Raw genomic sequence first — 57,671 nt, 5'->3', positions numbered from 1 at the left:
AATGCACTCTGATAGTTCCCAGGAGAAGAAGTTGTTTCGGGGCCGCTATTTCCAACTGAGGTCGTAAGAATGATTCCTGCGTCCCGGAGGTGTTGTGCAGGCTCAATGAGTTGAGTATGGTAACCTTCAGCACCAAGACTCATTCCAACAATATCCACATCCGACTCAGTCACTACCCACTCCATCGCGGCCACGAGTTGCTCAAACGTTCCGACACCACTGCTATCGAGTGCTTTTACGTGCCAGAGCGTCGCCTCCGGAGCAACGCCATAAGCGGGTACATCACCTGCTGGATTAGTCGGACCGACGACAGTGCCACTTACGTGTGTTCCATGACCATTGTTGTCGTGTGGTTGAGAGTCGACCAGATTGCCTTCTTTGTCGAAGTGTGCCCACCGTGAGCTGGGGAGTGTAAGGTCTGGATGTGTGATATCAACACCAGTGTCGATGATAGCGACATCTGCACCGTCTCCCCTGACACCGTACGTTTCCCAGACTTCAGGTACCCCGAGCAGATCCAGTCCCTCCGTAACATCTCCTGTCGCTGATGCGGTCTGAGAGCTGGGTTCTCCGGTATCCGGCACGCTAACTTCGAAGTTATTGTGTAACCCAACGACATGTGGATGATCGACGAGTTCTGCCCGGCTTAATTTATCACTCACAGAGACGAGGACCGCATTCGTCAACCAATAGCTGCTCTTGACGGCGACGCTGTCAGTGCGTTTTGCCCACCGTAAGAACGGCTTCTGGGTTTTGTTTGCATGGTCTTTGAGCCGCTCAGTCACGGTTGGTCGGTCACTCCCTGAGAGACGGTCACGGTCAACTGGTTCAAAACGTACGACGACAGTCTGGTTTTCGAAGTTGGCCGTCTGGTTTCTCTCTTTCTCATCGAAAGGAGTCTGCCCAGCCCCAACCGCCCCTCCAGTGAAGCCGACCCACGGCCAGATAAGCGAAAAGACCAGCACAAGCGAAAGGCAACCAACCAGCCCAGAGAGTCTACTCATGACGAACTATTCGCTTGTTGCACGTAACTAAGGGTAGTTATTGTCACTCTGAAACAGGTTCCGGAACCACCTGAAAGGGTGATTAGTTACTGTCTCCGGCCAACTCGGACCCCATACAGAACAGAGCCGACAATTGCTGTGACGAGTATAGCACCTGCGGCAAACGCCAGTGCAACAATAGTAAGCGTCGACATGCCAGAGCTTGAATCATCTTGTGGCGCCGTGTCTCCTGTGGACGAGTCATCTGGTTCAGTTTGACTGTCTGAGTTCTCATCAGCCGAGTTATCACCGGCAGTATCGTCTGAAGATTGGTCTGATGAACCATCTCCGGATGAAGACCCGTCGCCGTTATCCGAGCTCTGATCTGAGCCGATTTCAGCCACACTGATAGTCGTTGACGAAAGGTCTATTTCACCGTTAGATGCCTCGTATACCTCCAGATCTTCGTTATTGACGAGAGTGTCACCGTCGTTAAATTGGAGTGGGCTTTTATCTCCAGTTTCACCGACAACGCGGAACTCCAGAAATGCTATCGTCGGGTCTGCAACGCCTTCCGGGTCCGAACTTGTTAGATAAACCCATCCTTCTTTATTATTTACATTTGTGACAGGATCAGACAGACTCTCTCCTGTGGCGTTAGCGAACTGTACGACGGATGGGTCAAAACTGAGATTGACTTCGTACCCGGCTACGTTGTCGGCCTCAGCACCAAGGGTAACAAGCGCTGACCCGCCTGGAGACCCGGTGTCTGAGTTAAGATATAGTTGGTCGACTTCTTGCTGTATTGTCTCTATGTTGTCTGCTGACGTGCTGTATGCACCAGCAGCAACCGTTACCGACGAAACGAAAAGGACGGCACACATCAGCACCACGCCGATGCTGAACGAGGGGCTTGGAAGCTTCATACTGCTAGCTCTTCACACAGAAATATAAGTTTTTCCCAAACAGTTATGAGTTAATCTAAGTAATTTAGCTACAGATTTATCTACAGTATTCTTGAAACCAACCCGCATGGTAAAAAAAGCGAGTTGGGGAAACCCGCACGGGGCGGGAGATAGTTAGCGTACGATTCAATCACGCTCGGAACGGCTGAGTGACGTTAGCCTGCTAGGCCAATCTGTGGGCCCTGGACGACCATCGTCATACTCTGAACATCAGAGTCTTCATCAGGCGCAAAGCCTGGGTGGTCGGGCTCAGTGATGTGCTGAAGGATGGCGGTCACGTCAGCAGACGTGACTTCGCCGTCCTGGTCAACGTCACCATAGGTCTCGACCATCTCTTCGGAGACAGGGATGTCGAGGCCAGCGATGTAGCGCTGGACCACGACAGCGTCACCGGAGTGGATGTCACCGTCACCGAGGACGTCACCAAGCTCCTGAGAGATAGCGTTGATGTGACCATTCTCGAGCGTAGTGAGGAGTTGGTTACCCATCTCGTCGTTGACAACGCTGTCACTGCCAAGTTCGAGTGCGGTTTCCTCACTCGCGTCAAGTCCGGACGCGTTGAGCGAGATGTGGGCAAGCTCGGGGTTCTCCTGGCCAGTTGCTTCTGCACCGGAGATGTAGAGCCAGCCCTCATCGTTGTTCAGCTCATACTGGATACCCATGTTCGCGGCTTCAACGTTGGTTATTTCGACGGCTTCAGTATCGAAGTTGATGAACGCCTGGAATCCAGCAGCGGATTCGTGAGTTGCGTGAAGGGTCACTTCGTCTTCAGCATGCTGGACCGAAACGTTTGTATCTTCGATACTCAGCGTCGCTTCAGGTTCAACGTCGGACTCTTCGCTAAGGTACGAGACTGCGTTTGCAAGCACCATATCTGCCTCTTCGCTGAAGTCGCCGCTCGAGACGAACGAAGAGCTACCGAACGTGGAGAGCAGAATCGTGTTATCTTCTTCGTCGACACCGACACCGCTGCCGTCATCGACGCCGCCTGCCTGGATGTTACCGATCACGTCACCGTCGTACCCCTCGAACCACGAGTGGTCCGCAAAGGAGGCGCTGTGAATCTGGAACATGTCACCAACCTGACCGACACCTTCGAAGATCGGGTGGTCAGAGGTGATCTCGAGTTCAGGGTTTGGCGATGAGAAGCTGTCGCTAGTGCTACTGGGGTTGCCCAGAACTGCGGACTTGGCCTCGATACCGTTCGAGGACGAGCCCCAATTGTCAAGCCAGACGACACCTGCTGTGGCTCCAGCGGTGTATCCGTTGAACTCTTCGACGTGATTCTCTTCCATCGAGTTGATGGCGTACACGTCGTATTCGGCGTTGCTGGCGGCGTCAACTGCCTCGGAGCTGGTCAGTGTGTCGAAAGTGTACATCGAACCGAGCTGACTGCTGAGCCGGTTGACGACATCGTCGCCGTTTTCACCGACGACACCAACTTTGACGTATTCTTCGAAGACGGTAGTCGGTCCGGTCGTGATGGTGGTACTGTCGCCTGCACCCGCAAAGGTGTGTTCAAGCTCGATCTCACCAGCGACATCGGACTCAGTTTCGACTGCGATTTCGACGACTGTGCTCCAGCCGTTGTAGTCAACGGAGACAGGCTCACCGAAGGTGGCCTCCTCACCGCCGACGTGTAGCGTCATGTTACCTTCGTAGCCGGCAATTTCGTTAACGGTGACAGTGTCAACATTCGCGATGTTGACCGTAGCCGTCACCATGCTACCTGCTTCGACACCCTCCTGTTGACCTTCAACAGGCTCGAGGTCGAGTTCGCCGTCAAGGTCAAACTCCTGGGTTGCGGTTTCGTTTTCGTTTAGTTCGACTGTTTCGGTCATCGGGGAGTGACCGAACGCATCTGCCGTAACGCTCCACGTACCGGCTTCGTGGATAATCGAGTACGTTCCGTCTTCACCGGTCATCGTACTGACGCCGGTCTCGTCGACGGTCACTTCGGCACCCGCGACCGGGTTACCTTCCGTGTCGTAGACGGTTCCTTCGATGGACTGGTTGTAGGCAACCTGTCCGACGGCTGCTGCTGCGTCAACAATACCGTGACCGAACTGCTGGTTCGGGTCTTCAAGACTGTCGTCAGGCTGCCATGCGGTTTCCTGAACAACGTCCTTGAACAAGTCAGGGTTAACGTCTCCGTATGCGGATGTCATCAGGGCCATGAGGCCAGCCTTGTGGGGCTGGGACATCGAAGTCCCTGACAGACTCTGCGTACTACCATCTGGGGCAGCACTCAGAACGTCGACACCGGCTGCAGCGGCGTTTGGCTGGACGTACTCATCAGGCCAGTAATTGGGGGCATCGTCCCCGAAGTCTTCCTGAGTGTTGATTGTTTCACCACTCGAGAAACCCGCCAGGTTGCCGTCAGAGTCGACAGCACCGCTAGCGAAAGACGAGTAGTAGTTACCGGGGGAACCACTGGTATCCTGACCAGCGTTGCCGATCGATGCGGTCAGAATCTTTCCGGATTCACGGATGTTCTCCGCTGCCTCGATCAGGTCAGGGAGGTAACCCTCTGCACCGAGGCTCATGCCGACAACATCAATTTCAGACTGGTTTGCAGCCCACTCCATACCACCAGCAACCTGCACGAAAGAGCCGCCACCGCCCGGAATCGTCAGGCCGTGCCAGAGAGTAGCATCAGGCGCAACACCGTAAGCCGTGCCACCATCAGGGTTGGCGCTACCGGTTGCGGTACCACTCACGTGCGTACCGTGGTCTGCGGAGTCGTACGGATCAACATCGACTGGGTTACCGTCTTCATCGATTTCGACGAAGCGTTCCGGAGCAATGTCGATGTCCGGGTGGTCACCTGCAACACCAGTATCGAGGATGGCCACGTCGGCACCCTCGCCAGTGATACCCATGTCCCAGACTTCGGTCGCGTTCATCTGGTCGAGGCCGTAGGTTACGTCCTGGTTAGCTGGGGCATCGCCTTCCTGAACCTCAGGGAGCGAATACTGGTGGTTCTCGTGGATGCGTGTGACACCAGGCTGGTCGGCGAGGTCGTCGAGGCTGACCTCGCTGGTCCGGATCTTGACCACTGCAGCGTTCGTGATCCAGAGACTTCCTTCAACAGAAACTGCGTCGTTCTGGCTAGCCCACGCTTTGAACCGTTCCTGTGTGCGGTCCGCGTGCGATTTGAGCTGCCCAACGACTGCATCGTGGTTGCCAGTCGGCAACGCGTCCACGTCAATCGAATCGAACCGGACGATTGCCTCGACGACTTCATTTGAATCTGCTGTGTCTTGCAGATCAGTAGAGATCTCTACGTCTTCAAAATTCTGTACATCTACGTCGTCTGTTGTTGTCTGCGCACCGATGGATGCAGCACCCATGCTCACCATCGACAGCGCCATAACCACCGCGAAAGCGATGGCAAACAACTTCGTTGTGATTTCGCTTTTACTCATGTTTGAGTTCTATCTGCCAGATTGCACCCTCGTGGCGAGGGCTATGGTTTACCATGCATGATACACACTTAGCTATGGACTGGGTGAAAAACCATCTTACAGCCCCTGAATAGGCAGTTCCTCGTCTCGTGATTACGATGAACAATTGGCCATTACGCTCTGGCTATTCCTGATCGGACGGCCAACATCGCAAACTAAGCATACAATGCGATAAGCCGGTGGTGTAGTAACCGTCGCAAAATACGGTAGGCGGCCTTAGATGTGTGTTTCCGGTTTCTGGCTCCGTATAATAGACATATATAATCATCACAGTGTGTTTCTGTACATTATAACTTAATTACATAAAATCTTTAGACAATTGCCCGCTGTTGGGTGTTTTTGTAGAGACTTATTTTGACGCAGACTGTCTCGCTCAGACTCTACATGTTGCTTAGAAAATCAGCCCAAAGAGCCATGACAACGACACTGTCCTCGTGGAGGTGTTTGAACAGAATTACTATTACACCCTGTTTTACCCGTATCAGGAACGTTCGCGTTGTGAGTCCTGTGTGATAATTACTCCTCAGTAACAGTAACGAAAATATAGACAACAATGAATCCAAGAGCGAACCCGAGTAGATGAATATAGATATCAAGGGCCCCTCCCTCAACAGCCATCTTCGGCTGGAAGGCAACAAACGGATAAACGAGAACAATTCCAAGAGAGCTACCCGCAAGTTCGACATATCCTGGACTGTCGAGGGCTTCCCGAACATCACCAATCGTCGGTATCCCACTTTGGCGAAGGAGGAACCCGAGATACAGGCCAGCGAGTGTAAAAGAGAGTATTGCCAGCTCAGTTCGCCAAGCTCGATCTGGCAGCGAGACCAGTGTAACGATCCCAAAGACAACAAAGAGCAAGACCGGTGAGTAATGATGGCTCAACCGTTTTGAAAGTACATCACCCGTATAGCGGACAACGGCAAAACAAAGCAAGCCAGCAAACGCTGCGTTAATTCCCGAGAACCCTAACACAGTCCGCTTAGTAAGGAAAGACAGTTGCATTGTAGCCAGTGCAAATGGAAAGACGCTGAGCACAACGACAGTCGTATACCAAAACAGCGGCCGTCGGTCGCTCAACACGCACACGAGATAGTACATTGGTGCTACAACAAGGTAGACTGCTACGTTGCCGGTGAGATGAGACTCAGTCAAATGAACATACGAGGCAGTAAACGCAGTCAGTATCGACGGGTTATCGACCTCAAAAACCAACTGGCTCCGTTGTCCTTCGGGAAGAAAAAAGACGAGGCACAAGACCACTGGAACGCTACCAAGGAGTAGGAGATCAACAAACTGAACATCAGCCTTGATTTTCCACGAGAAGTCCTCTGAACCACCCGGTACATGGTTTTCCATCGTGACCGTTTGGCTGTCCGAACTGCTGTGAGTTAATTCCTTGCCCACCTACGTAGCCCTGCGAACCCGACCACGCCAAGAACAGCAGCAACAAGCAGCAACCACAGTGTATTGGACAGGGGACCGCCCAAGATTGCACCGAGACCGTCGTCGGTGGGATCAATGACTTCGCCTTCTTGTTCAGTACCATCGGTATCTTGATCGTCGCCACCATCAGGTTGCGCTCCGCCTGCACCAGGCTCTGCTGTCTGCGTTGGTGTCGGTGTTATCGTGGTTGTTCCGGACCCACCCTCTCCCTGATCGGTTTCCGACGGGGTACTTTGGGTCGGCGTTTCGCTTGATGGCGTTTCATCATCCGAAGTCTCGTCTCCGCCTTCGTCTGGTGTGTTATCTGTGGGCGTTTCTTCGACCGGTGTCTCTTCGCTTGGAGCAGTCACTGGGTCTTGTTCAGTCGGTGTCTCGTCTTCACTTTCGTCGTCTTCGGCCTTAGAGTACACGGTGAACGTGAACGACTCTGGAATCTGCTTACCTGTTGTATCGATGAGCACACCTACCTGCTGATTGTCGTTCCCGTTTACTTGGACTGCGTTGGATTCTCCTTGAATTGATGCAGTAGGGTCAGATGACCGATAAAATTCGACTGCAACGTCGTTGGCTTCTAATTCAACCCAGACTGGGACTGACGAGTTATCTACGTTTGCAATTTTGAATACATTATGGATATATGTAACCGTATCATTATTTATTCCGGTGCCGGCCTGTTGCTGTTTTGCAGTCGAGAAGTTGAGATGCAGTTTCCCTTGTGGAGTGAACACAGCGTAGGCGCCATTCGCCCCGTCGCTTGGCATCATTTCTAGATGACTAATTTCTTCTACGGGGTCGGGACCACTGTCCATACTGAGTGGAAAGCCGACTGTCGGGAAAAGTATCAATCCGAGAGCGAGAAGTACAGTAAGTGTAAGCACAATTCGTTTCATACTTGTAATGATCAGTCGACCTGAGGCTATCTACTGTCACGATAAGGGTTCCCGCCTATATGGTATTATTCTGCCTGAGCTATAGATATTCACAGAACTGGTTCTCTTGGGCTGTACTCGGCAGTCATCAACGGTGAGAATGAAGTCTAAATATCGTTCTACGTTAGTTCAGGAAGACTCTGCGTTACTCTCGGGTAGCCAACAACGCTCGAATTTTCTCACGGGTTGCATCAAGATACGGGTCACTATCGGATTCAGGGATTGCAACAGACTCCTGTAGGGTTGCAAACTCGTTTCGGAGTTCCTGATACTCCTCACTGTTATTTAATTGCTCAATATCAAGTTTTGCTTCGAGGGTCGCGAGTTTCTCTGCAAGAGCAAACATCTCTTGTAGTTGTACATCATGTTCTTTCCTCGCGAGCATTTTTTCAACGACCTCGGTTATCTTCTCTTCTCTGACTGGTTTAACAAGGTATTCGTCGAAATCCATCTCGACGATTTCTACGTCCGGTTCAACTGCAGTCACCATCACCACTTTGCAGCCGAGCTCGTTCTTGTTGATCTCTTCAAGCACTTCATCGCCAGACATACCCGGAAGACGGCGGTCCAGTAGCAGAATATCAGCTGTGTCGTCGATGAGCTCAACCGCTTTCTCTCCCGAGTGGGCTGTTAGTACCTCATACTCCGTCTCTAAAATATTTGCATACACTTGTGCGACATCTTCCTGGTCTTCAACGATGAGCACTCGGGTGTTTGAACTCATTTTTTGTGTTTGCTGGTTTCTTTCAATGTTATAAATAAGTAGCGACAGTTTAGCTCAGTAGCAGCGAATATTTGTTTTAGTATGAGAGAGGGCCTGACGCCGCTGGTAGTTGGACTCCATGTAGCGTTTCTGTTCAGCTTCAGTATTTTCTTGAAGTCCCAGATAATATCAAATTTCAAGCATAACTGTTTTAATGTAGTTGCGGGATTACGAACACATTCTGCGTTCTAAAGTACCACCTAGTTACAGAGATAAACAGCAACCTGAACAAGAGATGAGACACTCTGAAATAGCAGTTCTTGGCGGTATTATACCGGTATTATCCACCAAACTGTTTGAGGTTTTTAGCCCAGCAAAATTACTGCTGTAGGTTAGTTTGCTCTCAGAGATGGGTATAACCACTATTTAGAATGTTTTAAATAACAGTGTTGTTAACGTAGCCGATATGGTATGTACAAAGACATGAAAAAGTCTGTTTAATGGAACTAACTCACACTTAACTAGGACCAATATCAGCTAATTAACAATGAATGAGGCATAGTCAAACAGTAAAGAGATGCCCCATGGTGGGGATACCAGCACTGACGGCCACCAAGGCACATAGTATGAGTACGAAAACTAATTCAGGTAACTCGGATTCGTCCCCAGAATCAATTGATTACGATGACTATTTCAAGTTGTTGAGTAATCATCGTCGTCGGTACACACTCCACTACCTGAAAAAGAACGGGGAAGATGCTGAGCTTGGGGAGCTATCTGAACAGATCGCTGCATGGGAAAATGATGTTGAATGGGAAGAGGTGACATACGACCAGCGCAAGCGTGTGTACACATCATTGCAACAAGTACATCTACCGCGGATGGACGACATCGGCGTTGTTGATTTTGATGACAGAGAAGGTGTTGCGTCACTTACCCCCGCAGCTGAAGAGGTGGATATCTATTTCGAACTAGTTGCCGGGAATGATATTCCGTGGAGTTCATTCTATTTGTTCCTTTCTGCGGTGGACGCTGTTGTTCTTCTACTTGCTGCAATATTGTTGTCCAACTTCGATATATTTCCAGGCGTTGCGTTAGCAGTGTTTGTATTGATAACATTCACTGTCACGGCACTGGCTCACACACACATCAACCGCACCGAGATGCACCTCGGAGAACATGAAAAGCCGCCGGAACTGCGCTAAAGGCTGACTATCTGTCGTGTTCACTTCCTTGATTGGGTTTCGATTCCGACAGTTTCAGTTAGTGATTTGTATACCGCAACTGGCTGTGCTGTCTGCAAAGCGGTTTCGACGATAACGACCGTCGCACCGAGGCGTGGGTTTATCCCTCGCAGCTCTTCGATACTGACGTTTTGTACAGTATCAACTGCTGCGAGACGCTGCTGTGCACCTGTCATCAGGTCGACTTCGTCGTGCTCAGGGACACGAACTGTTACCGTTACTTCGACCCGCGTCAATTGGTCTGTATCTATTGTAGCTGACATATATTTCCGGTTACTTACCAACGATTAGCAACAATACACCAAGCCAGAGTCGTCCTCGTCTGTACTTAAGCAAGGTCAGACCAGGCGAGCCCCTTGTTCCCCTCCCGAGCGGGTAGTCCGCGTGGGGGTCAGGTTATGGAGCAAAACGTGCAGCCAGAAGCTTCCGTGGCATCGCATTTCCAGCAATGCCCGGAGTATGGCTTACCGGAGCCATATATCCGCCACATAGTGGTGTGACTCTTGACACAAGAAGATGAGTCACGTAGTAGCGGATATCAGTCATTGTCTGCGTTGCCTCACCAATTCCTGGGTGCGTTACCGTATTAAAACTACTTTATCAATGTGAACCATACTCATACTACTAGCGCGTAACTGACAGAGGTAGGACACGAGCGTACACTGTATTAATTCGCTTGAAGGAGGAAACTCAGGCGGTTTTGGTAGATTCAAGCGATTCAAACCGAATACTTCCAACTGAGTTCGAGATATCTAGGGAATGCTGGGCTGAGCCAAGTTCGTCCTCAACCGAAACGTGTCCAACGCCAGTCGGCTGCTTGTCGAAAATCGGTGCGTCGATAACACCGACTTTGGTACTAATTGTAACTGCAACATCAATCTCACCTGTGCGCACCTCAATTTGTCCAGACGAGCTTTTGATAACAGTGTCCTGTCGAACCGAGCAAAGGTCGAGTCCGATTTTCCCGTTGACTGACTTCGCATGGTCGACGCCGTCTGTGTCCTCAATACTGATACTACCGTTTGTCGTTTCGGCATCAACATACCCGCTACAGCCACTGACGGTTATTTCACCGTTTTGCGTCCGTAACCGTGGATTTCCGTCGATATCCTGTAGGTCAATTCGGCCGTTTGTCGTGCTCACGTGTGATACTTTTAGCTCGCATGGGACACACAGTTCGATATCGACCTTTCCGGGTGAATTTCCAGGGTAGCTGACTGTCACCTGTAGTTGCCCACTCTCTGTGATTGTGTGAACTTTTAGCTCATCTAGCTTTGCCTCGGACGGTCCATGCTTGGTGTACTTGAGTTGTACATCGTCGCGTTCCGACCCTATGACTGAGACAGAGCCATTGACCGCATCAACTGAGACTGAGGTCGGAACTGGATGTGTTTCTGTTGTCATTTCAGAGACCTCAAGGTCGCGTGTCGTCGTGAACCGCTGTACAAAATTACCGATAGCCTCGGTCATTCCGTTCATACATTCAATTGCAGGCGAATGTAACCTAAAGATTTGCAGAACACCTATTCTGTATATCTACTTATATAAATATGATGTTATCGGGCGTATTCTTCGATTTTACCGTTGTGCCGAACACCCCCACGCGCAGATAGCTTCGAAAGCACTTTAGTGTCTGCTAGAACACTAATGAATACAGCCTGTGTGGGGTTGATGACGCTCCCAGCCGGAATAGGATTATATCGCCATCAGGGCGGACGCGGCACTCGCCGCGGACGGCGGGGGAGTGCGAGCCCGCACACAGGAGGTGAACATAACCATGCCAGTATACGTTGACTTTGACGTTCCGGCAGACCTCGAGGACGATGCGCTCGAAACCCTCGAAGTCGCCCGGGATACGGGAGCTGTAAAGAAAGGAACAAACGAAACCACAAAAGCGATCGAGCGAGGGAATGCTGACCTCGTCTTCGTCGCAGAGGATGTTCAGCCTGAGGAGGTCGTTATGCACCTGCCAGAGCTGTCCGACGAAAAGAACGTTCCGTTTATTTTCGTTGGTGCTCAGGATGATATCGGTCATGCTGCTGGACTTGAAGTTGGCAGCGCAGCCGCCGCCATCACCGACGCGGGCGATGCCTCCACTGATGTCGAGGATATCGCTGAGAAAATCGAGGAACTCCGCTGAGGTGACCACGGATGAGTGCAGAGGAAGCAGACGACGGCGGTTCCACGCCAGCTGAGGTTATCGAAGTCGTGGGCAAGACAGGAATGCACGGTGAGGCCATGCAGGTCAAGTGCCGAATCCGTGAGGGTTCAAATAAGGGTCGTATCATCACCCGTAACGTACTCGGACCTGTCCGCGAAGGCGATGTTCTTCAGCTGCGAGAGACAGCACGCGAAGCCGACACAATCGGAGGCCAATAATGGTTCAGAAACGGACGTGTGATTACACCGGTGAAGAAATCGAGCCCGGAACTGGCAAGATGTACGTCAAAACTGACGGCACTGTTCTGTGGTTCAAGGGCGCCAAAGCCGAGAAGAACTACTTCCTCGGCCGAGAATCGCGCGACCTCGAATGGATCGGCTACGAGGAAGACGAAGAGACGGACGCTGACGAAGAAGATGAGTCCGACTCTGTCGCGGATGACACAGCCGAGATATCCGAGGACGAAGAGTCTGACGAGGAAACCGAGACTGAGGCAGAAGTATGAGCGAGCAGGAACGAACCTTCGTCATGGTCAAGCCTGACGGCGTCCAGCGCGGGCTTATCGGCGACGTTATCTCGCGATTCGAGGACCGTGGGTTGAAGCTCGTCGCTGCGAAGTTCAAGCAGATTGACCGTGACCTCGCCGAAGAACATTACGGTGAGCACGAAGATAAACCGTTTTTCGACGGTCTCGTAGACTTCATCACGTCCGGCCCAGTCATGGCGATGGTCTGGGAAGGACAAGATGCAGTCCGACAGGTTCGTGGTATGATGGGCGAAACCGACCCCGCAGAATCGGCACCCGGAACCATCCGCGGTGACCTGGGCCTCGACCTGGGACGGAACGTTATCCACGGTTCCGACCACGAGGACCCCGGTTCGAACGAACGCGAGATTGAGCTCTTCTTCGATGACGAGGAACTCGTCGACTGGGAACGCGTCGACGAAACCTGGCTCTACGAGTAAGAGCGATCCCGGCGTTTGGGAACTCCGAAACCACCTACGTTCGAAGGCGCTTTTATGTGATTGACCGTCAAAGAGTATCATATGGGTATTCGTTACGAAGATTTCCTCGACACGGCGTACGAACCGAAAGAGAGCGATCTTGTCTGTTCGTTCTATCTTGAACCAGCCGACGGTATCAGCTGGAACGGCGCAGCAAGCCGGGTCGCAAGTGAGAGTTCGAACGGGACTTGGGCCGAGCTTGACGTTGAGGGGTCTGTTGAAGACCTCTCTGCAACGGCCTGCGCAATCGATGAGGAGAGTGGGCAGGTAACCGTGGCCTATCCTGACGCGCTATTCGAGCCGGGCAGTATGCCTCAGATTCTCTCGTGTATTGCCGGAAATATCATGGGGATGAAGGCAGTCGACCGCATCCGACTGCTCGACTGTAAGTGGCCTAAGAAACTCGTCGAAAGCTTCCCTGGCCCCCAGTACGGGAGCGCAATCAGGACAGAGATACTGGATGCCGGAGAGCGGCCGGCAACCGCCACAGTGCCAAAGCCAAAAGTCGGCCTGAACACCCAACAGCATGCGACCGTCGGCTACGAGGCGTGGACCGGCGGCATCGACCTGCTCAAAGACGACGAAAACCTCACCGACCAGTCGTTTAACCCATTCGAAGATCGTCTCATTGAGAGTCTCGCACAGCGAGATGCTGCTGAGGATGAAACCGGTGAGAAAAAGAGCTATCTGCTAAACGTCACTGCCTCGGGCAACGAGATGCTCGAACGGGTTGATATGGCCGCTGAGCACGGCTGTGAGTTTGTGATGGTTGACGTAGTAACAACAGGCTGGGGAGCCGTCCAACAAGTTCGGGAACGGTGTGAACGCCACGGTCTCGCAATCCACGCCCATCGTGCGATGCACGCAGCTTTCGACCGCATCCCGACACATGGCGTTTCGATGCGGGTAATCGCCCAGATTGCGCGCCTCTGTGGCGTCGACCATATTCACACAGGGACTGCAGGGCTTGGAAAACTGGCAAACGAAGATACGCGTGGAATCAACGAGTGGTTACAATCCGACTGCCACGGACTCACCGACGTGCTTCCGGTTGCTTCTGGTGGACTCCATGCTGGACTGATGGACCAGCTACTAACCGAACTTGGGACTACCATCGCTGTACAGGCCGGGGGCGGAATCCACGGACATCCTGACGGGACCCACGCCGGTGCTGTCGCTTTCCGACGGGCCACTGACGCCGCAGCGCGCGGTGAATCTGTTGAAAACGCAGCGAGTGACTGCCCAGAACTCGCCCGTGCACTGGAGAAGTGGGGCACTGAGACACCCCGGTGAGACCTCTGATCCAAATAGTACCAACTTGTCTACGAGTTGTCGCTCCGAATAGTGGTGTTTATATTGTCAAATAACAATCCTACACCTGTGCCGGAACCCGAGCACAACATTGAATCAGTTCTCGAAGAGTCGGGCCCGGACTTTGACGACTTCTCGTTCAATCGACCCACTGCTGGTCATCAGGGAGATGTCTTTCTCGTAAAGGTGCACTATGCTGGCGAGGCTTACGAGGTCGTTATTAAGTTTAAATCGGGCGATCCAGACTTTGCACTCGAACCGTTTCTCCATGAGTATGTTGCAGACCGTACAGAGATTCCGGTCCCGCGCATTCTCGTTTTCAAACAGGAACCGGAACCACCGCTTGAGCCGTATTTTATCACCGAGCGAGTGCATGGAGATAATCTTGTCGAGTCTCTCGGTGATCTTCGTGCCAAGGAGTTCAATCAGGTCGCCAGTCACACTGGCACAATTCTTGGAGACATGCACGCTGAAATCGGGTTTGAAGGGTTTGGAACGCTTGCATTGGAAGACGGACGGTTGGTTGTCGACGACTTCTCGTGGGACTGGCAGCAGTTTTTCGGTGATATCGCCACTGGGTATATTGACCGACTAACGGAGACTCCGTTTTCGGACCTTCAGACGACAGCGCGCCAGTATCTCGACGACGGGTTGCCCTTTATCGATACAAATGCGGTTCCGCGACTGATACACGATGACTTCCGGCCAGCAAATGTGATGTTTGATCGCGCTGGCGAGGAACCGATTTCTGCGGTTCTTGATTGGCAGTTTGCACTTGCAGGCGACCCAGAGTATCATATTGCCCGGACTGAATTCTTGTTTATCGATCCGGCATTCAGTGACTCAGAGACAAGAGAGCGGCTTCGTGAAAAGATGTACGAAGGGTATCGAACTCACCGGTCGTTCGACCCAGACGGCGGGTTCAAGTACCGACGAAATGTATATCACTTTGTGACACTGCTGTGGCGAATGGCTGGATTTAACACTGCATTTGCGGACTTCTCAGAACTTGCACGCGGGCGGGCAGAGGCCCGATTCAGAAAGCAGTTCGACGCTATTGTCGACAACCTACCAGAGTAACTGCTCTCTTTACTGTACTATCCGTCGATGAGCGACTCGATATCCGACCACGAAAGCGGAGAACGTGCGCCGCTGCACTGTGTCGTCAACGCACCACAGGCGTTGCCGACAGCAAGTGCCCGTTCCAACGGTTTGTCGTTGAGGGTAGCTGCGATGAACCCTGCCCCAAAGGCGTCGCCAGCCCCCGTGGTATCGACTGGTTCGGTCTCGTATCCAGCATGAGATACCGTTAGCTCTTCAGACTCCGCCGTTGCCCCCTCGGCACCGTGTTTAATCACGGTAATTCCTTCGGCACCGTCGAGAACGTCGGCTTGCTTAACAGCCGTAGCCTCGTTTTCGTTCAGAAAGAGTATATCAGCGAGTCGGTAGATAGGCTGGTACTCACGCAAGTCGAGTCGTCGTCCTGGGTCGAAGCTTACCGGTATCCCAGCATCAACTGCCCGTTTAGCGAGGTCGTATGCCGTGTCCGGTCGCTGGCTTGTCAAATGTAGGTGAGTCGCGCTGTCGAAAGTATCATCCGAAAGTGAATTACTGGTAAATGTCTCGTTTGCGCCGTCACTGGCAAGGACCATTACCTCACCCGACTCGTCTACGATGAGGTATTTCACAGTCGTGATTCCATCATCGACGTATTCCAGATGTCGGCAGTCGACGCCGACATCAGTAAGTTCGTTTCGCACAAGTGCCCCATACTCATCGTCACCAGTGCTTCCAAGCAACACCGGAGCACATCCGAGTGACGCCAGCATGTATGCGGTGTTTGAGGCGCTACCACCGCCGTTCTGGCTCTGATTGACGATAGCTGCCTCGCCGTCAGCTGCTGGGAGTCTATCTACATACAGCGTCACGTCCCAATTAACGTGACCTGCACAGATGACTGTCTGTCCGGTCATCGGTCAGTTGCCAGCCTCCCACGGTTCCATGGCCTGTTCGCCGAACAACTCACGCATCAAAAAGACAATACTCTCTGGCGGGAATTGACCTCGCTCGGTGACAATTGCATCGACATATCGTGGCGGCGTCACATCAAAGGCAGGATTCTCGACTGTGATGTCGCCAATTGCATTGCGTTCCGAGCTGCTGATAACCTCTTGCTCGTCGCGCATCTCTATTTCGACAGTGTGGCCTGAGAGTGTCGTCGGGTCAAGTTTGACCGTCTGTGCCGCCACAACGATAGGGGTGTCTCGCTCACGTGCGGTGACCGCAAGCTGACGGGTTCCAATCTTGTTGACAACAGAGCCATCAGCGGTCACTGAGTCGGCACCGACGAAGACATGGTCTGCTTCGTCGAGATAACGGCCAGCTGCGCCGTCAACGATAAGTGTCACTGGGACACCGATTTCTTGCAGTTGTTGTGCAGTAATGTGCCCCTGTTTTCGGGGACGTGTCTCCTTGACGATGGCACTCAGCGCCGTCCCTTGCTCGCGGGCGGTACGAATACAAGAAAGCACGTCGGTCGAATGGCAATGAAAGAGGATCGTATCTCCGTCCTGGAGTCGGTTGGCTCCAATCGCACCGAGGTCGTCTTGTGCGGACTCAAGACGGTCACGAAACTCCTGAGCCCCAGCGATAGCAGCATTCCTGAGCTCTTCTACAGTATCGCCATCTGTTCGGCGAAGGATATATCGGAGACTGTTCGGCAGACTCACAGCAGTCGGGCGGGTGTCGAGCAGCCGTCGCGCCCCAGCAGCAAGTTCCTCACGGAACGCAACGGGCGTCGCAGCGTCGCTTGCCTGGGCTTGCTTTTCCAGCGCGCGTGCAGCCGCATCGGCAATTGTCGCCGCCCCTCGAACCTCCATTTCGGCGATAGCGGTCGCAGTTTCGACCAGTTCGGGGTGTAGATCCGGTTCGTCCATAGACACTATTCATCCCGTACTGAAAAAAACGCAGCGGCGTCCTCAAACAGTTACATTCACAATCGTGCCCGCCATAGAATAGACCAGTACATGGCCCGGAGTGAAGCTTACGAGGTAATCGTCGTTGGTGGCGGTATCGCGGGTTGTTTCGCGGCTGCGACGGCTGCGGCAGAGGGTGCCGAAGTCGTCCAGTTGGAGCGAAAACCAGCCGAACAAGGTGGCTTTATCGCCTGTGGCGACGCAATCAAAAGTCCGAGAGATCCATCGCGGTACCCCGGGCCAATCGATATGGACGCAATCGCCTCAGACGAGGCGGTACAGGCCGACGGGAACATCGACCAAATCGAGTGGTGGGACGAAGAGCTTGACGTTAGAAAAGTCATTCCCTACGACAAACACAGCAACGTCATCGACCGCTACGAGTTCGGCCAACGGCTTCTTGACCAGACGACCGAACTGGGAGTGACTCAGCATTTCGATACCGTAGTCAACGACGTGATACAAAACGGGAGCGTCAATGGAGTCGAAGCAATTTGCGAGGGTGACCCTGTCACATATAGTGGAGATGTGGTCATCGACACTGCTGGTGCGCAATCGGTTATCCAAGATATGGTCGACTTTGAGTCGCTGGACGCCCCAGGTGGTGTCAGCTTCGAGAAACCACATTTCACCCACTTCGGCTCAGCCTATCGTGAGATTATTGAGACAGACGAGCCGGTCGAATACCAGAACTCGATTGTCGGCAAGCCGCTAGAGGAGATGGGATACGTCTGGTATTTCCCACGGTCACCAACCTCCGTCAACGTTGGCCTCGGATTCCAGATGAACAAAGACCCGATTCCGCTCGCAGATCGCCTCGGAGAGGATCTCGATGGCCGGCCAGAGTATGAGGGCGCAAAGGTCGCCGAGCGCTTCGACAAAAAGAACAAGCTCGGTGCAGCGATTGCACTGCGCCGGCCGCTCGATTCGATGGTCGCGCCAGGATATTTGACGGCGGGTGGTTCCGCTGGGACGACACATCCCATCACGGGTAAGGGGATTCGAGGAGCAGCAATCTCCGGGTTCTCTGCGGGAAAAACCGCTGCAGGAGCAGTTGCTGATGGTGACGTAAGCGAGCAGCGCCTCTGGGAACACAACACCTACCTTTATTTAGACCACGGCGAGGGAGCAAAACTCGCAGCCAGAGATGCATACAATGTCGCTGCTAGCTCTATCGACATCTCTGTCCTCCGAGCGATGGCTGCTGTCCTCCCAGAAAACGAAATCCGCGAGATTGTCAGTACGGACACGGCTTTTGATGACCTCACCTCGAAGCTGAGTATCCTTGCCGGGGCAGGGAAGAATCTGCTCACACACTACCTCTCGGGTACGTTCGACCATCTTGACGTATCGAATAGCGAACTGTATGAGGCACTCGACGGCTTCCGCAAGACACGTGTGTTCGTCGATCGGTACGAAGAGCTTTACGAGCGCTATCCTGCCTCGCGTGAGGGGTACTTCGATTGGCTTGAAGAGCGAAACCGTCTCGATACAGCGTTCTATGAAGCCATCGACTTAGCCGAAGAAAACCGAAAGTACTGAGTCAATCGCTGCTTTGTGTCTGGGTCAACTGCGTCGATATTATCTCAAGCTGAGAGATGAATCCGCACCTATTTGTATCCGCTTCCCAACCAGTCGTGTATGTCGCTTCGTGTGGTCGACCGTCTCGGTGCCGCTGACGTCATAACGCTTCTAAATGCTATCGTTGGCGTTGTTGCGATGATTGGGGCGGTTCTCGGCAGGCCAATGCTCGTCGCGCAACTCCTCTTGCTTGCTGCAGCCGCCGACGCAGTTGACGGAATTATCGCCCGGTTGTACGGAGGTACAAAGGTTGGCCCGTATCTGGATTCGATGGCAGATATCGTCTCGTTTGGGACTGCAACTGGCTTGTTTGTGTTTGCAGTCGCCCGAGACCAGTGGGACAACCTGACTGATACCCCTGAACTACTTGTCGCTGCCGTTGGCGCTGCATCGATTTTTGTCGTCTTCTCGTTGGTTCGAACTGCATTGTATACGGTACACGTCGACGAAGGGGAGAACCGTCCCGGCATTCAAAATACGCTCGGTGCTACGATTCTCGCTGCAGCATATCTTAGCGGACTGGTTTCTGTCCCACTCTTGTTGGGTGCAACCACAGTGCTCTCGGTACTCATGGTTGCACCGGTCCCGTATCCGAAACTCACGGCTCGTGACGCGATAGTCATGGGAACCGTCCAGATGGGCGCAATCCTGTTCCCAAACCTATTCAACGGTATCCTCCCCAGAGTGTTACTGGTCGCTGCGATGGCCTATATGATACTTGGCCCCTGGTTGTACTGGGGCGAGTAGCCATCACTGATTAGCGATAACGCAGCTGTGGTAGTCGTGGACCGTGTTCGTAGGCGCGAATTCGCTCCCGAACCATTAAATGAGTGTGCAACTGAAACAAGGCCAATGGAGACAGCCATCCGGTTATTGGTGGTCGATGCCACAAAAGGCCGGAGGAATGAGACGGAACGTCTGCTAGAGCAGGCATTAGACAGCCCTTCGATTACATCAGTTCCCGACGCTTCGTCCGGGCTGGCTGAACTAGATACTCGCCGTTTCGATTGTATTGTTTCGGCGTACGACGTGGGAGAAAAAACCGGTGTTTCGTTCATGGAAGCAGTTACTGAGAGAGCAGAGTCAGTACCGTTCGTTCTGTTTACCGAGTCAGATTCTGCCGATATTGCAACAGAAGTGTATACAACGGACCGAGCTGCGTATGTTCTAAACGTTACTGGCGCAAAAGAACCGCTCCGTGACAGCATTCAGCGGCTAGTCAAAGCACGACAAGAGGAATCGACCAGAGACGGAAATCAAATATCACAGGGCCAAGAGCTGGCACGGGAACGCGAGCGGTTTTCGGACCTGTTTTCTAATTTCCCTGAGCCGACAATCGCGTACGGGTTCGAAGACGGCAATACAGTTTTTAAATCCGTCAACGACGCCTTTGAGGACGTATTCGGAATAGAAGAACAAGAGATACGCGACTGCTCAGTCAACAATCTGATTGTTCCAGATAACATTCAAGCGGAGTCGAACGAGATTGACAATCAGATAGACTCCGGGAAGATGGTTGACCGAGTGGTACGGCGGCTTGCTGCCAATGGAACATCGATTTTTAATCTGCGATCAATCCCTGTTCGAACTCCCGGCGAAATCGAGGGATTTGCAGTGTACTCCGATATTACCGAGCGCAAGCGGAGGGAGGGAGAACTTGAACAGTACGAGACGATTGTCCAGACGATTCCAATGGGTGTGCTGACAGTTGATGAAGATTGGCGAATCAGCGATATTAACGAACCGGGTGCGAGTATCGTGGGCTATACAGCCGCGGAGTTGGTGGGTCAACCGTTTATCAATCTACAGGCAGACGGCATCATTTCGGAAGATGTCTTCGAGCTATCTCGAGAGATCGTTGAGGAACTCCGGTCAAACTCCGACGTTCGGAAAAAAGTCATCGAAGTCTCTATTGAAACGCGGTCCGGTATTTCCCGAGAGTTAGAAGTTCACGCGTCGTTACTGCCGGCAAGTTCTGACTTTTCGGGCGTTGTTCTGGTCTTCCACGATATTACGGAACGGAAAGAAAATGAGCAGGAACTCAAGCGTCAAAACGAGCGTCTCGAAGAGTTTGCTAGTATCGTCTCCCACGACCTCCGGAACCCACTGAACGTTGCGATGGGACATCTAGAAATCGTCCAGAGCAATCATAACAGCGAGTCAGTTGACCAAATTTCCGACGCTCTCAACCGAATGGAGACATTGATTCGTGAAACCTTGCAGTTGGCAAAGCAGGGCCAGATGGTGACCGAGACACAAGAGATTCAACTGTCGTCCTGTCTCAGCGACTGTTGGGGGATGGTTGACCAGAGCGATGCGACTCTTAAACGAACGGGAGATATGACAATTGAAGGAGACCGGTCGAGGGTCCGGCAACTGTTCGAGAACCTGTTCAGGAACGCTACCGAGCACGGCGGTTCGGATGTGACAGTACGTGTCCAGTGTGAAGACGAAACAATCGTCGTCGCAGACGACGGACCCGGTATCCCACCTGACAAACGTGACGGCATTTTCGAAACTGGACAGACAACCTCCGAGGACGGAGCTGGGTTTGGCCTGGCTATTGTCAAAGAGATTGTCGAAGCACACGACTGGGAGATTACAGTGAGTGAGAGTGTAGATGGCGGCGCTCGGTTCGAGATACGTGGGTTTGACAAACAAACCACCGCCTGAAACGATTAGCCACCCACTTCGCAGGTCTAGCGTTGCCATATCCGCCACTTATTTTTCATGTGGCAACAACAGACAGGTATGAAACGCCGCCATTTCTTCAGGACAATTGGCGCTGCTGTATCCCTCCCTCTGGTTGCGTCGGGTCGTGGCTCCGCAACTGGCGAATCCACATCTGCACAGACACCGTACGAGCCACTGGGGACAATCGATATTCCCGGTGCTCGTGAAGCGACAGTTCACGATGACGGTGACAGTGCATACGTCGCTGTAAGAGATGGATTTGTGTCTGTTGATATCTCAGATCCCGAAAATCCGACACTACTGGCAGAACGCCGAGGTGTCGAGTCAACAGACGGGTCCTCGATGAGGGGAGTCTATGACCTATGGGCATGGAATGATAGATTGATTGTCCCGGGACCCGCTCAGCCCTTGCCGGCCTCCGCACAAGGGTTCGCCCTGTTCGATATCAGTGAGCCCGCAGACCCACAGAAACTGGCCTGGTATGGGACTGACCACTACATTCACAACTGCTATTTTGAGGACGGAATTATTTACCTGACAGGTAGTGGTCTCCCGACGAACCCGCTCATAATGATCGACATTGCTGACGATAATCCCACAGAGCTTGGGCGCTGGTCGCTTGTCGACCACGAATCGGAATGGAAGAACACAGCCCTCTCGGGTCGGGTTCTTCACGATGTATACGTTCAAAACGGAGTCGCATACCTGCCATACTGGGATTCAGGGACGTGGGTCGTCGACGTGAGCGATCCCACGGATCCGACAGTACGTTCACGGGTTGGAGATTACTCGCTGGCGGAGCTGACCGAGTTCTCTGCTTCCGAAGCCAGACGAGAGGCGTTTATTCCAGGTGGGAACGCCCACTACGCACAGCCCGATGAGGAGGGAGAGATCCTTGCAGTCGGCAAAGAAGCGTGGGCAGCAACCGGACCGGGGACCGATGGAGAACAAATTGGTGGCCCGGGCGGTATCGATCTCTGGGATATCTCAAACAAAGACTCACCAGAAAAGTTCGCTCACATTGAGGCCCCTGAATCGTACGACAATACACAGTCTGGCTGGTTTACGACCGCACACAACGTCGACATTGTCGGCGACCGGCTCTACGCGTCTTGGTATTACGGTGGCGTCACTGTCCACGATATCAGCACTCCCTCAGAGCCAGAACGCATGGTTTGGTGGCGCGATCCTACCGAGACCTGTTTCTGGACTGCACAGAGTGTCACCGCTGGCGAGGCATTTTTAGGAAGCTCTATCAAACTCGGCCCAGGCTTCAATGCGCCCAATGAGACGACCCCTGGGCTCTATCTGTTCCCCGACGAGGCGGGAAAGCAGGCGGACCCACCGAACCTGGTTGCCGGTCCGCCAGCTGAGCCAACTGAGACACAGACATCGACACCGGAAGCGACCGCAACGCCAACCACGACACCGACAGAGGAACCCTCCACAGCCCCAACGTCAACAACGGTCCGGGAGCAAGAAACGACCGGGGCTGACGACGATGGCCCCGGGTTTGGCATCGCTGGGGCGGTGACTGGGATTGGGGGCCTGGCGTATACGCTGGCAAGGCACAGCGACGGTAGTTCGTCTGAGGAGTGAGACTAACCAGATAGGTCGCGTGATTTTTATCAGTTGCTGACCCATGAAACCGTATGAAACGACGCAATATTGGCACCGGAACAACGTGGGAAGATGAGGTTGGCTACTCCCGCGCAGTCAAAACTGGTGGCGAAATCCACGTCTCCGGCACCACTGCGACCAGCCACGATGGAACCATCGTCGGTCTCGGTGACCCCTATCGTCAGACGAAACAGATTCTTTCGAATATTGAGGATGCACTGTCGGAACTAGATGCGTCGTTAACTGATATTGTAAGAACTCGAATATACGTCGTCGATATCGAAGACTGGGAGACGGTTGGCCGTGCACATGGCGAACTGCTTGGGGAAGTGCGACCAGCGACCACAATGGTGGAGGTCGAACAACTCATCGAACCGGAACTGCTCGTCGAAATTGAGGCAGTAGCTCGGGTTGATACCTAAGACGAGCATGTGGGGTCCATGCATTGCGGTTGTGTCCCCAGCATAGATAGCCGCCAAACTGTCGATTGGTCATCGCGAGACACGACCGTTGTGTAAGACAGAAACGCAATCGAAATACGGTAACAGTCAGTTTAAATCGGTGGGTCAGCGAATACAATTTATGTCGAACGCCAAAGGGGACCGTCGGGAGCGGGAACTGGTGAATTTGCTTGATGATGCTGGTATGGCAGTGATGCGTGCACCAGCAAGTGGCAGCGCGACCAAACGCGAACTCCCAGACGTACTTGCTGGAGATGGCAACACCTTCTATGCTATCGAGGCAAAAGCCTCCGCAGGCGACCCGATATATCTCGACGGTGAAGAAGTGTACGCACTTGTTTACTTCTCACGGAACTTCGGTGCAAAGCCCCGGGTCGGTGTCCGTTTCGACCGTGAGAGCTGGTACTTTTTTCATCCGGACGACCTCTACCAGACCGACGGCGGCAACTACCGAGTCAAAAAAGAGACTGCCCTCGCTGAGGGAACCGACTTTGCGGAGCTAACCGGTCACTCAGAGCGACAGACTCTCGACGAAGTTAGTGCCGAAAGCGACGACGAGCCAGACGAAACAAAAGACATCCGCCGGGTACTCGAAGCAGTTGACCGCGATGATCTTACCGTCGAGGACGGTGTCGAGATGCTCCGGTAAGCGGGTTGATTCGTCGGGTGTATTGTGCTGGAACGAGAACCACCGCCAGATGAGCGAGAAGACGGATACGGGCCCGGGTCAACTTCCAATGGTCGAGGGCTCAATGTACGGCGCAACGGCATACCTCACCAGCTATCTGGCGACATTTCTATTGGTCGCTATCTTCGAGGGGAAACGCTTTGTTGGCGACCTCATAGAGGGAGCTGGCTGGATCTTCTATAACGCTCAGTTCGTCGGTATCGAACAGCGTGCGCCGCCCGGGAGTGAGGGTACGGTCGATGTTCCCTCGATTAATTATCTCACCGGAACCGGGCTCGAAAGGGTTGGGACAGAAACAATTGTATTGCCTGCAGTTGTTTATCACGCACTACCAGTACTTGCGTTTCTTGGTGCCGGCTACTTTCTTACGCGTTCGTTTGGCGTGACTGAAATCGTCACAGGCGCAAAAGTAGGTGGGTCGATTGTCTTCGGTATCATCTTTCTATCGCTTGGTGGGGCATTTATATTTGAGGTTGCTGATGTACTCGGTCCAAACCGGTTCCAAGCACTTGCACTGGCAGGAATTCTCTACCCAGTGGTCTGTGGTGCGACGGGTGGGATTCTCTCAGCATGGGTGGAATCAACACGGTAGCGAACAAACGCTTCGAAGCTCTTTTGGCTGTTCCTGTGAAATCCGCGAGCATGGACGTCGACCGGAAGACGGTCGTGCAGATTGTTGTGTCAGTCGCAGCTGTCGCGCTCTTTATCACCGGACTGGTGGTGGTGACGGGTGCGTACGGAGAAACAGTGACTGTCGGCCCTGATGATGAAGAAGGGCAACTCACTGGAGAACTATCTGGAGAGTTTGACGGGACGCTTGAAACTGCCGAGAACGGGACCGCAGTCACTGGCTTTTCCGGTGAATACGAGAATGGTATTATCGGCCCGGTAGATGGGCAAGCAGAAGGCTCTGTCACCGAGGATGGTGTGTTTACCGGTCAGTTCAATGGCTCGATTAGCGGAGCGATTGACGGGACCGTGACCGGCACGATGAACGGAACAGTCGAGGATGGTTCGTTTGATGGGACGTTCGACGGTGTCGCTGAGGGCAAGACCCAAACCAAGCTCACCTCCGATGGCGGACTGTTCATCATCGGTCTCATTGGGAGTTTCATCGTCGCCCTCCCACTTCTTGGATACCTCATCGAACGACACGACTTCGAAGAGAAACCAGAGTAACGTCGCGTGTCTACGGCCTGAAGGCTGTGACACTGTGCCTACTCAATGTCTGACACTGCAACTGTCGGCTGTCATCACAAAGCTACGCGTCAGAACTCTGTCTCTCGCGCCAGTCGACGATTTCATCCTCGTCGGTATCATCAAGCTTTGCCTCGTAGTAGGCCATCGGATGTGCAATGGTTTCACAGAGATTATCCATATTGACACAATCACCGTAAGACTGCATCGTCGCACACGAGGGAGTCGAGTACTCTGTCGGACTGGTGTCACCACGGATGTGGTCAACCTGATATCGGGTCGCTTCTTCTCCAAATCCAGGATTTACCTGGAATAGTTCGACGATTTCGTCGGTTGACATACCGATACTCGTGAGAAATGAGGCGATAGCGAACCGTGAGTGATGGGCCAGATGGTCACCTTTCTGTACCTTGTCGAGGAGCGCGCGCATGCACGGGGGAAACATCTCTGGAACGACCGTGTCGATATCGCGCATCAAGTCGAGTTCGGCCAGCGACTCGGCGACACGCTCGCGTGCAGTTTCGAGTCCGGTGGCAATTTCTTCGGGGACTGTCAGAGGTAGCCCTGATTCGATGCGTTGTTTGACTGCCTGTCGGATGAGGACAAGCACCTCTCCAGACGCAAGGAAGACCTCGCCGTCAGCGAGTTCTCGATTCACCAGTCGCCATTCGTCGCCACGTTTGTCAGCCGCAAGATCAAGGTAGGTACCCACGTCGACGGCAGACCCGTTACTGGTTTTTCGGACACCGCTTGCGATGCTGAACTCTCGGAGAAGAGTATCGAGTGTTACCTGCTCGCGCTGTGTGCTCTTGAATTCGACCGTGCGGTTGAGGTCGTACTCGAATCGGTCGTGAGCAGTCCGTGCTTCGGCTGTCGCGTATTTTCTGGTCAAGACGTGTTCATCGACGAGCGAAACAAGTACTCGCGCAACCGGGTAAGAGAGGAGTTCGACACGGTCCCGGCGGTGTGACTCGCCGATTGTCCCGTCTTCGAGTGCCCCTTCGATTCGTTCAACCGCGCGTTTGACGACTTCGTCCTCCGTGCGAACAATCTCGACGATTGTGACAGTCATGCCTTCGACGGCTTCTCGCGCCGATTGGAGAAACGGATACCGCGCGTGAAGCTGTTTCATTATTCCCCAGTTCGGGACCGTGGCGCAAAAAGTCGACGGACCGGCGCGCTACTGATCTTCGATTTCTCGGAGGAGTTGCTCGGCTTGTCCGCCGTCATTGACCATCTGTCGATACTGCTCGTTGCTTACTTCGACAGTTCTGGTCTCACCTTGGCGGACAACTTCGAGGCGAACAGTCCCCTGTGGGTTGTTCCGGAGCCGAAAGCTGGCAATCGCGCTAAAGACAAAAGCAAGCGCGACGACACATCCGACCCCATAGAGCATCGTCGTTTCGAATGCGAGTGGCTCTGCAGTACGTGTCCAGCGGTCCGGATAGACGTTCCAGAACAAGAATACGCCTGTGCTGGCGATAACGGTACCGAATACAACACCGAGGCGGGTTCGGTTGCTCGCAGGCAACACGACAACGACACCGAGCAAGAGTGCAGGGATTCCAAGGCCTGCAATGACGCCACCGTACCGCTTTGCGACTGTGCTGTCACCTTGCAGGCCAACGAGCACCATCGCAATCATAACTGCAACGATTCCTGCCCCGACGAGCGCCAAGCCACCAACAACACGACGTGGGTTCCGGTCACCCGTCCAGTCCTGGCTATAGGCCTCGTCCAGACTCGTCATACCGGCAGCTTCCGGCTCCTCGTACAAAATAATACGTCAGACAGACGCAAGACGGTATCTTAGGGGAAGAGACCGCGCTGCTCGTGGGCTGTTGCCTGCCGGTCAAGCGCAAGCGTGTACGCCGCGGTGCGGAGGTCCGGGGTTTCGTATTCAGCGTAGGCGTCCATCATCTCTTCGAACGCTTCGGTCATCCGGCGTTCGAGGTCAGCGTTGACTTCTTCTAGCGTCCAACTGTACTCCTGTGTGTTCTGGACCCATTCGAGATAGGAAACGATGACACCACCCGCGTTGGCGAGGATATCTGGAACCGTCGGGATATCTCGCTCGGCGAGGACATCATCAGCCTCGGGCGTCGTCGGTCCGTTTGCCGCCTCGACGATGATGTCGGCTCGCACATCCTCTGCCACGTCGGCAGTGATAACGTGACTGACAGCAGCAGGGATGAGGACATCGACATCAAGCCGAAGGAGCTCGTCGTTCGAGATACGCTCGATATCGCCGTCGTAATCACCTATCTGGCCGCCAGATTCGATGAGTTCTCCAACCTCGTGCGTGTCGATGCCTTTGGGGTTGTAGATACCGCCAGTAACATCGCTTGTCGCGACGACGTTTGCGCCGCGCTCGGCAAGAAGCCGTCCGGCCCAGGACCCGACGTTTCCAAAGCCTTGAATTGCGATTGTCGAGTCTTCGGGCGACCGACTGTAGTAGTTGAGAATCTGTTCTGTGATGTTTGCGACTCCGCGGCCGGTCGCTTCTATGCGCCCCGGAGTCCCGCCGAGTTCGATTGGTTTCCCGGTAACGACTTCGGGTATGGTGTGTCCTTCGTAGACGGAGTAGGTATCCATCATCCACGCCATTTCACGGGGACCGGTGTTCATATCGGGTGCCGGGATATCCATTTTTGGCCCCACCATTCGGCGAATACCCTCCATGTACCGGCGGGTCATTCGCTTTATTTCGTCACGGCTGAGCTCTTTTGGGTTACAGACGACACCACCTTTTGCTCCACCGTACGGAAGTCGAACGAGCGCAGTTTTCGACGACATAAGACCGGCCAGTGCGATAACCTCGTCCTGTGAAACACTTGGATGGAACCGGACACCACCCTTGTATGGACCGCGCGCGCCGCTAAACTGGCAACGGTATCCTTTGAATATGTCTTCAGTGCCGTCATCTCGAAGTACCGGCAAAGAGACTTCAAGGGTTCGCTCTGGGTGTTTAAGCCGTGTGAACACATTTTCTGTCACTTGTGCGTACTCCTGTGCGCGCTGCATCTGGGTGCGCATGTTGTTTAGGGTACTCGGAGGTTCGTCTGACATTGGCTCGTAGTTCGTTCCCCCGGGTTCTTATATGGCCGTCTTTTCGTTCTGTCATGTTAAATGGTCACATTGGTCTCGATACCGATAACAGAATTATACGCCACACAGTCGAGAGTCACCACTGTGAGAAGAGATGGGGGTGGCTGACATGGCTTGCTACTTAAGAAGATGTCTCTCTGCCCAAATCGACAGCGTATGACAGCGAGAAAGAGGACTTTACTCTGGAGAGAAGCTCCAAGAACTTTGCTTTCAGTTGCTCTGAATCCGCGGTGCGAGCATGTAGGTAACGTTTCCTTTGCCTTCGGCAATGTCAAAGTGCAGTTTGACAGGGAACTCTTCACCCAACTCCATTGTTACCTCGGTATCTTTCGGAATGGCTTTGTTCATGTTCTTTAGGTATTCGAGCGAAAACAGCGACGATGCAGGACCGCTCACGAGATCGATGAGGTCCTCATTATCGAGTTCGAGGTGCACGTCGTCAGTGTCTCCTTGTGCAGCGACATAGAACACGTCTTCAGCGTCGTCAAGACCAAGCTCGATGTGATCGCTCACCATATCAGCGGCTGTGACAGCACGGTCGATATCGCGGCCCTCAATAACGATGTTGGCTGGAAGATCGAGGTCTTCGGGGAGGTCTGGTTCTTCGCGGATAGATTCGGGGTCGAGGAGACCAAGTGTGTACTCCAATCCATCGATAGAGATGTGAAGCTTGCGCGTCTCCTCATCCAGTTCGAGGTGGACAAGTTGGTCACTGCTTGCCATCCCGGCGATATCCTGTAGCCGGACGAGGTCGACACCGATGAGCCCCTCGTCAACATCGAAGGACTCGAACGCCTCCTCACCGAGTGAGAGGTCAACCATTCCGACGTTTGCAGGGTCAACCGCCCGGATTTCGAGCCCCTTGTCGTCGAAGTGAATCTTGCATTCGTCGACGAGAACACCCACGGAGTCGAGCGTCGCCTGGAGTGTATCTGCGCGCACGATGGCGTTGAACATCTTGTGCCAGATTACGACGGCATCCCCTAAAAAGACACTCCATTGGAGTTGCCAGCGTGCACACGCTCAAGCAAAGGGAACACGACAAAGTGTCCGAGCAAACAATGGGCACCCATGCAACAGGTAGACCACGACGGGCGGACAACAATGTACCGGGCAACTCAGTCTGACACGTCCGGTCCGACGGCGTTATACATCCACGGAAGCGGCGGAAATCACCAGCTATGGGCCCATCAGTATGCTCCGACTGGCCCGACACACCCTGCAGTGGCTGTCGATCTCAGCGGTCATGGCACGTCTGGAGCAATCCACACCGAGCCAGGACAAGAGACACTGAACGCATACGCACGAGATGTCACCGCTGTTGCCCGCGAAACCGACGCCGACATTCTCATCGGCAATTCACTCGGTGGAGCGGTTGTCTTCGAGGTATTGTTGAACACGGATTTTGATGCTGACGGGGTCGTGTTCGCAGGGACAGGTGCAAAGCTTGCCGTCAACGCAGAGTTGCGGGAGTTGCTCGTGTCTGACTTTAACAGTGCAATCGAGCAACTACACCAGCCGTCGATGCTCTTTGCAGACGCCGGGGGGTCGCTGCTTGCTAAATCAAAAGAAACGCTCCAAAAGACAGGACAACAGGTAACAACTCGTGACTTTCTTACTTGCCACGAGTTCGACGTTCGAGAGCAGGTAGCTGAAATTGACCTGCCCGCTCTAGCGGTCGTCGGCGCAGATGACCGACTGACACCGCCGTTGTATCACGAATTCTTAGCCGATACTATCGACTCGTGTGAGACGACCGTTCTCAAAGACGCTGGTCACCTTGCCATGCTTGAGCGCCCTGAAGCGTTCAACCAAGCTCTCTCACAGTTCATCACGGAGCACATCGACACCTGAGACTGATTGCTGTAACGTATTCGGGAGACAGCCAGTCACAGCTCGGCGTTCAGGCGAACATGCGTCCCGAGGGCCGCTCTATCAAACCAGACGTGTTTGCTCAAGACACCGAGAAGCAAATCCTCAGTGTCACGGGCGAAAACGGTTCGATTCCGTACCGCGGCACGTAACAGATAGGGCTGGCTGTATATCTGCTCATAAAGGTTCTTGGTAGAAATGGGCTAGCTTATAATTAGTTGTATCCTCAATATGGAGACGTGTCAGATTCGCATCAGCCATCGGTCCTTCTCGTCGAGGACGAGGAGCGGGTCGCCAGGACGTACGAACTGCGACTCGGGTCTGAGTACGACGTTACAACCGCACTTGGAGGAACCGAGGCACTGGCCCTCGTCGACGACTCGTTTGATGTCGTGTTGCTAGACAGGCGGATGCCAGACGTATCAGGCGATGAGGTTCTAGCAGAGATACGCAGGCGGAGCCTTGACTGTCGTGTCGTGATGGTGACAGCAGTAGACCCGGATTTCGATATCACAGAGATGAATTTCGACGGCTATGTCGTCAAACCGGTCGGCAAAGAAGATTTGAGAGAGGCCATCGAGCGCGCACTAACGATTTCGGAGTACAATGACCAGATACAAAAACTCAGTTCACTCAAACTCAGGCGGAACGTTCTAGAGGTTGAGATGGCTGACCACGAGTTACAGGATCACCATCGCTATCAAGATCTCAACAAAAAGATCGAGGCACTTGAAGAGGAAGTCGAAGAAGTCGAAAAGACAATAGACCTGAATGAGGTTGACTTACACCTCTGATTTGCTCAGTTAGAAGAGACACCACTTCATTTTCATTGCTGGGAATTTGGGCGAACAGTTAATACGGTATGAGAGAGAACCTAAATACAAGCGCAACCGCCCGATTGCAGCTATCGAATACGGCAATAGGGTATTGCAACAGAAACCCTGGCAAAAAGGGGCACTGGCTGCTCGGACGGTGCGCACGAAACAAGCAACCATGCAATTAAAACAACTCTTCGAGGAAGATGATGCAGTCAGTCCGGTCATTGGTGTCATTCTGATGGTCGCCATTACAGTCATTTTGGCGGCTGTTATCGCGACGTTTGTACTCGGACTAGGGGAACAGGTCAGCGAGACAGCACCGCAAGCGAGCTTTAGTTTCAGCGTCGAAGAAGGCGATTTAAATGGCACTGAAGACTCTTGGGGTAATACATATAACGCTACATCTGGTGCAGGTACTGCCTTTGCGGAAGGCTCTGCTAATGCGAGTCTAAGTATCCAACATACTGGTGGCCCCAATGTTGACTCATCTTTATTGGGGGTGACTGGTAGCAATGCAAGCCTTAATTCAGGAGACGCACCCGAATACGACGACTTCTCCAAGTCCACAGATACAGCGTACAATGCCAGCCAGATGAGCGCCGGGGAGACGGCAACCATCTTCGTCGAGTACGGCGATTCGATCACGGTCGTCTGGACCAGCGAGGACGGTGAGACCTCTGCAACGCTCCAAACGTTTGAAGTTCCCGAAGAGTAACAGGTAACCGCATTTTTCGCAAGAAATTCGATGGTCGTCTATTTCTGAGTGGTGTCGAGGGAGACAGGCAAGTTGGATCTGAGGATGAGCCGTCAGTGCACAGAACAGCTAAGCGTTTGGCGATACAAGCAAGATACATGACTGAGACAGCAACACACGTCATCCTGTCATATCCAGCCGATCTGTCGGACTGGGGTCGTGCTATCGTCGAAGACACACCATTTCGATCGTACCTGCTAAAAGCCCACGACACTGCCGAGACCGGAGAAACGTGGGCGGAGTTCGTCGGTGTTGGCTGTTGTGGGAGCGCACTCGACGTTCCTCTCCGTGTCGAAGCGGTCGACGGCGGAATGAGCCTTACACAGGAGACGACCTTCGAGTTTACAGTTCGTGAGGCTTGTGACCTTGAGGGCGGCTGGCAGGTCCAAAGCGCTGCTGGCCCCTGACTATTGGTCTCGCTTTTGTTTTTCGAGTTGTTCTGCTTTCTCTTGGAGCTGTGTGAGCTCTTGTTCAGCCCTCGTCGTTTCCATGCCATGAGCCTCTAGCACGGAGGCATCCATCTGGGAGGGAACAAACGTCGATTCTGCCTCCTGCTCAGACTCACCCCGAGATTGCCCTGATTCACCCCAGCCAAGAGCACCGAGTATTCGTTTAATTGTTTCGTTCATTACCACCATATTTGGTAACAAGAGACAAAAAGACACTGTTGTAGGAGATAGTCCAGACGACCGTTCGTGACCTGCACACACCGAGGACTGTCACTGACACCCTTCCCTGATATCGACTACCAAAGCGTCCGACTTCTGTGGGGGTTTTTATCGGATGAGGTTGATAGTTGCAGACATGTCCGAGACGTACAAACATTACATCGACGGTGAATGGGTAGAGGGAGATGGAGACGAGACGTTTGCGAGCCACAACCCGGCAAACGGGGAAGAGCTGGGGACGTTCCATCGTGCAACTGAATCCGATGTCGACCGCGCAATGGCAGCGGCCGACGAGGCCTTCGAGGAGTGGAGCGATCTGTCTCGAATCAACCGAGCCGAGTATCTCTGGGATGTCTATCATGAGCTCCGTGAGCGACACGAAGAACTTGGCGAGGTTGTCACCAAAGAGTGTGGCAAAGAAATTTCAGAAGGAAAAGCTGACGTGACTGAGGCCTGGCACATGGTCGAATGGGCTGCTGGCGACGCCCGTCACCCGAAAGGAGATATTGTCCCCAGCGAAGTGCCCGCGAAAGATGCGTATATGCGTCGGAAACCCCGCGGTGTCGCAGGCTGTGTCTCTCCGTGGAACTTCCCCGTCGCGATCCCCTTCTGGCATATGGCCGTGACACTTGTCGAAGGGAACACCGTTGTCTGGAAGCCTGCAGAGCAGACACCATGGTGCGGACAGATCATCGCTGAGATGATGGTTGATGCAGGTATCCCTGAAGGTGTGTTCAACATGGTCCAAGGCTTCGGTGACGCTGGCGCTGCCATCGTTGACGACGACCGCGTCGACACAGTGCTCTTTACTGGCTCCGCTGAAGTCGGCCACGAAGTTGCCCAGAAGTGTGCTGAATCCCCCAGCAAACGTGCAGCCTGTGAGATGGGTGGCAAAAACGGCATCATTATCACTGAAGAGGCTGACCTCGATATCGCAGTGCACGCGGCCGTGATGAGTTCCTTCAAGACGACCGGTCAGCGCTGTGTCTCTAGTGAACGTCTGATTGTCCACTCTGATATCTACGACGAGTTCAAAGAGCAGTTTGTCGACATCGCCCAAGACATCGCTGTTGGCGACCCACTTGATGAGGGGACATTTATGGGACCACTCATCGAGGAAGGTCACTACGAGAAAGTTTCGAAGTACAACCAGCTTGCCCGCGACGAAGGTGTTGATGTCCTCGTCGACCGTACGGAACTCGACGCCGAAGAAATTCCAGACGGTCACGAGGACGGGAACTGGATCGGTCCGTTCGTCTACGAGGCTGACCCCGACGAAGATCTGCGTTGTACACAGGAAGAAGTCTTTGGTCCGCACATTGCACTCCTCGAATACGACGGCGATATCGAGCGCGCCGTCGACATCCATAACGATACGAACTACGGTCTTGCCGGTGCTGTCATCTCTGAGGACTACCGCCAAGTCAACTACTACCGTGATAACGCCGAGGTCGGACTGGCATACGGGAACCTTCCCTGTATTGGCGCAGAGGTCCAGCTCCCCTTCGGTGGCGTAAAGAAGTCCGGCAACGGCTACCCGTCTGCGCGTGAGGTCATCGAAGCTGTCACCGACCGGACAGCCTGGACGCTCAACAACTCCAAGGATATCGAGATGGCACAGGGCCTCTCGGCAGATATCAAGACAAAAGACGACTAAGTCGGCTAGCGTCCATCGCTTCTGGTACTCTCAGTGTTCCGTCTAAAATTAGTTGTCGTCTCTTTTATCATCAGCGGGCAGTCTCAGAGTTGCCACAGCACCACTGCTTTGCTGTGACTTTTTGATACCAAAGGCTTTAAAGATTAGATACGTCTAAACATTGGTGTGGTCGTAGATATCTCATGCAAGGTGACCAGTGATGGCTGATATTTTAACTGTAATAGTCGTCGCCGCAGGATGGCAGCTAGCGGTATTGCCGGGAGAGAAAGTGCAACTCATCATTGCGAGTCTCTCAACACGATACCACCCGCTGCTAGTGGTATCCGCTGCCGGGACAGCATTTGCAGGCTGGACAGCCCTCGAAATATTGTTTGGGAACGCACTTCAGAACACGATTCCGGGTGTGTATCTTGACCTTATTACAGTCGTGTTGTTCGCACTGTTTGCTGTCTTGTTATGGCGGTCCATGCCCGAGCAGGGGACAGCAACGGCGACGACAGACGGCGGAGGGTTGACTGCAGCCTCAGAACTCGATGTGACACTGTTCGGTCAGAAAGTCCCGAACGTTCTCGGTGGGTTCGTCCCGATTTTTGCGATGATGGCTGCTGGAGAGTTCGGTGATAAGACACAGTTGATTACGATTACGCTCGCTGCTCAATTCGGTGCAAGCCCCGGTATCTGGATTGGCGAAATGCTGGTCATCATTCCGGTTAGTCTAGCGAACGCGTACTTTTTCTACACGTTCTCAAACAAAATTGACATACGGAAAGCCCATATGTTCGGTGCTGGACTCTTTGTCTTTTTCGCTGCCGATACACTGCTCGCTGTCGTAACTGGCTTCTCTATCTGGGAAACTGCCGTCGACCAAATTGCTGGAGCCATTACCTCGTTGTACTAAGGTAATTGAGAGGTGCGACTTGATGGCGGAACGCTCATTTGAGCACCGATTGTAGAATAAGATGGCCGATGACGAGAAAATAAGGTTCCGATGTCGCGGGGCTGGACGAGGTGACTCGTTCCTCGCGTTCGGATGACGAACCCTATGAGTGCCGAGGCCACCGATTTACTGGTACCACAGAAGCATCCTGGCTGAACATCGAGAATCGCGTCTGTTAGCCTCTGAGAGGGATAGTCATTAGTTCGAGTGCATACTGTGTCTCGCCGTCGGCAAGAATATATCAGTAACTTGCTTCTAGGCCCCCAATCCACTCCCCGGTGTCCTTGCGACTCGGGTAAATGGCCACGTAGGTAGTTTCTTCGGACAACCCGACCTCGGACTCCCATTCGGTCTGCTGTGGCTCTTTGTCACCCATCTGTATATCAAAATAGACACTTACAACGGGACGTTCCCAGGCATTGTGGATAGATACGATAGATGTGACAACTGACAGAGTTACTACAAAAAAGTAAACTCAAACAGGAGGGCATCATAGAACTATTCTCAACCGAAACGTAGTGTGTATTAAGTGGCGAGTTACCTATCAAATTAGAACGATATCCGAATTGGCATGGAGATATAAGGTGCGGTATCTTCCACGACAGCTTGGTCTGTTCGAACTCGCTGTGGTCAATCAGTACACAATATGCACGACTGTGGAGAGTGATGACTTAGTTGGAACCCGTTAGAAAATCGGTGCAACAGAGAGAAAATCTACTCATCAACGAGATTCTCGCCGGTGATTTCGAACCGAGCCCCTCCCTCGGAACCCTCGACAGTCCAGATGTTCCAGCCATGGGACTCCACAATTTGCTTGACGATAGAGAGACCGTATCCGGTTCGCTTTTGACTGTCGATGGGAGAGATGGAGCCCCTGATTATGGTATCGACGTCGACGGTATACTTGGCGTGGTTGCCCTCGCATATACCCACGACCTCGTCGACACCGTCGTCGCCGAGCATGATATTGAGGTGCCGGACGCTCCGTGTCGGGTCGGAGGCAAACTCGACGCCGTTGTCGCTTCGCTCGCCCGGACCGAGTTCCGACGCGTCGTCGCTGAACGCGTATGTCCCGGCACCCAGACAGCCATCGTCAAACCCGTCCAAGACAGTGTACTCACCTGTGAGTGTCTCTCCGGGACAGAAGACGAGACTCCCGTGCGTGCTCCTGACCTCTAAGCCCGTCCCACAGCAGGGTTGCTAGCAGCCATCGACGCGCTCTTTGGGGATGGATGTCTCCGAGGAGTCGGCACACAGCGCGTACCTGCCGCTGGCACCCATAGTCTCTCAGTATACCGAGTAATCCCCCCGGCGCTTTTTAATAACTCCCACGAGTATTCAAGTATATGACTTCACCCACGGGGGACTCGTCGTATCATGCCCACGTTGAAAAAGCACCCATCGGAATCTTCGAGGTGAACCCACGGGGTGAATACATCGATGTGAATGAAGCTGCCTGTGATATGGTCGGCTTTTCCGAGGATGAAATACTCGAAATGTCGGTCGCTGACTTGGCCCCCGAACAGGACGACCCCGAGGACATGCCTAACTTTGTTCAAGTCCGCGAAACAGGCCATATGCGGACTGAATACCAGTTACGTCACAAGGACGGCCACACAGTAGACGTAATCATCGAAGCCGTACAAATCGAAGATGGCCGACTCGTCGCCTATGTGCAAAACATTTCCAAGCAAAAAGAGTACGAAGAAGCGCTTGAGAGAACCCGCGATGAACTACGACAGGTCATCGACCTCATCCCCGATCCAATCTTCGTCAAGAGCCGGGACGACGAGGTGATTCTCTCAAATGAGGCAAACGCCGAGTTACACGGATTAACTACGGACGAAATCGAAGGTATACGAGAACGGGATATTGAGCAGGCTGTCGAGAACATTTCTGACTTCGACAAGTATCGAGAGCGGGAGAGAACGGTCATGGAGACAGGCGAGTCAACGACTTACGAAGAGGAATTGATGAGTGCCAGCGGTAAACAACACGTCTTCCGGACGACCAGAATCCCGTTCACAACGGTACAACAAAGTGAGAGTGCGGTACTTGGCTATGCCCGTGATATAACCGAGTTGAAAGAGTACGAACAAGACCTCGAAGAACAGCGCGACAACCTCGAAATGCTGAACGGAGTTCTTCGCCACGATATTCGCAACGACCTACAACTCGTCTCTTCTTATGCAGATCTACTTGTCGAAGAGTGCGAAGATGAGGGCGTGAAAGAGTACACCACCACGATACAGGACAGTGCCAACCATGCTACCGAACTCACGAGGACAGCACGGGAGATAGCCAACGTAATGCTCTCGGCCACAAAAGAAGATCAGCAGGTCGATATTCGCACTACCCTCGAAAAAGAGGTGAGCGAGGTGCAATCCTCGTATCCGAACGCCGCCGTGACCTACAATACGACGATTCCTTCTGTCACGATCAACGCCAATGACATGGTTTCCTCGGTCTTTCAGAACCTGTTGAAGAACGCGATACAGCACAACGATAAGCCGGTGGCAGAGGTGACAGTCTCGGCAACCGATCAAGACGACACAGTGACTGTTCGGGTCGCCGATAACGGCCCTGGCGTTCCCGATGACCAGAAAGACGCCATCTTCGGTAAGGGCAACCATGGCTTGGAAAGCGACGGCACAGGGCTTGGCCTCTATTTGGTCGAAACACTCGTCACAAATTACGGCGGTGAAGTGTGGGTCGAAGACAACGACCCTGAAGGCTCGGTCCTCGTCGTGGAGTTGCCCAAGACCGAGTGAGAATTAGTCGCCTGTCACGAATTGTCGACTAAGGGCATCTACAGTGAAAAAACGGTAGCTTAGTCCTTGTAAGAGTATGGGTGTGCCCCGCTCGTTCCCATCCATAGAATACACGATTCCTAGCCAATGAGAATCCCACTATCAGACACTCTACCACAAATTCCTGTTTTCAGGGCGATTTTTGATCTCGGCCCAGATTTTGAGTTGAACCGTCGTGTGGTTCCGAGTTCCCGTCCTCCCGCATTTTCTGAGATTGTATTCGGTTTGAATCGCCCGAGACAGTAGTTTTGGTGTTGAATTCGATGAAGTAACAAAAGCAGTGGAACGTTACTCAGACGTGCCAATTACCGCGGATAGCTGATCCGGGCTAAGTAGTATCAATTTATCCCAGTACATGTACATCGTCCGGGTTCGAGTGCCGAGGCCACCGATTTAGGTGCACCAGGGAACACGAAAGTCGTGTCTGCCGCCTTCTGAAAGCGTATAATTGCTCGTTCAGGCCTAACAGGGGACGCTCTGTTCAGCCAGATCTGTACAAACAGTTCAAGATGTACTCGACACCCGGGATAAAAATATAGAGATATTCAGTCAGCTGGAAATTGTGACGCCAGTAATATTGAATCGGGCACCACCATCGTCGCTTTCGGTAACACCGATATCCCCGTCGTGAGCGTCAACAATGTCCGCAACAATCGAAAGCCCAAATCCTGTCCCCTCGTCACTACTGGAGTATCCGTGATCGAAGATATCATCGCGTTTGTCTTCCGGAATACCACCGCCGTTATCTGCGACGTAAAACCCAGACACAGTGGTTCCACCAGTCTCATCAGCGTCCTCAATCAACCCGACTCGGATTTTAACCGGAGCACGATTGTGATCAACTGCGTTGCGAAAGAGATTTTCAAAGACGCGCTGGAGCCGTGCCCTGTCAGCCCTGATTGTCACAGACTCTGTCACCTGTAACTTAATGTCGACTCCGTCAGTCGTGACTGTGTCCCACCCCTTTCTGATAACGTCGGCAAGCCGAATCTGCTCGGGGTCTTCGACGGTTTCGCCAGCACGCGACAGCGTCAGGATATCTTCGATTATCATCTCCATCCGATTGAGGCTTTGCTGAGCTGATACAACGTGTTCGTCGTCCCCACCGTCGACGAGATTGAGTCGTAACTGTGCAGCATTCAATGGATTTCTGAGGTCATGACTGACTACGCCAGCGAAATCGTCGAGTTTCTCGTTTTGGCGTTCCAGTTGTTTCTCACGAGTACGGCGTTTGGTGATATCGCGTAAAAAAACGACAGTCCCAATTTTCTCGGCGTTCACAGTAACCTCTGAAATCTGGACTGAGAAATACCGTGATTCTTCGCCAACTGGCAGCATGATTTCGCGCTTTTGATCAGGCTCTAATTCATCGACTACCGCTGCAAGTTCCGTATGGAGTTCCGAGAATAACGCTCTGGTGCCCGATGCATGCAGGTCCGGAACAATCTCTGCAGCAGCAGTATTGTGATCAACAAGGCGCGAGTTATTATTCAGAACGAATATCGGATCCTTTGCCTCTTCGAGAATGATATCACGGGCAATCGGGGAAATGTGATAGAAGCCGTGCCGGAATACTACGTAGCTAACCCCGAATAAAAACACCACGACACCTAGCGAAGTGTGGTCGTACGTTTCAACGGGGACGAATCCAAATACCGAACCCAGGAACGGAACGAGTCCAAGCAGAACTGCGCCAACCAGAATCGCTACTGGTCTGCTTACCTGGCTGCGGCCACGCTCGAAGAGATGCCCCAAATAGTAGGTCCCAACAGCCATGTTACCTATGACGTATGCTATCGCAACGATCCTCGCTGGACCGACGCCGATTTCTATGTGCGTAAATGGCGTTTCGTGAGGTGTAAGCGGAGCATAGAACTCGTAAAACGGATTCGTGACCAACGTTAAAATAAGTGGAATGTATATGATGGCAGCCAGCCGAACGACTGAATTCGTGCGTATCGACCGGTACGTGTAGTCGGCGGTATAGACCACCCAAACCAATGGAATAGTCGTACCAACTATCAGAAACAGATGCTTCATGGCTAGCTGACCGGTCCGTCCGGAGAGAACGAGTTCACCTGCCGCTGTGAGTGACCAGAGAACTAGTGATATCATCAATACCCCGAACCACCGTTTCGACCGCATTTGGGTTCGTGTCAACGCAAAATAACCCAGACAAGCCGCAAGAATACCCGAAACAAGAAGTATACCCACGTATAATAGAAAGAGAGTATTTGCCACGCTGTTTCCTTGTTTTTCGTCCATTTAATAAGTTTCTGCCATGATACCAAATTTATTAACTAAAACATCAGACACTATCAAGAATTCCGTCGAACGTTCTGTACTGGTGGGCTAGCTCCTGTTCGGCCAGATCTAAAAGGATCTGCTCAGGAACCCGTCAGCAGGTCTATTGTCACTGCCACTCCCGTCGTCAGCTTTGGCAATGTGGAATGTACTGGTAAGCCATCCAAGTTCGACGACCGAGGCCACCGATTTACTCGTATGAAGCAGATCCGATTGAGAGCTGCAAGGTAGAATCCACTTGTGGCCCACATCTATCCCGAAGAAGACATAATATCCGTGAGATCCGGATGGCAGCGAAGTGAGGAAAGTTTCTCTGGGAATTCGCCTGACGGAACACCAGCGACTCGATCCCGGGTGCGTTGCCACTCTACGTGGCGACAGAGTACGTATACAGGAATCGAGTCTAATTGCAGCAGATCAGCGATTATGAATCGGTGGAATCCCTCCGTCAGCAATGGTTCGCCATCGCGGTCAATGACCACGAGCGGTTCGAGATGGTGCGCGTATGCATCCTCAAATGCGTTGTCGTCCGCCGGGTGATGGCCTTCCTTCTCATTAGGTCGATACCCCTCGGTTTTAATCGACCTATAGAGATCGTCGATGTACTCACAGCGTCTCTCTCGGAAGGCACCGAGGCTCTCGTAGCCCCGAACCTGGTTACCGGATTCGATTTGCTGTGCGGCGCGCGCATACAGTTCGGTTCTCTCCCAGGGAACACCTTTCTCGAAATGTTGCTCAAGGCTGCAATACCGTGGAGTTTCACGCAGTAGACGATGATCCCCATCAACGCCCCAGTCTCCGCCCTGAACCCGGCCGAGGCCCCAGTTGAGGCGGATCTCATTGGTGAAATACGTCACCTCTGTTAGTGGAACCTCGACGAGTCGCCATGGCTCCGCCGGCGCGGCGTACTGACGATGATTCCATTCAGCGTGCCACGCCGTGTACTGCTGGAACGTGGACAGATCCATAGTCCCGTCTCCCTTGCGCTCAATCAAAATAACTGTGATACTTTCATATTGTTTCGTTCTCAAGAGAGTTTTTTCCTCCGAAAATCCCTGCTCGAATCTTTAGGTACTTACAGCCGGCAGTATGGCTCTCGACTGACCGCTTAATTCACCACGACCTGAGGTGAGGAAGACTGGTGTTCGAAATGCACTACCTTTGATACCTGTACATCATCCGGGTTCGAGTGTCGAGGCCACCGATTTACTGATGCCAATTTCGATAACAATAAATGAACGTCACAAAACTGCGTATGCTATCTTTGTCGGGAGTTCCGTCGAGGGTCGTGCTGAGATAGATCATCAGTGCGCCCTGTCGAAAGTATAACAGAATCATCACGGCATTGAACTGCTGGAGCCACCAATACCGTCCGCTAGTGGTCGCCATATGCGACCAGCCAGTGGACTGGGTGATCAGCGCACTCATTCTGGAGACAGCAGTCAGCCAGTCAGCGGCGGCCGTGGGTGTGATGACGAGAATCTGCCTGTTCTCCGAGACCCTCTCGCAGGACTTGGAGTGTCGCCGCCCACGCCTGTGCCGACGCTCGGGCGTTCGCGGCGTGTGTCCCACCGAATCGGTGTTTCTCGTCCGGGTCGACCTCGCCGTCAAGTCGGTACGGCACCCGAATCGCGTGTCCGGCCTCTGGGAACGTCCGGTGTTGGACGGACCGGGGATGGTCGTGTCTCTGTAGTCGCTCGACGGCACGTTCGGCCAGCGCCGGTGACTGCCAGACCGCATCGGCGCCGCCAGAGACGAGCAGTACGGGGCCATCGATGTTTTCGACTGGAATCTCGGCACGTCGTCTCTGTTCTGCGCTCGCGCCGTCGAGCGCGCCAGGTCGCTCACTCGCTGCGGTTTGTTCGACAGTCTCGGCGAGACCCTCGTCGCTCGTCTCGACAAACTCGTCGACGGGGAGATACGGAACCGGGTCGCCGTTGACGGTCCACGCTGGCCCTTCCTCTTCGATACCGTCCATCCACGTCGGGGCCGGGAAGGCGATTCCACTCGGCACGTAGCCGACAACGCTGCCAACGTTGGCAGCGTGACTCCCGACCAGTAGGGCGGCCTCACCACCACGTGAGAACCCGACGACACCGACATCTTCGGAGAGGACCTGCCGACGCGAGCGAAGCCACTGGATTCCCTGCTCGAAGTACTCGAGGGGAATCTCCGCGAGTGCATCTGGTCTGTCAGCGGTGCCGAAGTACTCCAGACAGAGAGCAGTGTAGCCGTGCTGGGCGAGGAGCCTGGCGTACGCTCGTTCGTAGCCGCCGCCACCGCCGCCTCCGTGGAGCACGAGCACACCGTTGTGTGGTCCCTGTCCAACCCCGGCGTAGAGCTGTCCAGTGATGTCCGCCTGCTGTATCCGTCGCGCCGAGACAAACTGCCCGGTAGCCATACAGCCCGTTTCAGCCCCTGGCGGTTAGTCTCACTGGTCGTTTATCGTGCGCATCGGTAGCAATAATCCGTTGAGAGAGGGTCTACGAAGCGTACAGACCCAAATAACAGTACTGAGGAGAGTATCTGAGTGACATATTCGGATGGAGTTTCGGTTCACAGAACCGGCAGGGGTGTCAGTCCTACACGTCGATGACGATTCGGCACTGGTCGATGTCGCGTCGGAGTTTCTCTGCCAAGGGACAACATCTTCACCGTCAAAACTGAGACAGACCCGACAACTGTTCCCGAGCGAGTCAAAGCGGAGGCGGGTCGACTGTCTCATCAGCGATTACAATATGCCAGAAATCGGCGGACTGGAGCTAGTCGAGCGTGTCAAGACCATCGGCGACTCGTTGCCGGTCATTCTCTACACTGGTCGAGGGAGCGAAGCAGTCACAGTAGAGGCGGTCGGACGAGGCGTCGACGCGTACATTCAAAATATTCTACGAAGAGTTTGACAGCAGGACGAACCTGGCGGTGGGCAGAACTCTGGAAGAACTGGAGTTCTATGAGCTCAATGATAGTATGAAAGAGACTATCTGGAACCTCGAGTACGGTGGAGGAAGTATCATTGGTTTATGTAAAACAATGTGTTTGTGTGTCCAGTTTTCAAGAATAAATATCTGAGCGTGGTTTTAATATACATACTGCGCCAACAGTTTGCTGTGACGTCGATACACGACCTTAATCACTTAGAGTACGAAAAGTACGGTAGTGTTGGGGTGTGGACAACCGCTGACTTTGCAGCGCATTTTGAATCCGAAATAGAGCAAGGTCAGGCACATTATCGTCAGGAAGCAGGGAAAGACAGCATGAAAGCAACGGTAGTCGTCATTGAAAATGCAGAATCACTCGGAAGCAGCATCCGAGACTCTCTGGACCACATTAACGAAGAGTGGTCGAAATTAGCCGACGACGTTAATATAGAGAGACTCGCATACGTTGCTGACGGGATGATGGCAACTACCGTAGAAATGAACACTGAAGCAGATGTTGAAACAGACTCATTTGAGTCGGTCGACGAAGCGGTCGAATGGTGCCAACAAGCCTGAATTGGGTAGTACGAGCCGTTTATTTTCACACAGGGTTCAGAATACTCGTCTCAAATAATAAGTTCTTCTGGGCATAATCAGCAGGCTTACTGACCGGTTGGTTCATCGGGACCGCTTCAAAATCAATAGTTGCCGGCTGCTGTACTCGCGCTTTGCATGTTGCACGCCCGAAAGGGAAGATAATATATCCGATATGTAACCCACACCGGTATCGAATTGCCATTTTACCATTGAGATTCCAACAGTAGAAGCGACTATTGATCGATTAGTAGTGGTAAGTCACCTAGGTTCGGGTGCCGACTGGCCCGCTGCTGTCGTTAGATCAGTGGTAGCGTCATTAACCACCTTCTGTGGGAAATGTATATCTATAACCGAAGAAATCATCACGTTCGTCTTTCGGGATACCACTGCCGTTATCTACAAGATAAAACCCAGAGGCAGTGGTTCCACCAGTCTCGTCGGCGCCCTCAATCAACCCGACTCGGATATTGAGAAGAGAACAATTATCCTCAATTGCGTTGCCAAAGACATTTTTGAAGACACGCTGGAGCCATGCACTGGCAGCCGTGATTTCCACAGACTCTGTCACCTATGACTTAGTGTCTGCTCCGTCAGTCGTGACTGTGTCTCACGCCTCTCTGACAACGTTGGCAAGCATAATCTAGTTGAGGTCTTTGACGGTCTCGCTAGCACGCGACAGCGTCAGGGTATCCGCGATTAGAGACCCAATCCGGTCGCGGCTCTGCTGGACTGGTACACCGTGTTTGGCGTCCTCACCGTCAACGGGGTCAAGTCTGTGTCCACAAAACATTTTACTATCACGACAGGAGATGAACCATGCCTGGTCCAGTCTTCCTCAACGGCGAGCGTGTCACCCTCCGACCAATCGACCGAGAGGATCTTGATTTTGTGCAGCGTGTGATGAACGATCCTGCAGTGTGGCGGCCTGCACTGGATATCAATCCGATGAACGACGAGTTGTCCGAGGAGTTTTTCGAGACTGTTCTCACCACCGAAGGCGATGTCCACTGTCTGGTCTGTCACGACGACGAGCCTGTTGGCCACGTTTCGCTGACCGAGTCGCAGTACGGCCCCACGGAAACATCACGGGCCCGATCTGCCGAGTTGGCCTACTGGATTGCACCGGAACACCATGGCAATGGATACGGATCTGACGCGACCGAAACGCTGGTCGAGTACGCATTCCGTGACCGAAATCTACGACGAGTGGACGCACACGCTGGTGCGTTCAACGACGGCTCGATTGCACTGCTTGAATCTCTCGGATTCAAACACGAAGGTACCAGACGCGACGCTGCTTGGTACCGTGGCGAATACCACGATGTCGTCACGTTCGGTCTGCTTCGCTCGGAGTGGACGCCGAAAGACTAGCTCACACACCAGTCGAGTCCGTCCCTCAGGTGCGTAGCGAACAGACTCTAAACTGCCTCAACGAAGGCCAGCAGGCACTCTGTTGTTGCTTTGTAAGGATATGAGTGCCTCAACGAGGGTTGCCGGTCAGGCAGACTTCTCTTTGCTTCCGGACCCAGTGGATGATTGGGTCGGAAGCGTCAACGTGACTTGCGTACCTGCCTCGGTGTTCGCAAACTCCACAGTGGCGCCGGACCGATTGACAATCCAGGTAATCAACCACAGCCCTAGGCCGCTTCCATGGCTTAGGTCCGTTTCTTCGCCTTCATTAATCACGGAAACCTCACTCATATCGATGCCGGGGCCATCGTCGGCGATAGTTACCTTGGTAGCTGTCTTGTGGCGCGTGGCGCTGACCTCGACGTGGGGGTCGTCGTCGTTGTGGACAATGGCATTTTCTAAGAGTTGTTCAACGGCCATGTCCATCTCTTTGGTCGTTAGCACGTTGCAGTCCAGTATATCAACAGTAAGATCTGCATCTGGGTAGCGTTCTTTGATGTTTTCGACCGGGGGACGGAGTATCTCCGAGAGAGCGATTCTGGTCCGTTCGCTGTCGGTGTTGGTGACCCGCTGGGCAGTTCGCGCTTCGTCAGCGAGGTGGATCACATCTATGGCGTTTTGTTTTATTCGTTGGGCAATCTCGGCCTCGCTGCCCGCCAGTCGGCTCTCCAGAATCTCGGCGTTGCCGCTGATGACGTTGAGGTCGTTGCGAATGTTGTGCCGGAGGACCCGGGTAAGGATCTGGTTGAGCAGGTCCAGTTCTTGCTTGCGTTCCACGTGGGTGGTTACGTCCCTGATAACGCCGACCGACCCAAAGGTCATATTGGTATCACCGACGTCGTCCTCAATGAGGCGGGTATTGACCTCGTAGTGGAGAGTCTCCCCATCCGGGCCAGTCCGTTCCATCTTGTACTGCTGGGCGTCCGCTCCGGTCAACGCCATGTGGGTAATAGACTCCATGATTATGCTGAGACTCTCCGGGTCGAGGAAGTTACCCACGTGTTCGCCAACCAGTTTCTCTCGGGGGGAGTCCAGAAAGTCGACCATCGCATCGTTTAGTAGTTCGATGTGACCGTCCTCGTCGAGGACAAAGATAGGGTCGCCAGCAGTTTCGACGACGGTTTCGTACTGCTGTAGCCGCCGTTCGCGCCTTCGGCGCGTCGTGATGTCACGGACGACGACGAGTCTCCCGACCCGTTCTCGACTTTCAGTGCGGTTGGTCCAGGAGCCGGGTCGGTCAGTTTCGATTGCGGAGACACTAAGCGCGAAGTGCCGCTGTTGTCCATCTTTCGTGACGGTGAACTCGTCGGACCAGATGGCCTCGTCCCCAGCGGCAGGAACCGACGGGGCCGCCTCGATATCGTCGCTTGCGGGTGCCCGTTCGATTGCCGCACGCAGTTCAGGCTTGTCAGCCAACGCCGCATCGATGTCCTGTCCGACCGCAGACGCCGAAAGGTCGAAGAAGGTTGTTGCCCGGGGATTCAGATCGACAATCCGATCCGCAGTGTCAAGGGCGACGATGGCGTCGTCCATGTTTTCGAGCAACGTCTTCTGCTGGATCGGGACGATCTTGAGGAAGTCAGCGTAGAACACGGCATAAAAGAGCACGCCCGTGCCGATAGTGAGACCGAGGACACCCAAGTCTAGGCCGGGGGCCGGGACAACGTCAGACACCTCAACAAGCGCAAAGAGCATCGGAATCAGCCCGCCACCCATGACGACCCGTGTCTGCCTGTGGTGGATCCCTTTTCCTGTCAGGGGGTCAACGGCGAGCAAGCCAACGCCAGCCAAAAATATGCTAAAGGTAACCAACATGAACACCCAGTACAGCGGCCCAGCGACCGGTTCGGCGATCCCACTCTCTGGAATCCTCGTCGCCGCGTCAATGAACTGATGATGGAGTGGATTACTCGCCAGCGCGACCACGTTCAGGAGCCAGATAGTGGCGAACGCGGTCAGGACGGGTCGGCGAAAGAGGCGGTTTCTGCCCTTGTGGGCGGCGGCCAGAAAGAACCAACCAATGGAGCTAAAGAGAGTGAATGGATAGACGGCGAACCCGAAGATGTAGGTCAATTCCGGATCGGCGACGGCGGAACTCACCCCAGCGGACAGCGCCCATCCGGTGGAACCGAGAGCCATCGCGACAAAGGCAACACTGACCCGCTGCCGTCGCTGGCGAAGGGCTTGCACGCCGAGTGCGAGTACGATCCCCGCCGTGAGGAACTGGAGCAGACTCGCGACCGGATACGTCTTGACCATTGTATTCACCTACGATGAGTCCTGTACCAGGGACACATATTGATACCAAGCCATGAACCGTCCATCGTATGTTTGCAGGCTATAGAACTGTTTGAAGCTTGTGTATTTCAGTGTGAACGAAGCCGAGATCCGGCCTAGCAGATGCGTCTGTCGACCGCTTACTGGGTTCCGGGGGGATTTCAGGCCGGAAACAACAGTATCGACGTCGTCGTGTTATGGTATCCGGTTGCCGCCTCGGACGGCATCGAAATCTCACCGTAGGTCTCAAAGCCAGCCAGCGGGGACTCAAGTTCGCTCGCAATCGCGTCGACGGCGGTCCCGAATTCATCCTCAAGGATTAACCCGCGACAGACACAGTCGAAGACGAGTGCGCCCGCGACGTCCTCGCCCTCGAAATGCGCCAGAGACGCCTGGGCGGCCTCGCGGGCAGAATTGATTTGCTCGTCTTTCGGGCTGTGCATGACCCGAACCTCTGAGCCTTCGGGAACGCCAGTCGCAAACGTCAACGGTCCGTCGGTCGAGTTGGTCATCCCCGGCCACCTGATCTTGTAGCCGCCATCTTTCGTTTTGAGTCCGAGTTCAAACTGGGTGAGCAGGATGGCAAAACGATCATCGCTCGGGTCGAGATCGTCGACATCGATGGCGTATGTGTCCCGCGCCGTTTTCGCGACTTCTCTCTGCCAGACCTCGAATGCGGGTTCGCCATCGAGTTCGTGAACAACGTTGGCGTCGGCACGGGTGACTTCGTAGGTGTCCGACAGCGTCGTATGGCCGTGCTTTGCCGCGAGTCCGAAGGGTTCCTCAGCAGCTAAGAGAGCGATTGCTACTCCGTCACTAGAAGCACCCGAGTCCGTGAAGACGGTCGTTTCAGCCAGATTGAGGTCGTCGCCGGCAGAACCACCGACGAGCGGGACACCACCGAGCAACTGCCGCGTCAACAGCGCGATCTCCTCGCCTTTGCCAGTGAGGCCATCGTGAAATGTAATCGCTGCGACGTGTTCGCCGTCCATATCGCCAACGGCTGGGAGGTTGTTCACCGTTGCCTGGACGGTACCGAAGACGTCCTCGGAAACGCCGTCAGCGACGGCACTCGCGACTGACAGTCTCTCGGAGACAATCAACGCGATGACAAGCCCACCTTCGGTGACCCCCTCGTCGGTAAACTCTCCTGCAGTGGTCGAGCCAATCAGTGGGACCGATGGCAGTCTCGTCCCGAGTACATCGATTACCTCCGGAATATCGTACGACGGCGAAGTCATTACGACCCCCAAGGCGACGTCTTCGATGTTATCACCCTCGGCGAGGGCCGCCTCGGCCGCTTCATGGACTGCATCACTCGTGTTTGACGCCGATGATGCTCCGCGGCGGAAACGAGTTGTGCTCATGTGAATAGTTTTTTCGGATTTGTCTTAATTATACCGCTGACGTGTCTCCCACAGGGTAGTTACTGCTGTATTCGGCACCCGGTCAAATATCGAAGCGTGGGCCACCGACTCCCCACTGCTGTCCGGTGGATTAGGGGCGTCCTGTAAAATTGGAGTCTACCGTGATGTTACTCATAAACGTTTATTTCACACAGTCAACAATTTCCTGCATGATGACCGCTGTTCCGATACTCACGTCGCTAGCACGACTGGCCTGGGAACGTTCGGCCACGGAGACAGACCTTCGGTTTGATGACGACAGTATCGACATCGAGGACGCGGTTGCCGATCTCGAACCCGGTTTGAGTGAGGAGTTGGAGGCCACGTTCTTCGAGGCCCTCGAACGGACAGACGAGCGACTGTCGATCATCACTCGTGAGCGGCTAGTCGTGGACACTGAACCGCCCGAAGCCGTGTTCGACCTCGTTGATCAGTTTGACGAGGCGATCGCAGCGGCGATACCAGAAACAAACCGTCACGAACGGCGATATAGTGTTCTCAGCGCACTCGTTGCTGTGTTACGATCGCTTGACGAATCGGCAGACGGGATATGTCGTGTCGCGGCTGCTGGGACCGGGATGGAGCCGCCGACGACAGCAGCGTTACAGTCCAGTGTGAGTGAACTGGAGACACACCTCGAATCGACACTCGGCGACGGGCCGGCGGACGCCGACCAACGTGTCGAGACACACCGTCAGAGAGGCGAGACACAGTTCGATTCCGGCTCATTCCACGAGGCGGCGGATTCGTTCAGATCAGTGCTCCTGCTTGAGTCGGACGACGCGGCCGCTCACGCTGGTCTAGGCGCTGCGCTGGCCCGGTCCCGTGACCTCACGACGACCGAAGCAACACGGCGTCATCTGCAGCGCGCACTCGAACTCGACCCGGGAAACACCCGCGCGCTCCGTTATCACGCTAGTTTCCGGTGGGATCACGACGGCGAAGACGCTGGTCGGGACGCGTTCGAGCAGGCACTCGAACAGGCACCGACGAACGAACGCCTCTACCGGACGTACGCCGAACGGCTTCGGGATGCCGGAGAGCCGGACGACGCCGCCGAAATTTACGAACGTGGACTCGAAACTGTTGGGGCCGATCACGTTCTTAGACGATACTACGCGCGGTTTCTCGCCACACTGCAGCGGTTCGATCAGGCACAGGCGCAGTTCGAGCGAGCTATCGAAGACGATCGTATCGACCCCGTCGCGCGCATCTGGTTCGGGCATTTTCACGATCAACGCGGGATGCCGGAGCTGGCTCGTCCGTATCTCGAAGCGGGATTCGAGATGATCGACGCCGGGTTCGGTGACGTGGATCTGGATACGTTTTTGCCGTCGCTGGTCAGACTCGTCGAAATACTCGAGCAGGTCGGTGAGGACGACGCCGTCGTCCGCTGGTGTGAGTACGCACTCGACAATGGAGACGAGATTTCAGACAACGAAGATGCGCTACAGACTTTAGAAGAGCGCTATAACTCACATCGGCCGCCCGCAGACGACAGTACAGGGTCGACCGACGAGACCGAGACCCCGACGGAATCGGAGACAACCGACGAGATGTCTGCCAACGGGAATGCGATGGCCGACACGGACGCGTCACTGGACGAGCAGGTGGCGGCTGCTATCGAACACGACACCGGAGATATAACCGACCCCGACACGCTCGCTGAGATCGGACATAAGTATAGGAAAACGGAGGCCCAACCCCTTGCGAGTGTCTACTTCGAGCAAGCACTAGAACAAGATCAGGGACACGCCAACGCACACTTCGGGCTGGCAAGGCTTGCGAGTGCCGCTGATCCGCCGGACAAAGAGGCGGTGTATCACCACTACAAACGGGCGATAGAACGCGACCCCGACGCACTCGAGATACGACGACTGTTCGCCGATACACTCGCAACGTGGGATAACCGCGACGTGGCTGAGACACAGTTTGAGGCGGCACTCGATATCGACCCGGACGATCCGATGACTCGCTGCTGGTACGGAAGCCACTGTAAGTCGTGGGGCGATACCGACGATGCCCGGACACACCTCGAACGGGGGCTCACTGCTGACAAAACACGCGATGAGCTAGGCACGTGGGCAGCGATTACCTGGGCAACGGCGCTCGTCGAGTTGTGCGAGCGCGACGGTGATAGCGCGGCGGTTCGGGAGTGGTGTCGCTACGGCCTCTCGGCGTGTGACAACGAAACGCAGCCACCGGGGACCGAGAAACAGGAACAACTCGAGGAAACCCTCGAACAGTACGCCGATACTGTCCCGACGCCGTGGAACCGCCGAGACGACTCGAAGTTCGAGCAGTGGTGGTATCTCACTGTCAACGGAGATTCGGCGAACGTTGTTGTCTCGGTCAACGGGACAGAACTGGAGTGGACAACTACCAGTTCGTCATTTAGCCTCTCTTTGCCACTGAATGAGATAGTCGACGACGACCTCTACGAGATCGAGGTGACAGTGCTTCGGACTATCGTCGAAGACAGCTACGACGGGAGTCAGTACACCGACTGTGTCAGTGAACCAGATGAGCTGTCAGTCGACATCGCGGTCAATTCGTATGCCGCCGGAGAAGTCGTGAACACGCTTGACGACGAAAGCATCATGGAAGCGTCCTGTGATCCGGGGGCAACTGAAACGCTCCCACAGACGGTGGCGCTGACACTCGACACCACAACAGAGTAACGAGAGATTGGGTCCCTCCACGACGGCACTCAACGACGTAGACGGTCCCGTCTCGATATCGGACAGTATTCCAGCTTTATGCTCGACCATGAGGCAGTGTACCCGTCTTGGCAGGGCTTCAAGATTCGTCTGACACAAAATCCAAGTCAAACGTCTCGGAATCGGCCTCACTAATCGCCGGAATCTGACGGAGCCGAGGTCGCAGCGCGAAGTAGAGACCGACAACTCCGAAGCCAAGCCCAGCCAGTCCCATTGTTGTGGTGGTGCCTAGTAATTCGGCGACGCCACCACCAATCAGTGACCCAAGCGGGAGCGTGGCCGTCGAGGCAGTCCCTTTGATCGAAGCGATGCGTCCGAGCAAGTCAGTCGGGAACACCGTCTGGTTCAGCGTGCTGGTTAGTACACCATTGATGCCGGGAGACACCCACGCGAGGCCGAACAACACGACCGTGAGGAAAGGAGAAGTCACGTAGATTGACCCGACCCAGAGACACGCCGAGCAGAGATAGGAGACTGTCACCAGCCAACCATAGGGCACGTCGTCGAGGCCAGCTGCGACCACAGATCCGACGAGTCGCCCGACGCCGAGTGCACCCAGCATGAAGCCATAGAACGCGGGACCTCCGAGCGATTCGCCAAACGAAGGTAAGATAGCAAGTGTGATGCCGACAGCAAAGTTGAATATGGCCGCAGTCGCCATCAGTTCGATGAATACAGAGCCACGCAGGATGTCGATGCCTATTCGCAGGTCGGCGACGTAGGCCTGTAGGACTGTCTGAAGAGTCGTTTCATCGCTCTGGGCTTTGTCTCGATCGCCGCCACCCCGGACGCGTGGAATTGTCATTCCGAGGAACAACACGCCTGCGACCACGAACGTAAACGAGTCGAGGACCAACAGTGCTGTCGCTCCAAAGACAGCGATGAACAGCCCGCCGAAGGCATCGAATATCATATCCAGCCCCAGTGTAATCGTCGAGAGCGCGGAGTTACCCTTGGATAACTGCTCGTCGGCGACGATACGGGGCAACAGTGTCGATGGGATCGGGAACATTAGCAGCGCGAACAGCGACAGCGTGGGGATTGTCAGGAATAGTAGACCCACTGTTAGATTTCCAGTGTACGACGCAAGCGGCAAGACGAGGAGTATTACCCCCTGAACGAGCTGTGTTCCAACAAGAATGGGTTTGATTGGGAATCGGTCGATTATCGGGCCTGCAATGATCTGAAGCAGATACGGCAACAGGAGCATCGAGCTTGCAAGCCCCGTCAGGAACGTCGATTCGCTGAGCTCGAAGACGAGCCACAGTGTGGCAACAGAGTACAGACTGTCCCCAGCATTCGTGACGAACTGGCCCATGAAAAACCGGAGAAAGTTCCGGTTGCGCCAGATGGGTTGGTGCTTCTCAGACGTATCTTGCGTCGAGTCACTGTACCCACTCATCGGAACACCTTCTGGATAGACTGACGACTACTTGGGGGAAGAGATCTGGTTTGCGTGCGGTTCGATGTGTGGTCTGGGTGGACCACACTGAGCTGACGAATACGCTGGTCGTTTCGGACCAGCTGGTTGGATAGCGTAGGCATATGCGTGTGGATAGCTGGAAGAATTGCAACTACGGCAAACGTAGTGAATCGACCCGAGTGCTGCAGCTATCCAACCAGAAGTGCGGCCGGTGGCGACCGCGGACAGTAAACAGGACGAACTGTTGTGCAGCGGGTCATCTGCTCTTGTTCTACTGATTCTACTTGTTTCTATTAAATATGTGGGTCGTGTTTCAGCACCCGCCACGGTCGTCGTCCGGTACAAGCACAGACTCACCGCCCTCGCGGTCTGTAGATTGTCTCTCTCTGGGCGACAACTCGACATGCGGTGTAGCGCCAGGTCTATACAAGGCTCTGTCCGATACAAGCTGTCACAAGGTACGTCCGTCGAAGCGGCAGTCGGGACGTAAGGTTTTCTCAGGACCAACAGCACGCACCCATAGCAGGTTCAACAGTGTCTCGACGGCTAGTGGCCCACCAGCGACCATCACCTGCTTTGGGTAGCTGTTTGCTTGTGTTCTCCACGGCAATTCTCTGCTTGCTGGTGGCTGTTATCCCGACACGCTGCGTTGTCTACCACGAACTCTGCTCGATTGTTTCAAGGTGTATCGCTGCTCCACGGTTCTGTGCTGTGTCATACTGCTCAACACGAGCGAGAACACGGCAGCCGACCAGATCCTTGGTTGCGTCGGTGAAACGGAGTTGGCTCTGGCCAACACGAGCGAACACCTTGTCGCTGTCCTCATCGTAGTCAGTTACGTACACCTCAATCTCTTCGCCAATATCGAACTCTGGCTCGCTCGTGCGGAACGTTGCACCAACCAGAAACCGGCTGAGAAGACTCATACGCGACTCACCTCGCTGGATTGTCGGTCACTAGTGTACTCCAGTCCAAAGCCAGTCAACGCCGAGAAAATGAAGACTCCGAATAGGAACCACCCTTGGAAGACAAACGGCCAGACCTCAATCGGATTGACGATCATCGACTCGGTGAACCATTCGTACTGGCCGGGCAACCCTTGCATCGGGGCGAATCCAACGAGAACGCCGCCGGCCCACGGGAAGATGTATCCCAGCGCGGACGTATTTGCGTCGAGAATATTTGCACGACGATAGGCGTTGATGTTGTACTTCTGTCCGATACGTGCGATATACGGTGCGATAGCAATCTCTGCTGCAGTATTGATTGTGATCATGGAGTTGACAAACGCGGTCCCCATGACCATCGTCATCTCTGCTTTACGCACGGTTGTTGCGACGTTACGCAACAGGAACTCCTGAATGGCGGCAAATGCACCACCGCGGATCATGATTTCGGAGCCTGCAATGATGAGCAAGACCAATGCAATAAGCGGGAAAAACCCTGCAGCACCGTTGTAGATTGACCCACCGACGCCAGCGTTCCCTGCTTTAACGATGGTGACGACAGGGAGGGAACCAGCCACATCAGAAGCGATCGAGGTCTCCGGGACACTGAAGAGAAGAACGTCGCTAAGTGGTGCGAGCCCAAAGACGATGTTGAACAGGATTGCGACAATTAGCCCCCATGAGATTGCTTCGATGATGTGTCGTCCGAGAACGGCGGTCACGATGACGACCAGCATCGATACCAGATGGACGAGGCCAGCCGGTGTACTGTTCGACAAGAAGATATCGCGTGCCTCCTGTGATATCTGAAGACCAGACATTGCGGTCCCAGCAAATAGATATGCAACGACCGTCAGCACTGCAGCGACAATTGCGTATTTGAATCGTGATGAAACAACGCCGCCAATATCAGCATCTTGCGTAACCGCACTGACAATCGTTGTGTCGCTTACTGGTGCAAGATTGTCACCAAACACAGCCCCCGAAAGTATCGATCCAAACATGAGGATTGGATTAGCGCCAAGCAAAATGCCGGCTGGGAAAAACAGTGTTGTGAAAGCAACGACTGTCCCGTACCCGCTGCCGATACCGGTCGCAAGCAATCCGGCCAGCAGGAACGTGATTGCCGGAAACGCAACCGCACCCACTGCCAGCGTGTCGGCCGCCCAGACAAGTCCACCGACGAACCCCCCTGCTTGAATTGTACTTGAAAACATGCCAGCCCACAGCCAGGCGACAATGGTTGTCGCCGTGACCCGTTTCGTCATTCCATCAAAGATGGTGTCAGCATAGACTTTCCAGTCACCTTTGACGAAAAACATACCAACAATCAAAGAGATCAACATCCCAGCGACTAGTCCGGTCGTATCGCTGATTCTGAACACGCCGCTTTGCAGAATCGCCCATAGAATAAAAAGCAAGATTGGGATGGCACTCATCCAGCGGCCACCGTAAAACGTCAACTGTTGCTCATTGGTTTCTCCGATCCCCTCTATATCTGTACCAGCTTCGGTTCCAGGTTCAGTCATAGGTTTGGAACACATCCGATATGAGTGGCAACGGTTACAATAATAGCCGCGTTCCGGAAACAAATGAACTGTTGTCGGGTTGGCTGGACACTTCTGTTCAGAGGCGGGCAGAATTGTATATAAAAGTTCAGTTCTGGCGAAATAGAGCACCAAGCCAGTCGAGCGAAACAGGCCTCGTTCGAATAGAGGCATATATATTGGTTAATAGCTACCAAAATATTATTATGAGTTATTCTTTTATTATTATTCATGCGGTATAGATCTGCTTTTGGCGTAGCTCTTTGTCTATAGCCGGACTTTTTTATGAGGGTGACTGTACACACTGGTATGGTAGACCCAGACAGGGATGGTCTCCAGACTACAACTACCTCGCTGGAAATAGTCGACCTTATCAGCGAGATGGAAGGGGCACGGATGAGCGAACTTGCCAGGCGTCTGGACTGCTCAACAAGTACAGTCCACGCCCATCTTCAGACACTACTTGAACAAGAATACCTGATCAAACGTGGAGAGCACTACCTTTTAGGGCTGAAGCTGTTTCACCTCGGTGAGCAGGCACGGACACGAAACGAGTGGTTCGATACAGTCCGGACAACAGTGACCGCCCTTGCTGATCGGTCTGGAGAAGAAGCGGGCTTTGGCGTCGAAGAACATGGGCGTGTTATCACGCTGTTCAATTTCGCTGCGAATCGCTCGACGAAAGGGTTTCAGGTTGGCCGATACTTCTATATGCACAACTCAGCCGCTGGGAAAGCAATCCTCTCACAGTTTTCAGAGGCTCAGATCAATGAGATACTGAATCACAGGGGTATGCCAGTCGAGACAGACAACACAATCACGGACCGACAAACGCTCTTTGAGACCCTTGATGATGTCCGCGAGCGTGGCTATGCAGTCAACGATCAGGAGTCGATTGAAGGTGCACGGGCTGTTGCAGTTCCAGTGACAGATCCTCGTGACGATGTACTCGGGGCACTTGATATATCAGGGCCGACATATCGGTTGGCCTCAGACGAAGAGCTGGCAGCGATGATATCTGATGCCGTCGAAGAGCTAGAGCGCAAACTCTACTCACGGTAGCAGACTCTGAGCGACTTACCCGACGGTGACAACCGTGTTTTCTGTTCGATTGGGACCAACTGAATCAATAGCCGCAATTGCGACAGTATCTCTCAAAACCAGCTGTACTCAGTTGTCCGACCGGACCCCAAGGTTACTCGTCACGCTCGGCCAGCATCTGTTTTATCTCTTGTAGCTTGAAGTACGAGGCAAGGCTGAGTATCGTTACGGGCCAGAAACCGACAAACTGGCCGCGCTGTTTGTCACCGCGTACGTAATAGAAATACAGGGCAAGGGCAACCGAACCGATAGACGCCAGCACAGCGGGGGTAATGCCGTCAGCGGTGGTTCCTTCTGTATTCTCTATTTTTGTTTTTTCAGTTGGGTTACTCACGTATCTTACTAGGTTCGTACAGGTAAATCACTTCCTATACCACGGAATATGCTAGCTTGGCTCAAAAAGACACCATTTACGACGATAAAGCCAATCCGTGAGCGTGCAGATACGACCGCGTTAGATACGTATTTGCAGACTCTCAGGCCTTATTGTTTCGACAGTAAACAAATCGCAGTATGTCTCCTCTTTCGGTCCAATAAGCGTAGGGCTGTCCTGATAACGAACAGTCGAGAACTCGCAGATACTCTCCAACATAGCCCCGACGGTATTCAACATCGAACTCACCGCTTCACGAGAGGCCAAACTGTTTCACGTCTACAACACCGCATATCAGTATGGAGGACCTTGACCCGGATACAGCAATGGTTGTTGCTGGCGTCGTAATCAGCTTAGTCGCCGCGCTGGAGTTTTATCCAGCCTGGAAAAACACACGCGAGCAGTGAGACGTATCAAGCCATTTGAGCGAGCCGTGTCCATGTCGTATTCACTTACTAAGAGTAGAGAATCGGTGCTATGGTATCTATTAAACACCGCCAGTTGAGTCGAAGATAAGTTTTTAACTGCGTCTTAATAATGATAAAAGAGAGATTATGGGAAGAGGTGGTGAGAACCGGAGTAACGGCGGTGAGA

At 53.7% G+C, this 57,671-nt stretch carries 56 protein-coding genes (2 of these 56 cut by a window edge); 28 read left to right on the top strand and 28 right to left on the bottom strand.

Going from position 1 to position 57,671, the window contains the following annotated elements:
* The 6 genes from N5098_RS04315 to N5098_RS04290 all read right to left on the bottom strand — a co-directional run.
* On the bottom strand, positions 1-1,004 hold the 5' portion of the coding sequence (locus N5098_RS04315; protein ID WP_267636469.1) for a S8 family serine peptidase. Its footprint begins 2,185 nt before the window's first position; only the first 1,004 of its 3,189 coding nucleotides appear in the window; the start codon lies at positions 1,002-1,004; its stop codon lies beyond the left edge, outside the window.
* A gap of 86 nt (positions 1,005-1,090) precedes the next feature.
* Complete coding sequence (locus N5098_RS04310) at positions 1,091-1,909, bottom strand: cohesin domain-containing protein (protein ID WP_267636468.1); 819 nt, start codon at positions 1,907-1,909, stop codon at positions 1,091-1,093.
* A 194-nt stretch (positions 1,910-2,103) separates the two neighbouring features.
* A complete protein-coding gene (locus N5098_RS04305) occupies positions 2,104-5,376 on the bottom strand; it encodes a S8 family serine peptidase (RefSeq protein WP_267636467.1) in 3,273 nt (1,090 codons plus the stop codon).
* Between the two features lie 555 nt (positions 5,377-5,931).
* The gene (locus N5098_RS04300; RefSeq protein ID WP_267636466.1) at positions 5,932-6,774 is read right to left on the bottom strand and encodes a hypothetical protein; all 843 of its coding nucleotides are present in this window, start codon (positions 6,772-6,774) and stop codon (positions 5,932-5,934) included.
* Between the two features lie 32 nt (positions 6,775-6,806).
* Positions 6,807-7,751: a DUF1102 domain-containing protein gene (locus N5098_RS04295; RefSeq protein WP_267636465.1), complete on the bottom strand. Its 945-nt coding sequence runs from the start codon at positions 7,749-7,751 to the stop codon at positions 6,807-6,809.
* Positions 7,752-7,935: 184 nt separating this feature from the next.
* A complete protein-coding gene (locus N5098_RS04290; protein WP_267636463.1) occupies positions 7,936-8,514 on the bottom strand; it encodes a response regulator in 579 nt (192 codons plus the stop codon).
* A gap of 563 nt (positions 8,515-9,077) precedes the next feature.
* Here N5098_RS04290 and N5098_RS04285 point away from each other — a divergent pair.
* The gene (locus N5098_RS04285) at positions 9,078-9,698 is read left to right on the top strand and encodes a DUF7344 domain-containing protein (protein ID WP_267636462.1); all 621 of its coding nucleotides are present in this window, start codon (positions 9,078-9,080) and stop codon (positions 9,696-9,698) included.
* A 20-nt stretch (positions 9,699-9,718) separates the two neighbouring features.
* Here the strand turns inward: N5098_RS04285 and N5098_RS04280 are convergent, their stop codons facing one another.
* Both N5098_RS04280 and N5098_RS04275 read right to left on the bottom strand, forming a co-directional pair.
* Entirely contained in the window at positions 9,719-10,000 is a 282-nt protein-coding gene (locus N5098_RS04280; RefSeq protein ID WP_267636461.1) for a hypothetical protein, read from the bottom strand.
* A gap of 427 nt (positions 10,001-10,427) precedes the next feature.
* The gene (locus N5098_RS04275; RefSeq protein WP_267636460.1) at positions 10,428-11,216 is read right to left on the bottom strand and encodes a DUF4097 family beta strand repeat-containing protein; all 789 of its coding nucleotides are present in this window, start codon (positions 11,214-11,216) and stop codon (positions 10,428-10,430) included.
* 298 nt (positions 11,217-11,514) lie between these two features.
* On the opposite strand from N5098_RS04275, the gene rpl7ae reads away from it, so the two are divergent.
* The 6 genes from rpl7ae to N5098_RS04245 all read left to right on the top strand — a co-directional run bounded on the left by rpl7ae (position 11,515) and on the right by N5098_RS04245 (position 15,294).
* Positions 11,515-11,877 carry a 50S ribosomal protein L7Ae gene (gene rpl7ae, locus N5098_RS04270; protein ID WP_267636459.1) on the top strand — a complete coding sequence of 121 codons (363 nt, stop codon included), beginning with the start codon at positions 11,515-11,517 and terminating at the stop codon, positions 11,875-11,877.
* Between the two features lie 11 nt (positions 11,878-11,888).
* Positions 11,889-12,116: a 30S ribosomal protein S28e gene (locus tag N5098_RS04265; RefSeq protein ID WP_267636458.1), complete on the top strand. Its 228-nt coding sequence runs from the start codon at positions 11,889-11,891 to the stop codon at positions 12,114-12,116.
* Positions 12,116-12,403: a 50S ribosomal protein L24e gene (locus N5098_RS17515; protein WP_368407990.1), complete on the top strand. Its 288-nt coding sequence runs from the start codon at positions 12,116-12,118 to the stop codon at positions 12,401-12,403. The genes N5098_RS04265 and N5098_RS17515 overlap by 1 nt, the downstream gene beginning before the upstream one ends.
* Positions 12,400-12,864, top strand: a complete 465-nt coding sequence (gene ndk, locus N5098_RS04255) for a nucleoside-diphosphate kinase (RefSeq protein ID WP_267636457.1) — start codon at positions 12,400-12,402, stop codon at positions 12,862-12,864. Before N5098_RS17515 ends, ndk begins: the two co-directional genes overlap by 4 nt.
* A gap of 81 nt (positions 12,865-12,945) precedes the next feature.
* Entirely contained in the window at positions 12,946-14,196 is a 1,251-nt protein-coding gene (rbcL, locus tag N5098_RS04250) for a type III ribulose-bisphosphate carboxylase (RefSeq protein WP_303651817.1), read from the top strand.
* 87 nt (positions 14,197-14,283) lie between these two features.
* Entirely contained in the window at positions 14,284-15,294 is a 1,011-nt protein-coding gene (locus tag N5098_RS04245; protein ID WP_267636455.1) for a phosphotransferase family protein, read from the top strand.
* A 17-nt stretch (positions 15,295-15,311) separates the two neighbouring features.
* On the opposite strand, the gene N5098_RS04240 is transcribed toward N5098_RS04245, so the two are convergent.
* Positions 15,312-16,187: an ATP-dependent ribose-1-phosphate kinase gene (locus N5098_RS04240; RefSeq protein WP_267636454.1), complete on the bottom strand. Its 876-nt coding sequence runs from the start codon at positions 16,185-16,187 to the stop codon at positions 15,312-15,314.
* Between the two features lie 3 nt (positions 16,188-16,190).
* Complete coding sequence (locus tag N5098_RS04235; RefSeq protein ID WP_267636453.1) at positions 16,191-17,150, bottom strand: ribose 1,5-bisphosphate isomerase; 960 nt, start codon at positions 17,148-17,150, stop codon at positions 16,191-16,193.
* 90 nt (positions 17,151-17,240) lie between these two features.
* Here N5098_RS04235 and N5098_RS04230 point away from each other — a divergent pair, with 90 nt between their 5' ends.
* From N5098_RS04230 to N5098_RS04195, 8 genes are all read left to right on the top strand, one after another.
* Entirely contained in the window at positions 17,241-18,731 is a 1,491-nt protein-coding gene (locus tag N5098_RS04230) for an FAD-dependent oxidoreductase (protein WP_267636452.1), read from the top strand.
* A gap of 99 nt (positions 18,732-18,830) precedes the next feature.
* Entirely contained in the window at positions 18,831-19,517 is a 687-nt protein-coding gene (locus N5098_RS04225) for a protein sorting system archaetidylserine synthase (RefSeq protein ID WP_267636451.1), read from the top strand.
* A 105-nt stretch (positions 19,518-19,622) separates the two neighbouring features.
* Entirely contained in the window at positions 19,623-21,443 is a 1,821-nt protein-coding gene (locus N5098_RS04220) for a PAS domain S-box protein (protein WP_267636450.1), read from the top strand.
* Positions 21,444-21,521: 78 nt separating this feature from the next.
* On the top strand, positions 21,522-23,063 hold the full coding sequence (locus tag N5098_RS04215) for a hypothetical protein (RefSeq protein WP_267636449.1): 1,542 nt from the start codon (positions 21,522-21,524) through the stop codon (positions 23,061-23,063).
* A gap of 53 nt (positions 23,064-23,116) precedes the next feature.
* A complete protein-coding gene (locus tag N5098_RS04210) occupies positions 23,117-23,506 on the top strand; it encodes a RidA family protein (RefSeq protein WP_267636448.1) in 390 nt (129 codons plus the stop codon).
* 160 nt (positions 23,507-23,666) lie between these two features.
* Entirely contained in the window at positions 23,667-24,194 is a 528-nt protein-coding gene (gene hjc / locus N5098_RS04205) for a Holliday junction resolvase Hjc (RefSeq protein WP_267636447.1), read from the top strand.
* Positions 24,195-24,243: 49 nt separating this feature from the next.
* On the top strand, positions 24,244-24,825 hold the full coding sequence (locus N5098_RS04200) for a DUF7978 family protein (protein WP_267636446.1): 582 nt from the start codon (positions 24,244-24,246) through the stop codon (positions 24,823-24,825).
* Positions 24,804-25,412 carry a DUF7472 family protein gene (locus N5098_RS04195; RefSeq protein ID WP_267636445.1) on the top strand — a complete coding sequence of 203 codons (609 nt, stop codon included), beginning with the start codon at positions 24,804-24,806 and terminating at the stop codon, positions 25,410-25,412. Before N5098_RS04200 ends, N5098_RS04195 begins: the two co-directional genes overlap by 22 nt.
* A gap of 82 nt (positions 25,413-25,494) precedes the next feature.
* On the opposite strand, the gene priL is transcribed toward N5098_RS04195, so the two are convergent.
* The 4 genes from priL to N5098_RS04175 all read right to left on the bottom strand — a co-directional run bounded on the left by priL (position 25,495) and on the right by N5098_RS04175 (position 29,495).
* Positions 25,495-26,562 (bottom strand): DNA primase regulatory subunit PriL, encoded by a 1,068-nt coding sequence (gene priL, locus N5098_RS04190; protein WP_267636444.1) that lies wholly within the window; start codon positions 26,560-26,562, stop codon positions 25,495-25,497.
* A 48-nt stretch (positions 26,563-26,610) separates the two neighbouring features.
* Positions 26,611-27,180 carry a cell division protein CdpA domain-containing protein gene (locus N5098_RS04185; protein WP_267636443.1) on the bottom strand — a complete coding sequence of 190 codons (570 nt, stop codon included), beginning with the start codon at positions 27,178-27,180 and terminating at the stop codon, positions 26,611-26,613.
* A gap of 59 nt (positions 27,181-27,239) precedes the next feature.
* Positions 27,240-28,499 (bottom strand): Glu/Leu/Phe/Val family dehydrogenase, encoded by a 1,260-nt coding sequence (locus N5098_RS04180; protein ID WP_267636442.1) that lies wholly within the window; start codon positions 28,497-28,499, stop codon positions 27,240-27,242.
* A 249-nt stretch (positions 28,500-28,748) separates the two neighbouring features.
* Positions 28,749-29,495 carry a DNA polymerase sliding clamp gene (locus N5098_RS04175; protein WP_267636441.1) on the bottom strand — a complete coding sequence of 249 codons (747 nt, stop codon included), beginning with the start codon at positions 29,493-29,495 and terminating at the stop codon, positions 28,749-28,751.
* Positions 29,496-29,609: 114 nt separating this feature from the next.
* Here N5098_RS04175 and N5098_RS04170 point away from each other — a divergent pair, with 114 nt between their 5' ends.
* The 4 genes from N5098_RS04170 (at position 29,610) to N5098_RS04155 (ending at position 32,389) form a co-directional block, all read left to right on the top strand.
* Positions 29,610-30,392, top strand: a complete 783-nt coding sequence (locus N5098_RS04170; protein ID WP_267636440.1) for an alpha/beta fold hydrolase — start codon at positions 29,610-29,612, stop codon at positions 30,390-30,392.
* A 257-nt stretch (positions 30,393-30,649) separates the two neighbouring features.
* Positions 30,650-31,204, top strand: a complete 555-nt coding sequence (locus N5098_RS04165; RefSeq protein WP_267636439.1) for a response regulator — start codon at positions 30,650-30,652, stop codon at positions 31,202-31,204.
* Positions 31,205-31,403: 199 nt separating this feature from the next.
* Positions 31,404-31,943: a type IV pilin domain-containing protein gene (locus tag N5098_RS04160; protein WP_267636438.1), complete on the top strand. Its 540-nt coding sequence runs from the start codon at positions 31,404-31,406 to the stop codon at positions 31,941-31,943.
* A gap of 137 nt (positions 31,944-32,080) precedes the next feature.
* Positions 32,081-32,389, top strand: coding sequence for a DUF7968 family protein (locus N5098_RS04155; RefSeq protein WP_267636437.1), 309 nt, complete (start codon positions 32,081-32,083; stop codon positions 32,387-32,389).
* Here the strand turns inward: N5098_RS04155 and N5098_RS04150 are convergent, their stop codons facing one another.
* Positions 32,390-32,611, bottom strand: coding sequence for a hypothetical protein (locus N5098_RS04150; RefSeq protein WP_267636435.1), 222 nt, complete (start codon positions 32,609-32,611; stop codon positions 32,390-32,392).
* Positions 32,612-32,786: 175 nt separating this feature from the next.
* On the opposite strand from N5098_RS04150, the gene N5098_RS04145 reads away from it, so the two are divergent.
* Both N5098_RS04145 and N5098_RS04140 read left to right on the top strand, forming a co-directional pair.
* Positions 32,787-34,307, top strand: a complete 1,521-nt coding sequence (locus N5098_RS04145; RefSeq protein ID WP_267636434.1) for an aldehyde dehydrogenase family protein — start codon at positions 32,787-32,789, stop codon at positions 34,305-34,307.
* Positions 34,308-34,506: 199 nt separating this feature from the next.
* Complete coding sequence (locus N5098_RS04140) at positions 34,507-35,205, top strand: TMEM165/GDT1 family protein (protein WP_267636433.1); 699 nt, start codon at positions 34,507-34,509, stop codon at positions 35,203-35,205.
* A 280-nt stretch (positions 35,206-35,485) separates the two neighbouring features.
* Here the strand turns inward: N5098_RS04140 and N5098_RS04135 are convergent, their stop codons facing one another.
* Positions 35,486-35,620, bottom strand: a complete 135-nt coding sequence (locus tag N5098_RS04135) for a hypothetical protein (protein WP_267636432.1) — start codon at positions 35,618-35,620, stop codon at positions 35,486-35,488.
* 338 nt (positions 35,621-35,958) lie between these two features.
* Complete coding sequence (locus tag N5098_RS04130) at positions 35,959-36,351, bottom strand: ATP-binding protein (protein ID WP_267636431.1); 393 nt, start codon at positions 36,349-36,351, stop codon at positions 35,959-35,961.
* Positions 36,352-36,590: 239 nt separating this feature from the next.
* On the opposite strand from N5098_RS04130, the gene N5098_RS04125 reads away from it, so the two are divergent.
* Positions 36,591-38,015: a PAS domain-containing sensor histidine kinase gene (locus tag N5098_RS04125; protein ID WP_267636430.1), complete on the top strand. Its 1,425-nt coding sequence runs from the start codon at positions 36,591-36,593 to the stop codon at positions 38,013-38,015.
* 588 nt (positions 38,016-38,603) lie between these two features.
* Here the strand turns inward: N5098_RS04125 and N5098_RS04120 are convergent.
* The 3 genes from N5098_RS04120 to N5098_RS04110 form a co-directional block, all read right to left on the bottom strand.
* Positions 38,604-40,319, bottom strand: coding sequence for a sensor histidine kinase (locus N5098_RS04120; protein ID WP_267636429.1), 1,716 nt, complete (start codon positions 40,317-40,319; stop codon positions 38,604-38,606).
* 290 nt (positions 40,320-40,609) lie between these two features.
* Positions 40,610-41,326 (bottom strand): hypothetical protein, encoded by a 717-nt coding sequence (locus tag N5098_RS04115; RefSeq protein ID WP_267636428.1) that lies wholly within the window; start codon positions 41,324-41,326, stop codon positions 40,610-40,612.
* Positions 41,327-41,808: 482 nt separating this feature from the next.
* Positions 41,809-42,759, bottom strand: a complete 951-nt coding sequence (locus N5098_RS04110) for an acyl-CoA thioester hydrolase/BAAT C-terminal domain-containing protein (RefSeq protein WP_267636427.1) — start codon at positions 42,757-42,759, stop codon at positions 41,809-41,811.
* Positions 42,760-42,901: 142 nt separating this feature from the next.
* On the opposite strand from N5098_RS04110, the gene N5098_RS04105 reads away from it, so the two are divergent.
* Positions 42,902-43,258, top strand: a complete 357-nt coding sequence (locus N5098_RS04105) for a response regulator (RefSeq protein ID WP_267636426.1) — start codon at positions 42,902-42,904, stop codon at positions 43,256-43,258.
* A 207-nt stretch (positions 43,259-43,465) separates the two neighbouring features.
* Complete coding sequence (locus N5098_RS04100; protein ID WP_267636424.1) at positions 43,466-43,852, top strand: hypothetical protein; 387 nt, start codon at positions 43,466-43,468, stop codon at positions 43,850-43,852.
* Positions 43,853-44,189: 337 nt separating this feature from the next.
* Here the strand turns inward: N5098_RS04100 and N5098_RS04095 are convergent, their stop codons facing one another.
* Both N5098_RS04095 and N5098_RS04090 read right to left on the bottom strand, forming a co-directional pair.
* Positions 44,190-44,441, bottom strand: a complete 252-nt coding sequence (locus tag N5098_RS04095) for an ATP-binding protein (protein WP_267636423.1) — start codon at positions 44,439-44,441, stop codon at positions 44,190-44,192.
* A 72-nt stretch (positions 44,442-44,513) separates the two neighbouring features.
* Positions 44,514-44,663 (bottom strand): hypothetical protein, encoded by a 150-nt coding sequence (locus N5098_RS04090; protein WP_267636422.1) that lies wholly within the window; start codon positions 44,661-44,663, stop codon positions 44,514-44,516.
* A 26-nt stretch (positions 44,664-44,689) separates the two neighbouring features.
* On the opposite strand from N5098_RS04090, the gene N5098_RS04085 reads away from it, so the two are divergent.
* Complete coding sequence (locus N5098_RS04085) at positions 44,690-45,244, top strand: GNAT family N-acetyltransferase (RefSeq protein WP_267636420.1); 555 nt, start codon at positions 44,690-44,692, stop codon at positions 45,242-45,244.
* A gap of 126 nt (positions 45,245-45,370) precedes the next feature.
* On the opposite strand, the gene N5098_RS04080 is transcribed toward N5098_RS04085, so the two are convergent.
* A complete protein-coding gene (locus N5098_RS04080) occupies positions 45,371-47,542 on the bottom strand; it encodes a histidine kinase N-terminal 7TM domain-containing protein (RefSeq protein ID WP_267636419.1) in 2,172 nt (723 codons plus the stop codon).
* A gap of 179 nt (positions 47,543-47,721) precedes the next feature.
* Positions 47,722-48,927 (bottom strand): FIST signal transduction protein, encoded by a 1,206-nt coding sequence (locus N5098_RS04075; RefSeq protein ID WP_267636418.1) that lies wholly within the window; start codon positions 48,925-48,927, stop codon positions 47,722-47,724.
* A 209-nt stretch (positions 48,928-49,136) separates the two neighbouring features.
* On the opposite strand from N5098_RS04075, the gene N5098_RS04070 reads away from it, so the two are divergent.
* Positions 49,137-51,647 carry a tetratricopeptide repeat protein gene (locus N5098_RS04070; RefSeq protein ID WP_267636417.1) on the top strand — a complete coding sequence of 837 codons (2,511 nt, stop codon included), beginning with the start codon at positions 49,137-49,139 and terminating at the stop codon, positions 51,645-51,647.
* A gap of 118 nt (positions 51,648-51,765) precedes the next feature.
* Here N5098_RS04070 and N5098_RS04065 read toward each other — a convergent pair whose 3' ends face one another.
* From N5098_RS04065 to N5098_RS04055, 3 genes are all read right to left on the bottom strand, one after another.
* The gene (locus tag N5098_RS04065; protein ID WP_267636416.1) at positions 51,766-53,088 is read right to left on the bottom strand and encodes an MFS transporter; all 1,323 of its coding nucleotides are present in this window, start codon (positions 53,086-53,088) and stop codon (positions 51,766-51,768) included.
* A gap of 674 nt (positions 53,089-53,762) precedes the next feature.
* Complete coding sequence (locus N5098_RS04060; RefSeq protein ID WP_267636415.1) at positions 53,763-54,035, bottom strand: DUF7513 family protein; 273 nt, start codon at positions 54,033-54,035, stop codon at positions 53,763-53,765.
* A complete protein-coding gene (locus N5098_RS04055) occupies positions 54,032-55,585 on the bottom strand; it encodes a Na+/H+ antiporter NhaC family protein (protein WP_267636414.1) in 1,554 nt (517 codons plus the stop codon). The genes N5098_RS04060 and N5098_RS04055 overlap by 4 nt, the downstream gene beginning before the upstream one ends.
* A 327-nt stretch (positions 55,586-55,912) precedes the next feature.
* On the opposite strand from N5098_RS04055, the gene N5098_RS04050 reads away from it, so the two are divergent.
* Positions 55,913-56,665 (top strand): IclR family transcriptional regulator, encoded by a 753-nt coding sequence (locus tag N5098_RS04050; protein WP_267636413.1) that lies wholly within the window; start codon positions 55,913-55,915, stop codon positions 56,663-56,665.
* A 133-nt stretch (positions 56,666-56,798) separates the two neighbouring features.
* Here the strand turns inward: N5098_RS04050 and N5098_RS04045 are convergent, their stop codons facing one another.
* A complete protein-coding gene (locus tag N5098_RS04045; protein WP_267636412.1) occupies positions 56,799-57,038 on the bottom strand; it encodes a hypothetical protein in 240 nt (79 codons plus the stop codon).
* A gap of 593 nt (positions 57,039-57,631) precedes the next feature.
* Here N5098_RS04045 and N5098_RS04040 point away from each other — a divergent pair.
* Positions 57,632-57,671: the 5' end (the start) of a tetratricopeptide repeat protein gene (locus N5098_RS04040; RefSeq protein WP_267636411.1), read on the top strand. 4,133 nt of this gene lie beyond the right edge of the window; only the first 40 of its 4,173 coding nucleotides appear in the window; its start codon is at positions 57,632-57,634; its stop codon lies beyond the right edge, outside the window.

The sequence above is a fragment of the Halovenus rubra genome, assembly GCF_026586665.1.
Taxonomy (GTDB): domain Archaea; phylum Halobacteriota; class Halobacteria; order Halobacteriales; family Haloarculaceae; genus Halovenus; species Halovenus rubra.
This window is presented reverse-complemented; position numbering and strand designations above follow the sequence as displayed.

Bases quoted from the DNA above. Each gene is read 5' to 3' on its own strand.
- N5098_RS04185 (WP_267636443.1), bottom strand. From the start codon at position 27,180: ATGACGAGTCTGGACGAGGCCTATAGCCAGGACTGGACGGGTGACCGG.
- N5098_RS04220 (WP_267636450.1), top strand. From the start codon at position 19,623: ATGGAGACAGCCATCCGGTTATTGGTGGTCGATGCCACAAAAGGCCGG.
- N5098_RS04200 (WP_267636446.1), top strand. From the start codon at position 24,244: ATGAGCGAGAAGACGGATACGGGCCCGGGTCAACTTCCAATGGTCGAG.
- N5098_RS04150 (WP_267636435.1), bottom strand. From the start codon at position 32,611: ATGAACGAAACAATTAAACGAATACTCGGTGCTCTTGGCTGGGGTGAA.
- N5098_RS04210 (WP_267636448.1), top strand. From the start codon at position 23,117: ATGAAACGACGCAATATTGGCACCGGAACAACGTGGGAAGATGAGGTT.
- N5098_RS04240 (WP_267636454.1), bottom strand. From the start codon at position 16,187: ATGACCGGACAGACAGTCATCTGTGCAGGTCACGTTAATTGGGACGTG.
- rbcL (WP_303651817.1), top strand. From the start codon at position 12,946: ATGGGTATTCGTTACGAAGATTTCCTCGACACGGCGTACGAACCGAAA.
- N5098_RS04170 (WP_267636440.1), top strand. From the start codon at position 29,610: ATGCAACAGGTAGACCACGACGGGCGGACAACAATGTACCGGGCAACT.
- N5098_RS04230 (WP_267636452.1), top strand. From the start codon at position 17,241: ATGGCCCGGAGTGAAGCTTACGAGGTAATCGTCGTTGGTGGCGGTATC.
- N5098_RS04285 (WP_267636462.1), top strand. From the start codon at position 9,078: ATGGTGGGGATACCAGCACTGACGGCCACCAAGGCACATAGTATGAGT.
- N5098_RS04055 (WP_267636414.1), bottom strand. From the start codon at position 55,585: ATGACTGAACCTGGAACCGAAGCTGGTACAGATATAGAGGGGATCGGA.
- N5098_RS04195 (WP_267636445.1), top strand. From the start codon at position 24,804: ATGGGTGGAATCAACACGGTAGCGAACAAACGCTTCGAAGCTCTTTTG.
- N5098_RS04290 (WP_267636463.1), bottom strand. From the start codon at position 8,514: ATGAGTTCAAACACCCGAGTGCTCATCGTTGAAGACCAGGAAGATGTC.
- rpl7ae (WP_267636459.1), top strand. From the start codon at position 11,515: ATGCCAGTATACGTTGACTTTGACGTTCCGGCAGACCTCGAGGACGAT.
- ndk (WP_267636457.1), top strand. From the start codon at position 12,400: ATGAGCGAGCAGGAACGAACCTTCGTCATGGTCAAGCCTGACGGCGTC.
- N5098_RS04050 (WP_267636413.1), top strand. From the start codon at position 55,913: ATGGTAGACCCAGACAGGGATGGTCTCCAGACTACAACTACCTCGCTG.
- N5098_RS04145 (WP_267636434.1), top strand. From the start codon at position 32,787: ATGTCCGAGACGTACAAACATTACATCGACGGTGAATGGGTAGAGGGA.
- N5098_RS04235 (WP_267636453.1), bottom strand. From the start codon at position 17,150: ATGGACGAACCGGATCTACACCCCGAACTGGTCGAAACTGCGACCGCT.
- N5098_RS04135 (WP_267636432.1), bottom strand. From the start codon at position 35,620: ATGGGTGACAAAGAGCCACAGCAGACCGAATGGGAGTCCGAGGTCGGG.
- N5098_RS04180 (WP_267636442.1), bottom strand. From the start codon at position 28,499: ATGTCAGACGAACCTCCGAGTACCCTAAACAACATGCGCACCCAGATG.
- N5098_RS04275 (WP_267636460.1), bottom strand. From the start codon at position 11,216: ATGAACGGAATGACCGAGGCTATCGGTAATTTTGTACAGCGGTTCACG.
- N5098_RS04120 (WP_267636429.1), bottom strand. From the start codon at position 40,319: ATGGACGAAAAACAAGGAAACAGCGTGGCAAATACTCTCTTTCTATTA.
- N5098_RS04110 (WP_267636427.1), bottom strand. From the start codon at position 42,759: ATGGCTACCGGGCAGTTTGTCTCGGCGCGACGGATACAGCAGGCGGAC.
- N5098_RS04125 (WP_267636430.1), top strand. From the start codon at position 36,591: ATGACTTCACCCACGGGGGACTCGTCGTATCATGCCCACGTTGAAAAA.
- N5098_RS04060 (WP_267636415.1), bottom strand. From the start codon at position 54,035: ATGAGTCTTCTCAGCCGGTTTCTGGTTGGTGCAACGTTCCGCACGAGC.
- hjc (WP_267636447.1), top strand. From the start codon at position 23,667: ATGTCGAACGCCAAAGGGGACCGTCGGGAGCGGGAACTGGTGAATTTG.
- N5098_RS04115 (WP_267636428.1), bottom strand. From the start codon at position 41,326: ATGGATCTGTCCACGTTCCAGCAGTACACGGCGTGGCACGCTGAATGG.
- N5098_RS17515 (WP_368407990.1), top strand. From the start codon at position 12,116: ATGGTTCAGAAACGGACGTGTGATTACACCGGTGAAGAAATCGAGCCC.
- priL (WP_267636444.1), bottom strand. From the start codon at position 26,562: ATGAAACAGCTTCACGCGCGGTATCCGTTTCTCCAATCGGCGCGAGAA.
- N5098_RS04175 (WP_267636441.1), bottom strand. From the start codon at position 29,495: ATGTTCAACGCCATCGTGCGCGCAGATACACTCCAGGCGACGCTCGAC.
- N5098_RS04310 (WP_267636468.1), bottom strand. From the start codon at position 1,909: ATGAAGCTTCCAAGCCCCTCGTTCAGCATCGGCGTGGTGCTGATGTGT.
- N5098_RS04160 (WP_267636438.1), top strand. From the start codon at position 31,404: ATGCAATTAAAACAACTCTTCGAGGAAGATGATGCAGTCAGTCCGGTC.
- N5098_RS04075 (WP_267636418.1), bottom strand. From the start codon at position 48,927: ATGAGCACAACTCGTTTCCGCCGCGGAGCATCATCGGCGTCAAACACG.
- N5098_RS04090 (WP_267636422.1), bottom strand. From the start codon at position 44,663: ATGTTTTGTGGACACAGACTTGACCCCGTTGACGGTGAGGACGCCAAA.
- N5098_RS04215 (WP_267636449.1), top strand. From the start codon at position 21,522: ATGAAACGCCGCCATTTCTTCAGGACAATTGGCGCTGCTGTATCCCTC.
- N5098_RS04140 (WP_267636433.1), top strand. From the start codon at position 34,507: ATGGCTGATATTTTAACTGTAATAGTCGTCGCCGCAGGATGGCAGCTA.
- N5098_RS04155 (WP_267636437.1), top strand. From the start codon at position 32,081: ATGACTGAGACAGCAACACACGTCATCCTGTCATATCCAGCCGATCTG.
- N5098_RS04080 (WP_267636419.1), bottom strand. From the start codon at position 47,542: ATGGTCAAGACGTATCCGGTCGCGAGTCTGCTCCAGTTCCTCACGGCG.
- N5098_RS04085 (WP_267636420.1), top strand. From the start codon at position 44,690: ATGCCTGGTCCAGTCTTCCTCAACGGCGAGCGTGTCACCCTCCGACCA.
- N5098_RS04070 (WP_267636417.1), top strand. From the start codon at position 49,137: ATGATGACCGCTGTTCCGATACTCACGTCGCTAGCACGACTGGCCTGG.
- N5098_RS04105 (WP_267636426.1), top strand. From the start codon at position 42,902: ATGGAGTTTCGGTTCACAGAACCGGCAGGGGTGTCAGTCCTACACGTC.
- N5098_RS04225 (WP_267636451.1), top strand. From the start codon at position 18,831: ATGTCGCTTCGTGTGGTCGACCGTCTCGGTGCCGCTGACGTCATAACG.
- N5098_RS04065 (WP_267636416.1), bottom strand. From the start codon at position 53,088: ATGAGTGGGTACAGTGACTCGACGCAAGATACGTCTGAGAAGCACCAA.
- N5098_RS04265 (WP_267636458.1), top strand. From the start codon at position 11,889: ATGAGTGCAGAGGAAGCAGACGACGGCGGTTCCACGCCAGCTGAGGTT.
- N5098_RS04300 (WP_267636466.1), bottom strand. From the start codon at position 6,774: ATGGAAAACCATGTACCGGGTGGTTCAGAGGACTTCTCGTGGAAAATC.
- N5098_RS04295 (WP_267636465.1), bottom strand. From the start codon at position 7,751: ATGAAACGAATTGTGCTTACACTTACTGTACTTCTCGCTCTCGGATTG.
- N5098_RS04305 (WP_267636467.1), bottom strand. From the start codon at position 5,376: ATGAGTAAAAGCGAAATCACAACGAAGTTGTTTGCCATCGCTTTCGCG.
- N5098_RS04280 (WP_267636461.1), bottom strand. From the start codon at position 10,000: ATGTCAGCTACAATAGATACAGACCAATTGACGCGGGTCGAAGTAACG.